General features: G+C 73.0%; 50 protein-coding genes (2 of these 50 only partly in view). 31 read left to right on the top strand and 19 right to left on the bottom strand.

All coding sequences use genetic code 11. The features are described 5' to 3' along the window. A protein-coding gene (locus BMW85_RS43575) for a 6-phospho-beta-glucosidase (RefSeq protein ID WP_091093366.1) crosses the window boundary here: on the bottom strand, positions 1 to 564 show its start. 783 nt of this gene lie to the left of the window's left edge; the window shows 564 of its 1,347 coding nt (coding positions 1-564); it begins with the start codon at positions 562 to 564; its stop codon lies off the left edge, out of view. Positions 565 to 580: 16 nt separating this feature from the next. Further along, positions 581 to 1,339: a DeoR/GlpR family DNA-binding transcription regulator gene (locus BMW85_RS43570; protein WP_091093364.1), complete on the bottom strand. Its 759-nt coding sequence runs from the start codon at positions 1,337 to 1,339 to the stop codon at positions 581 to 583. A gap of 153 nt (positions 1,340 to 1,492) precedes the next feature. On the opposite strand from BMW85_RS43570, the gene BMW85_RS43565 reads away from it, so the two are divergent. Genes BMW85_RS43565 through BMW85_RS43545 form a run of 5 tightly spaced genes read left to right on the top strand, consistent with a single transcriptional unit; the run spans position 1,493 to position 8,459 of the window. Then, positions 1,493 to 2,749: a carbohydrate kinase family protein gene (locus BMW85_RS43565; protein WP_091093362.1), complete on the top strand. Its 1,257-nt coding sequence runs from the start codon at positions 1,493 to 1,495 to the stop codon at positions 2,747 to 2,749. Positions 2,750 to 2,751: 2 nt separating this feature from the next. Continuing rightward, the gene (locus BMW85_RS43560) at positions 2,752 to 4,125 is read left to right on the top strand and encodes an extracellular solute-binding protein (protein ID WP_091093361.1); all 1,374 of its coding nucleotides are present in this window, start codon (positions 2,752 to 2,754) and stop codon (positions 4,123 to 4,125) included. Beyond that, complete coding sequence (locus tag BMW85_RS43555) at positions 4,125 to 5,021, top strand: carbohydrate ABC transporter permease (protein ID WP_091093359.1); 897 nt, start codon at positions 4,125 to 4,127, stop codon at positions 5,019 to 5,021. The genes BMW85_RS43560 and BMW85_RS43555 overlap by 1 nt, the downstream gene beginning before the upstream one ends. Continuing rightward, positions 5,018 to 5,818, top strand: coding sequence for a carbohydrate ABC transporter permease (locus BMW85_RS43550; protein WP_091093357.1), 801 nt, complete (start codon positions 5,018 to 5,020; stop codon positions 5,816 to 5,818). Before BMW85_RS43555 ends, BMW85_RS43550 begins: the two co-directional genes overlap by 4 nt. Before the next feature lie 16 nt (positions 5,819 to 5,834). Beyond that, positions 5,835 to 8,459: a sugar-binding protein gene (locus BMW85_RS43545; RefSeq protein ID WP_245775424.1), complete on the top strand. Its 2,625-nt coding sequence runs from the start codon at positions 5,835 to 5,837 to the stop codon at positions 8,457 to 8,459. Between the two features lie 86 nt (positions 8,460 to 8,545). On the opposite strand, the gene BMW85_RS43540 is transcribed toward BMW85_RS43545, so the two are convergent. Together BMW85_RS43540 and BMW85_RS43535 are read right to left on the bottom strand one after the other, a co-directional pair. After that, entirely contained in the window at positions 8,546 to 10,171 is a 1,626-nt protein-coding gene (locus tag BMW85_RS43540) for a serine/threonine-protein kinase (protein ID WP_177241178.1), read from the bottom strand. A 195-nt stretch (positions 10,172 to 10,366) separates the two neighbouring features. After that, positions 10,367 to 11,371, bottom strand: a complete 1,005-nt coding sequence (locus tag BMW85_RS43535; RefSeq protein ID WP_091093351.1) for a helix-turn-helix transcriptional regulator — start codon at positions 11,369 to 11,371, stop codon at positions 10,367 to 10,369. A 106-nt stretch (positions 11,372 to 11,477) separates the two neighbouring features. On the opposite strand from BMW85_RS43535, the gene BMW85_RS43530 reads away from it, so the two are divergent. Continuing rightward, on the top strand, positions 11,478 to 12,623 hold the full coding sequence (locus BMW85_RS43530; RefSeq protein ID WP_342743504.1) for an epoxide hydrolase family protein: 1,146 nt from the start codon (positions 11,478 to 11,480) through the stop codon (positions 12,621 to 12,623). Positions 12,624 to 12,802: 179 nt separating this feature from the next. On the opposite strand, the gene BMW85_RS43525 is transcribed toward BMW85_RS43530, so the two are convergent. Next, a complete protein-coding gene (locus BMW85_RS43525; protein WP_091093348.1) occupies positions 12,803 to 13,639 on the bottom strand; it encodes a siderophore-interacting protein in 837 nt (278 codons plus the stop codon). 90 nt (positions 13,640 to 13,729) lie between these two features. Continuing rightward, positions 13,730 to 14,671: an alpha/beta hydrolase gene (locus tag BMW85_RS43520; protein ID WP_091093407.1), complete on the bottom strand. Its 942-nt coding sequence runs from the start codon at positions 14,669 to 14,671 to the stop codon at positions 13,730 to 13,732. 323 nt (positions 14,672 to 14,994) lie between these two features. Between BMW85_RS43520 and BMW85_RS43515 the strand changes: the two genes are divergently transcribed. Genes BMW85_RS43515 through BMW85_RS43505 form a run of 3 tightly spaced genes read left to right on the top strand, consistent with a single transcriptional unit; the run spans position 14,995 to position 17,289 of the window. Then, positions 14,995 to 15,726, top strand: a complete 732-nt coding sequence (locus BMW85_RS43515; protein ID WP_091093347.1) for an ABC transporter permease — start codon at positions 14,995 to 14,997, stop codon at positions 15,724 to 15,726. Beyond that, the gene (locus BMW85_RS43510) at positions 15,719 to 16,507 is read left to right on the top strand and encodes an ABC transporter permease (protein ID WP_091093346.1); all 789 of its coding nucleotides are present in this window, start codon (positions 15,719 to 15,721) and stop codon (positions 16,505 to 16,507) included. Before BMW85_RS43515 ends, BMW85_RS43510 begins: the two co-directional genes overlap by 8 nt. A 2-nt stretch (positions 16,508 to 16,509) precedes the next feature. Continuing rightward, the gene (locus BMW85_RS43505) at positions 16,510 to 17,289 is read left to right on the top strand and encodes an ABC transporter ATP-binding protein (protein ID WP_091093344.1); all 780 of its coding nucleotides are present in this window, start codon (positions 16,510 to 16,512) and stop codon (positions 17,287 to 17,289) included. On the opposite strand, the gene BMW85_RS43500 is transcribed toward BMW85_RS43505, so the two are convergent. Then, the gene (locus BMW85_RS43500; protein ID WP_245775423.1) at positions 17,283 to 17,789 is read right to left on the bottom strand and encodes a hypothetical protein; all 507 of its coding nucleotides are present in this window, start codon (positions 17,787 to 17,789) and stop codon (positions 17,283 to 17,285) included. The two genes, BMW85_RS43505 and BMW85_RS43500, sit on opposite strands and share 7 nt — an antisense overlap. 113 nt (positions 17,790 to 17,902) lie before the next feature. On the opposite strand from BMW85_RS43500, the gene BMW85_RS43495 reads away from it, so the two are divergent. From BMW85_RS43495 to BMW85_RS43480, 4 genes are all read left to right on the top strand, one after another. Beyond that, a complete protein-coding gene (locus BMW85_RS43495; RefSeq protein WP_245775422.1) occupies positions 17,903 to 18,463 on the top strand; it encodes an MFS transporter in 561 nt (186 codons plus the stop codon). Between the two features lie 48 nt (positions 18,464 to 18,511). Further along, positions 18,512 to 19,246: a YcnI family copper-binding membrane protein gene (locus tag BMW85_RS43490; protein ID WP_091093341.1), complete on the top strand. Its 735-nt coding sequence runs from the start codon at positions 18,512 to 18,514 to the stop codon at positions 19,244 to 19,246. 122 nt (positions 19,247 to 19,368) lie between these two features. After that, positions 19,369 to 20,835, top strand: a complete 1,467-nt coding sequence (locus tag BMW85_RS43485) for an MFS transporter (protein WP_091093340.1) — start codon at positions 19,369 to 19,371, stop codon at positions 20,833 to 20,835. Continuing rightward, positions 20,835 to 21,329 (top strand): MarR family winged helix-turn-helix transcriptional regulator, encoded by a 495-nt coding sequence (locus tag BMW85_RS43480; protein ID WP_091093338.1) that lies wholly within the window; start codon positions 20,835 to 20,837, stop codon positions 21,327 to 21,329. The genes BMW85_RS43485 and BMW85_RS43480 overlap by 1 nt, the downstream gene beginning before the upstream one ends. Here BMW85_RS43480 and BMW85_RS43475 read toward each other — a convergent pair. Genes BMW85_RS43475 through BMW85_RS43465 form a run of 3 tightly spaced genes read right to left on the bottom strand, consistent with a single transcriptional unit; the run spans position 21,266 to position 24,433 of the window. Continuing rightward, positions 21,266 to 22,294, bottom strand: coding sequence for a DUF2705 family protein (locus BMW85_RS43475; RefSeq protein ID WP_091093336.1), 1,029 nt, complete (start codon positions 22,292 to 22,294; stop codon positions 21,266 to 21,268). The two genes, BMW85_RS43480 and BMW85_RS43475, sit on opposite strands and share 64 nt — an antisense overlap. Then, positions 22,281 to 23,261 (bottom strand): ABC transporter ATP-binding protein, encoded by a 981-nt coding sequence (locus BMW85_RS43470; protein WP_245775421.1) that lies wholly within the window; start codon positions 23,259 to 23,261, stop codon positions 22,281 to 22,283. The genes BMW85_RS43475 and BMW85_RS43470 overlap by 14 nt, the downstream gene beginning before the upstream one ends. A gap of 11 nt (positions 23,262 to 23,272) precedes the next feature. Next, positions 23,273 to 24,433 carry a LolA family protein gene (locus BMW85_RS43465; RefSeq protein ID WP_091093335.1) on the bottom strand — a complete coding sequence of 387 codons (1,161 nt, stop codon included), beginning with the start codon at positions 24,431 to 24,433 and terminating at the stop codon, positions 23,273 to 23,275. A gap of 127 nt (positions 24,434 to 24,560) precedes the next feature. On the opposite strand from BMW85_RS43465, the gene BMW85_RS43460 reads away from it, so the two are divergent. Continuing rightward, entirely contained in the window at positions 24,561 to 25,235 is a 675-nt protein-coding gene (locus BMW85_RS43460; RefSeq protein WP_091093333.1) for a response regulator transcription factor, read from the top strand. Further along, on the top strand, positions 25,228 to 26,586 hold the full coding sequence (locus BMW85_RS43455; RefSeq protein ID WP_091093332.1) for a sensor histidine kinase: 1,359 nt from the start codon (positions 25,228 to 25,230) through the stop codon (positions 26,584 to 26,586). The genes BMW85_RS43460 and BMW85_RS43455 overlap by 8 nt, the downstream gene beginning before the upstream one ends. Before the next feature lie 314 nt (positions 26,587 to 26,900). On the opposite strand, the gene BMW85_RS43450 is transcribed toward BMW85_RS43455, so the two are convergent. Continuing rightward, positions 26,901 to 27,773: a LysR family transcriptional regulator gene (locus tag BMW85_RS43450; protein WP_091093330.1), complete on the bottom strand. Its 873-nt coding sequence runs from the start codon at positions 27,771 to 27,773 to the stop codon at positions 26,901 to 26,903. Between the two features lie 201 nt (positions 27,774 to 27,974). Here BMW85_RS43450 and BMW85_RS43445 point away from each other — a divergent pair, with 201 nt between their 5' ends. Then, positions 27,975 to 29,438, top strand: a complete 1,464-nt coding sequence (locus BMW85_RS43445) for a neutral zinc metallopeptidase (protein WP_245775420.1) — start codon at positions 27,975 to 27,977, stop codon at positions 29,436 to 29,438. A 138-nt stretch (positions 29,439 to 29,576) separates the two neighbouring features. Further along, positions 29,577 to 31,124 carry an LCP family protein gene (locus BMW85_RS43440; RefSeq protein WP_245775419.1) on the top strand — a complete coding sequence of 516 codons (1,548 nt, stop codon included), beginning with the start codon at positions 29,577 to 29,579 and terminating at the stop codon, positions 31,122 to 31,124. A gap of 13 nt (positions 31,125 to 31,137) precedes the next feature. Here BMW85_RS43440 and BMW85_RS43435 read toward each other — a convergent pair whose 3' ends face one another. Then, on the bottom strand, positions 31,138 to 33,177 hold the full coding sequence (locus BMW85_RS43435) for a spermine/spermidine synthase domain-containing protein (RefSeq protein ID WP_091093325.1): 2,040 nt from the start codon (positions 33,175 to 33,177) through the stop codon (positions 31,138 to 31,140). Between the two features lie 180 nt (positions 33,178 to 33,357). On the opposite strand from BMW85_RS43435, the gene BMW85_RS43430 reads away from it, so the two are divergent. Continuing rightward, positions 33,358 to 34,779 carry a S8 family serine peptidase gene (locus tag BMW85_RS43430; RefSeq protein WP_091093323.1) on the top strand — a complete coding sequence of 474 codons (1,422 nt, stop codon included), beginning with the start codon at positions 33,358 to 33,360 and terminating at the stop codon, positions 34,777 to 34,779. A gap of 4 nt (positions 34,780 to 34,783) precedes the next feature. On the opposite strand, the gene BMW85_RS43425 is transcribed toward BMW85_RS43430, so the two are convergent. Next, a complete protein-coding gene (locus BMW85_RS43425; RefSeq protein WP_091093322.1) occupies positions 34,784 to 35,509 on the bottom strand; it encodes an ABC transporter permease in 726 nt (241 codons plus the stop codon). After that, complete coding sequence (locus tag BMW85_RS43420; protein ID WP_091093321.1) at positions 35,509 to 36,246, bottom strand: ABC transporter ATP-binding protein; 738 nt, start codon at positions 36,244 to 36,246, stop codon at positions 35,509 to 35,511. Before BMW85_RS43420 ends, BMW85_RS43425 begins: the two co-directional genes overlap by 1 nt. A gap of 66 nt (positions 36,247 to 36,312) precedes the next feature. Between BMW85_RS43420 and BMW85_RS43415 the strand changes: the two genes are divergently transcribed. Then, positions 36,313 to 37,032, top strand: coding sequence for a TetR/AcrR family transcriptional regulator (locus tag BMW85_RS43415; protein ID WP_091093319.1), 720 nt, complete (start codon positions 36,313 to 36,315; stop codon positions 37,030 to 37,032). On the opposite strand, the gene BMW85_RS43410 is transcribed toward BMW85_RS43415, so the two are convergent. Beyond that, the gene (locus BMW85_RS43410) at positions 36,970 to 37,266 is read right to left on the bottom strand and encodes a DUF4190 domain-containing protein (protein ID WP_091093318.1); all 297 of its coding nucleotides are present in this window, start codon (positions 37,264 to 37,266) and stop codon (positions 36,970 to 36,972) included. The genes BMW85_RS43415 and BMW85_RS43410 overlap by 63 nt on opposite strands. Positions 37,267 to 37,349: 83 nt before the next feature. On the opposite strand from BMW85_RS43410, the gene BMW85_RS43405 reads away from it, so the two are divergent. Then, complete coding sequence (locus BMW85_RS43405; protein WP_091093316.1) at positions 37,350 to 38,138, top strand: ion transporter; 789 nt, start codon at positions 37,350 to 37,352, stop codon at positions 38,136 to 38,138. Between the two features lie 50 nt (positions 38,139 to 38,188). Here the strand turns inward: BMW85_RS43405 and rpsD are convergent, their stop codons facing one another. Next, the gene (rpsD, locus tag BMW85_RS43400) at positions 38,189 to 38,803 is read right to left on the bottom strand and encodes a 30S ribosomal protein S4 (RefSeq protein WP_091093402.1); all 615 of its coding nucleotides are present in this window, start codon (positions 38,801 to 38,803) and stop codon (positions 38,189 to 38,191) included. Positions 38,804 to 38,881: 78 nt separating this feature from the next. On the opposite strand from rpsD, the gene BMW85_RS43395 reads away from it, so the two are divergent. Next, on the top strand, positions 38,882 to 39,583 hold the full coding sequence (locus tag BMW85_RS43395) for a DUF2470 domain-containing protein (protein WP_091093315.1): 702 nt from the start codon (positions 38,882 to 38,884) through the stop codon (positions 39,581 to 39,583). 4 nt (positions 39,584 to 39,587) lie between these two features. Here the strand turns inward: BMW85_RS43395 and BMW85_RS43390 are convergent, their stop codons facing one another. Continuing rightward, entirely contained in the window at positions 39,588 to 40,223 is a 636-nt protein-coding gene (locus tag BMW85_RS43390) for a TetR/AcrR family transcriptional regulator (RefSeq protein WP_091093313.1), read from the bottom strand. Positions 40,224 to 40,297: 74 nt separating this feature from the next. Here BMW85_RS43390 and BMW85_RS43385 point away from each other — a divergent pair, with 74 nt between their 5' ends. Beyond that, positions 40,298 to 41,872 (top strand): ABC-F family ATP-binding cassette domain-containing protein, encoded by a 1,575-nt coding sequence (locus tag BMW85_RS43385; protein ID WP_091093311.1) that lies wholly within the window; start codon positions 40,298 to 40,300, stop codon positions 41,870 to 41,872. Between the two features lies 1 nt (position 41,873). On the opposite strand, the gene BMW85_RS43380 is transcribed toward BMW85_RS43385, so the two are convergent. Next, positions 41,874 to 43,070 carry an ROK family transcriptional regulator gene (locus BMW85_RS43380; protein ID WP_091093309.1) on the bottom strand — a complete coding sequence of 399 codons (1,197 nt, stop codon included), beginning with the start codon at positions 43,068 to 43,070 and terminating at the stop codon, positions 41,874 to 41,876. 143 nt (positions 43,071 to 43,213) lie between these two features. Here BMW85_RS43380 and zwf point away from each other — a divergent pair, with 143 nt between their 5' ends. The 5 genes from zwf to BMW85_RS52220 all read left to right on the top strand — a co-directional run bounded on the left by zwf (position 43,214) and on the right by BMW85_RS52220 (position 51,741). Further along, positions 43,214 to 44,689 carry a glucose-6-phosphate dehydrogenase gene (gene zwf, locus BMW85_RS43375; RefSeq protein ID WP_091093307.1) on the top strand — a complete coding sequence of 492 codons (1,476 nt, stop codon included), beginning with the start codon at positions 43,214 to 43,216 and terminating at the stop codon, positions 44,687 to 44,689. After that, positions 44,686 to 46,647 (top strand): phosphogluconate dehydratase, encoded by a 1,962-nt coding sequence (gene edd, locus BMW85_RS43370; RefSeq protein WP_091093306.1) that lies wholly within the window; start codon positions 44,686 to 44,688, stop codon positions 46,645 to 46,647. The genes zwf and edd overlap by 4 nt, the downstream gene beginning before the upstream one ends. 163 nt (positions 46,648 to 46,810) lie before the next feature. Beyond that, positions 46,811 to 47,776, top strand: coding sequence for a glucokinase (gene glk / locus BMW85_RS43365; RefSeq protein WP_091093303.1), 966 nt, complete (start codon positions 46,811 to 46,813; stop codon positions 47,774 to 47,776). 68 nt (positions 47,777 to 47,844) lie between these two features. Next, a complete protein-coding gene (gene eda, locus BMW85_RS43360) occupies positions 47,845 to 48,456 on the top strand; it encodes a bifunctional 4-hydroxy-2-oxoglutarate aldolase/2-dehydro-3-deoxy-phosphogluconate aldolase (RefSeq protein WP_091093302.1) in 612 nt (203 codons plus the stop codon). 39 nt (positions 48,457 to 48,495) lie between these two features. After that, entirely contained in the window at positions 48,496 to 51,741 is a 3,246-nt protein-coding gene (locus BMW85_RS52220) for an NACHT N-terminal Helical domain 1-containing protein (protein ID WP_091093300.1), read from the top strand. Here the strand turns inward: BMW85_RS52220 and BMW85_RS43350 are convergent. Beyond that, positions 51,738 to 52,646: a LysR family transcriptional regulator gene (locus tag BMW85_RS43350; RefSeq protein ID WP_091093299.1), complete on the bottom strand. Its 909-nt coding sequence runs from the start codon at positions 52,644 to 52,646 to the stop codon at positions 51,738 to 51,740. The genes BMW85_RS52220 and BMW85_RS43350 overlap by 4 nt on opposite strands. An 85-nt stretch (positions 52,647 to 52,731) precedes the next feature. Here BMW85_RS43350 and BMW85_RS43345 point away from each other — a divergent pair, with 85 nt between their 5' ends. The 4 genes in view from BMW85_RS43345 to BMW85_RS43330 are tightly spaced (at most 1 nt apart) and all read left to right on the top strand, a layout consistent with a single transcriptional unit that may run on beyond the window. Beyond that, positions 52,732 to 53,607, top strand: a complete 876-nt coding sequence (locus BMW85_RS43345; RefSeq protein WP_091093297.1) for an FAD binding domain-containing protein — start codon at positions 52,732 to 52,734, stop codon at positions 53,605 to 53,607. A gap of 1 nt (position 53,608) precedes the next feature. After that, positions 53,609 to 54,082 (top strand): (2Fe-2S)-binding protein, encoded by a 474-nt coding sequence (locus BMW85_RS43340; protein ID WP_091093296.1) that lies wholly within the window; start codon positions 53,609 to 53,611, stop codon positions 54,080 to 54,082. Next, positions 54,079 to 56,427: an aerobic carbon-monoxide dehydrogenase large subunit gene (locus tag BMW85_RS43335; protein WP_091093294.1), complete on the top strand. Its 2,349-nt coding sequence runs from the start codon at positions 54,079 to 54,081 to the stop codon at positions 56,425 to 56,427. The genes BMW85_RS43340 and BMW85_RS43335 overlap by 4 nt, the downstream gene beginning before the upstream one ends. Next, positions 56,424 to 56,623, top strand: the 5' end (the start) of a protein-coding gene (locus BMW85_RS43330) for an XdhC family protein (RefSeq protein ID WP_218156194.1). Its footprint extends 550 nt past the window's final position; the window shows 200 of its 750 coding nt (coding positions 1-200); it begins with the start codon at positions 56,424 to 56,426; its stop codon lies beyond the right edge, outside the window. The genes BMW85_RS43335 and BMW85_RS43330 overlap by 4 nt, the downstream gene beginning before the upstream one ends.

The following is a 56,623-nucleotide window of genomic DNA, read 5'->3' as shown; positions in this document are numbered from 1 at the left end:
GGGCTCGACGCGGGCCGGGTCGAGCCCGAGCGCGGCGGCGGCGCGGCGGATCAGGCCGATCGGCGAATCGCAGATGCCGATCACCCGGTCGCCGAGTACCCGCCGCATCGCCTCGGTGATCATGCCGGCCGGGTTGGTGAAATTGATGACCCAGGCGCGCGGCGCCAGCTCGGCGACCCGTTCGGCCATCCGCACGGCGGCCGGCACGGTGCGCAGGCCGTAGGCGATGCCGCCGGGACCGGTGGTCTCCTGGCCGAGCAGCCCCAGCTCCAGCGCGACCCGCTCGTCCGCGGTGCGCCCGGCCAGGCCGCCGACCCGCATGGCGGAGAAGACGAAGTCTGCCCCGCGCAGCGCCTCGTCGAGCGAGGTGGTGACGCGCACCGCGGGCGGGTCGTCGTGACCCGCGGCGAGCTGACGCAGCACATGGGCGACGACCGCCAGCCGGTCGGCGGAGACGTCGTGGAGCACGACCTCCTCCACCCGCGGTTTGGCCCGGTCGCGCAGCAGCGCGCCGTACACGAGCGGCACGCGGAAGCCGCCGCCCCCGATCACGGCCAGTCTCATCCGTACTCCCTCACCCTCACGCGAGCAGCACCTCGGCGCCCGCGGCCGTCAGGCTGCGCAGCGTGGCCGGGTCGGCCCCGGCGTTCGTGACGACCACGTCGACGTCCTCGGGACCGCACACGCGCAGGGCGCCGGTCCCGGGGAACTTGTGCCGGTCGACCAGCAGCAGCACCTGCCCCGCCGCGGCGATCATGGCCCGCTTGAGCGGCACCTCGGCGAGCGTGGTGTCGACGAGCTGCCCGTCCGGGCGTACGCCGCTCGCGCCCAGGAACACCCGGTCGGCCACCACCTGCTTCAGAGCGGCCTCGGTGAGCACCCCGACCAGCGAGTGGTAGGAACGCCGGACCATGCCGCCGAGCAGCAGCAGCTCGACCTCGGGGTCGCAGCGGAGCACGTCGAGCACGGCGAGGCTGGAGGTGACGACCGTGACGCGCCGGCCGCGCAGCCGGCGGGCGAGGCACGCGGTGGTGGTGCCGATGTCGAGCAGCACCACGTCGCCGTCGCGGACCAGCTCGGCGGCGCGCGCCGCCACGGCCTCCTTGTCCTGCCCGTCGACCTCGGCCACCTCGGCGAAGGGACGGTCGGCGTCGGCGTCCACGCTGGGCAGGGCTCCGCCGCGGACGCGGCGCAGCGTGCCGTCGCGGTCGAGCACCTCGAGGTCCCTGCGGATGGTGGACGGGCTCACGCCGAGCTGACTGGCGAGATCGCGGACGCTGGTGGCGCCTGAGAGCCGGACTCGGCGCATGATCTCGGCATGCCTGAGGCGCTGAAGCACGGCGTCACTGTATCAGTCATTTCCGCCCAAGAGTAAGCATGGAGTAAGCATTCAGTACGCATTTCGCCGCATCATTCGCACGAAGGGCTTGAAGTGTGCGCGCAAACATGCAAGATTGCGCACATCGCGGCGTGTCGAGGAGGCCTCATTCCCGTGACTGTTCAGGCGTACGACCCTCTCGCCGGCGAACGCACCCCCGGCAGCCCGCAGTTCGACGTGTTCCTGGCGGGCACGGTCTTCCTGGACATCATCTTCACCGGGCTGCCCGCCATGCCCGCCGCCGGCACCGAGATCTGGGCCGACGGCATGGGCTCGTGCCCCGGCGGCATCGCCAACCTCGCCATCGCCACCAGCCGCCTCGGCCTGCGCACCTCGCTGGCCGCGGCCTTCGGCGACGACGACTACGGCGACTTCTGCTGGCGCACGCTGGAGGAGCAGGAGTCGGTCGACCTGTCGAGGTCGCGCCGCTTCGAGCACTGGCACTCGCCGGTCACCGTCTCCATGGCCGTCGACCGCGACCGCAGCATGGTGACCCATGGCCACCCCTCCCCCATGTCCGCCTCCGAGATGATCGGCAAGCCGCCCCGCTCCAAGGCCGTGATCGTCACCCTCTCCGACGACGAGCCGCTCGGGACCCCCGGCAGCGCGTGCAACTGGGCCGAACTGGCGCACCGCGACGGCGCGCTGATCTTCGCCGACGTCGGCTGGGACCCGTCCGGCTCCTGGTCCTCCGGGGTGCTGGAGCAGTTGTCGATCTGCCACGCCTTCATGCCGAACGCCGTCGAGGCCATGGCCTACACCCGCATGGACACCCCCCGCGACGCGCTCTACGCCATCGCCGACCACGTGCCGGTCGCCGTGGTGACCGACGGCGCCAACGGCGCGATGGCCATCGACTCCACCACCGGCGAGGAGGCGTTCGTGCCCGCGCCGCGGGTCAACGCGCTCGACCCCACCGGCGCCGGGGACGTGTTCGGCGCGGGCTTCGTGCTCGGCACCCTCTGCGGCTGGCCGCTCAACGACCGCGTCGCCTTCGCCCAGGTGTGCGCGGCCCTCGCCGTGCAGCAGTTCGGCGGCTCGCTCGCCGCGCCCGGCTGGGGCGACATCGCCGACTGGTGGCACGAGGTACGCGCCACGGCCCGCCACAGCGGCGCCTACGGCAGCTCGCTCGCCCGCCGCTACGCCTTCCTCGACCGGCTGGTGCCCACCGACCCGGTCGGCGCGGTACGCCGCGCCGCCGCCACCATCGCCCGATACGCCGACGTCGGCGTCGCCCCCCAGCCCCAGCCGGGCGGCGAGGTCACCCCGGTGACGGACGCCGGATCCAGGAAAGAGGGTCCGCGGGACGAGGCCCCCGCGCACGACGACGGGGACCCCGGCACCTCCCGCGTGCCCGCGCAGAAGGAGTAACCATGACGCCCTCGACGCGACGGACGGGCCGCACCCCGGCGATCGCCCTGCTCGCCGCCGCCGCCCTCGCCCTGACCGCGTGCGCACCCGGATCCTCCGCGCCGCCCGCCCCAGGGAGCCAGGCCCCGTCCGCCGTGCGCACCGACGCCGCCGCCCTCGGCGACGTCACGCTCACCGTGTGGGACCAGGAGGTCCGCGGCGGGCAGGCGGCGCAGATGAAGCAGCTCAACGACGCCTTCCAGGCCAAATACCCCAACATCAAGCTCAACCGGGTGTCCCGCTCCTTCGACGACCTCAACACCACCCTCCGCCTCGCCCTCAGCGGCAACGAGCCCCCCGACGTCGTCGAGGCCAACAACGGCCGCTCCTCCATGGGCGCGTTCGTCAAGGCCGGGCAGCTCCTCCCGCTCGACGCCTACGCCGACGCCTACGGCTGGAAGCAGCGCTACCCCGAGTCCGTGCTGCGCTACTCCCGCTACAGCGCCGACGGCAAGAGCTTCGGCGAGGGCAACCTGTACGGCCTCCCCCAGGTCGGCGAGGTCGTCGGCGTCTTCTACAACAAGGCCAAGCTCACCAAGCTCGGGCTGCAGCCGCCGAAGACGTGGGCCGACTTCGAGACCGCGCTCGGCACCGCCAAGACCGCCGGCGAGGTGCCCCTGCAGCTCGGCAACCTCGACAAGTGGCCGGCCATCCACGTCTTCGGCACCGTGCAGGGCCGGCACGTGCCGGCGGAGCAGATCTCCGCCCTCGCCTTCGGCCGCAAGGGCGCCTCCTGGACCACGCCCGAGAACACCGCCGCCGCCGAGCAGCTCGTCGGCTGGGTCGGCAAGGGCTACTTCGCCAAGGGCTTCAACGGCCAGGGTTACGACCCCTCCTGGCAGGCGTTCGGCAAGGGCGAGGGCGTCTTCCTCATCGCGGGCACCTGGCTGCTCGCCGACCTGGAGAAGGCGCTCGGCGACGACCTCGGCTTCATGCTGCCGCCTGGCGTGTCCGCCGACGCCGCGCCGGTCGCGACGGGAGGCACCGGGCTGCCGTTCGCCATCACCGCCAAGAGCCCCCATCCGGACGCGGCGGCCGCGTACGTCAACTTCATCACCAGCGCGGACGCGATGAAGGTGCTCACCTCGACCGGCAACCTGCCGGTCGCCGAGACCGGGGAGCAGAGCGTGCAGGCGGGGCCGCAGCAGGACGTCTTCACCGCCTTCGGCACCGTCACAGGGAAGGACGGGCTGGTCCCCTACCTGGACTACGCGACCCCGACCTTCGCCGACACGCTCGGCGCGGCGCTGCAGGACCTGCTCGCAGAGAAGGCCACCCCGCAGGAGTTCCTGGCCACGCTGGAGAAGGACTACAAGACCTTCACCGAGAGCAACTGATGGCAGGGCGGAGGGCGGCGGGGCGGCCTCCGGGCGAGCCTCGCCGCGTCGCCTACCTCTACCTGCTGCCGGCGTTCGTGATCTACGCGGCGTTCCTGCTGTTCCCGATCGGGCGGGCGGTGCAGTTCTCCCTCTACGACTGGGACGGGCTGTCCGTGGGCAGGTGGGCCGGTCTGGACAACTACGCCGCCATCCTGGCCGACGAGGGGCTGCGCGCCGCCTTCGGGCACGCGCTGGTGCTCGTCGTGTTCTACGCGCTGATCCCGCTGGCCGTCGGCCTGGCGCTGGCGGCGGTGCTCAACCACGCCAAGGTGCGCGGGCTCGGCTTCTTCCGCACGGTGGTGTTCCTGCCGCAGGTGGTGGCGATGGTCGTGGTCGCGGTGGCGTGGCGGCGGGTGTACGCGCCCGACGGCACGCTCAACGCGCTGCTCGGCGCGCTCGGGCTGGACTCGCTGACGCGGGGCTGGCTCGGCGACTACGCCTTCGCGCTGCCCGCCGTCGGGGTGGTCGGCACGTGGGTGGAGACGGGGCTGGTGACCGTGCTGCTGCTGGCCGGGATGAGCCGGGTGCCGCCCGACCTGTACGAGGCCGCCCGGCTCGACGGGGCCGGCGCGGTCAGGGAGTTCTTCGCGGTGACGCTGCCGTCGGTGCGCGGGGAGATCGCGGTCGCCCTGACGCTCACGGTCATCGCCGCGCTGCGCACGTTCGACCTGGTGTACGTGACGACGCGGGGCGGTCCTGGCACGTCCACGACGGTGCCGTCGTACGAGGTCTACCACCGGGCCTTCGGGCTCGGCCAGGTGGGCTCGGCGGCGGCCGTCGGGGTCACGCTGGCGCTGCTCATCTTCGTGATCTCGTTCGGGATCAACCGGTTCGCCGACAGGGGGCTCACGTGATCTCGCGCGGTGAGCGGGTGGCCAACTACGTCATCCTGTCGGTGTTCGCGGCGTTCGCGCTGCTCCCGATCGTGACGATCCTGGGGGCGGCGCTGGGCCCGTCCGACAGCGGCGGGACGGCCGGGCCGGCCAACTTCGCGGCGGCCTGGGAGGTGGGCCGGTTCGGGACCTACCTGCGTACGAGCCTCGCGGTGTCGGCGTTCGTCGTGGTGGTCAGCGTGGCGCTGTCGGTCATGAGCGGGTACGCGTTCGGCACGATGCGCTTTCGCGGGCAGTCGGCGCTGTTCTACCTGTTCATGCTCGGGATCATGATGCCGAGCGAGGCCGTCGCGGTGCCGCTCTACTTCGACCTGCGCTCGCTGGGGCTGATCGACACGTTCTGGTCGGTGGCGTTGCCTCAGGTGGCGTTGTCGGTGGCGTTCGGTACGTTCTGGATGCGGGCCTACTTCCGCGCCTCGAACCGGGCGATCGTGGAGGCGGCGCGCATCGACGGGGCCTCGACGTGGCGGATCCTGTGGCAGGTGCTGGTGCCGCCGGCGCGGCCGGCGGTGGTGACGCTGACGGTGCTGGTCTTCATGTGGACGTGGAACGAGTTCCTCATCCCGCTGATCATGGTGACCAGCGAGTCGCTGCGTACGGCGCCGCTCGGCCTGGCGTTCTTCCAGGGCCAGCACACCTCGGGCTTCACGCTGCTCGCGGCCGGGTCGGTGATCGTGGCGACGCCGGTCGTGATCTTCTACCTGTTCCTCCAGCGACACTTCGTCCGCGGGCTGCTCCAGGGGGCGGTCCGCGAATAGATCCTCCGGAGGCGCCATGCGATTGATCCTGTCCGCCCTTCTCCTGCTCGTCCCGGGAGCCGCCGCCCTGCCCGCCCAGGCGGCGGCCGCCCCGGCCGCGCCCGTGGACCTCGACGCGCTGTTCGTCGGCGCGCATCCGGACGACGAGGCGTTCAGCCTGTCCACGCTCGGCCAGTGGAACGAGGACCACCGCGTCCGCACGGGCGTGGTCACCGTCACGCGGGGCGAAGGCGGCGGCAACGCCGTCGGCCCCGAGGAAGGGCCCGCGCTGGGGCTGCTGCGCGAGGCCGAGGAGCGCGCGGCGGTCGCCGGGGCCGGCGTGCGCGAGGTGTTCAACCTGGACGACGTCGACTTCTACTACACGGTGAGCGCCCCGCTGACCGACCAGGTCTGGGGCGGCGACACGCTGGAGAAGGTCGTCAGGGTCGTCCGGCAGACCCGGCCGGAGATCCTGCTGACCATGGACCCGGCCCCGACGCCCGGCAACCACGGCAACCATCAGCAGGCGGCCAGGCTGGCCATCGAGGCGTTCTACGCGGCGGCCGACCCCAAGGCGTTCCCCGAGCAGATCACGCGGGAAGGGCTGAAGCCGTTCGCGCCAGCGCGGCTGCTGACCGGCGGGGGGCGCGGAACGTCGCAGGTGGGGCCGTCCTGCGGGGCGACCTTCCGTCCGGCGAACCCGGCGCAGAACGTCTACGGCGTGTGGAGCGGGCGGACCTCGTCCGGCGGCCGGACGTGGGCGGCGATCGAGCGGGACTCCCAGCGCGTCTACGCCTCCCAAGGCTGGGCCGTCTTCCCCGACGTGCCCGCCGACCCCGCGCAGCTCGGCTGCGACTTCTTCACCCAGGTGGACGCGCGGGTGCCGTTCCCCGAGCCGGGCACCCCGGCCGCGGCGGCTCCCACGGCGATCCTGGACGGCGTGCTGACCAGGCCGGCGGGGTCCGTGCCGCTCGGCACCGGGCTCTCGCTGCGCACCGGCGCGTTCGACGTCCGGCCGGGGACGCCGTTCACCGTCGAGGTCTCGGTGACCGCCCGCGAACCGCTGGGCCGCTCGTCGGCCGCGCTGCGCGTCCCCGAGGGCTGGACCGTCACCGGCTCCGGCGACCTCGGCAGGATCACCGCCGGGCGGCCGGCGTCGGCGCGGTTCACGGTCACGCCGGCGACGGGCGCGGCCGGGCGGGCCCGGATCGGCGCGCTGCTGACCACCGAGCGGGGCCGCGGCTGGACCGACCGGCAGGTCGAGGCGACCCCCGCCGTACGCGGCCAGCAGCAGCTCCTCCCGCAGGTCGCCCAGTACGAGAAGTGGACCTCGGGCGTCGGCGTGCCGCAGTTGCGCGGCCTGGTGACGCCGGTGCTGACGCTGCCGTCGGGCGGCTCGCGCCAGGTCGGCGTCGTGGTGACGAACGTCGGCGACGCGCCGCGCTCCGGCACCGTGCGCGTGGACCTGCCCGCGGGCTTCGCCGCCGACCGGGCAGAGGCGGCCTATCCCAAGCTGGCGCCTGGCGCGTCGGCGACGGTGCCGTTCACGGTCACGAACACCGACGCCTCCATGAAGACGTCCAACGAGGGCGGCGACCACGCCTACACCGTCACCGTGGACGGCGTCGTCACCGGCCGGCCCGCGCTGGAGCTGGTGCCGGCCGCCACGATCCCACAGGCGGACACGGCGCCGGACGTGGACGGTGACGACGCCGGCTATCCGGGGCCCGCGATCGACGTCTCCCGGCTGTGGGAGGGCACGGCGTGCTCGTCGGCCGCCGACTGCTCGGCCACGGCCCGGCTGGCCTGGCACGAGGACACGCTGTACGTGGCGGTCCGGGTCAAGGACGACGTGCTCGGCACGCGGCTGGCCGCCGCCGACTGCAAGCGGCACTGGCGTACGGACGCGGTGGAGATCGCGCTCGACCCGCGCGGCGCGTCGGAGAACACGTCCACGACGTTCAAGGCGGCGGTGCTGCCGGTGACCGCCGAGGGGCCGCCGTGCGCGCTGCGCGACGCGGACAACCGGCAGGGCCCGGCCACCGGGATGCGGATCGCGGCCAAGGTCTCCCCCGGTGAGTACACGGTGGAGGCGGCGATCCCGCTGGAGCTGCTGCCCGGCTCGGTGGATCCGGAGCACCTCGGGCTCAACATCCTGGTGTACGACTCCGACACCCAGGACAAGACCGGGCAGACCCGGATCGGCTGGTCGACGTGGGGCGGCGTGCAGGGCGACCCGTACCGGTGGGGCGTGGCGTCGCTGGCGGGCTACCGCGGCGCGGAGCGGCCGGCGCCCGAGCCGGTCATCCCGGACACGGCGCTGTCCAGCCTGGACTCGCCGCAGTCGCTGGAGCAGGCGGTCCGGGTGGACCTGCCGCCGGCCGGCGGACCGGCGGCGGCGGACGCCGGGCAGGTGGTCGCGGCGGCCAGGGCCGGGAACACGGTCACGGTGACGTTCCGGGCGGCGGGGCCGGGCAAGGCCCACCTGTTCGTACGGGACGCGCGCGGCACGGCGGGCTCGGCGGTCGCCACCGTCCAGCGCCGGGGCACGACGACGGTGAAGGTCCCGCTGACCCTGGCACTCGCCGCCGATCCGGCCGTGGTCGCCGGCTGGGAGTCCTCCCGAGGCGGCGTCTCGGCCTCCCAGGTCCGCGTACGCTGACCCGCGCCTGACCCCGTGGGGGGCACGCGGGTGCCGGCCGCCCGCCAGTTGGTCCGGCCGGCACCCGTGCCCTCCGTCCGGCCCGGTCAGGAGCTTCCCGTGGCCGTCTGCGTCGGCTGGGCCGACGTGGACGGGTCCGGGGACTCGCCGGGGCCGTCCTGGGGGATCGTGGTGATCGAGGCGGTCGGGCGCGGGCAGTCGCGGCGGGCCGCGTCGCCGCGCCGCCGGCTCCCCGGGTCCGCGCACTCGCCCGGATCGGGGCCGCCAGGATCGGGGCCGCCGGGCTCGCCGGGTTCGCCGGCGGCGGGCGGCCGGAAGGTGGGCTGCCGGCCGGGGGCCGGGGTGAGGACGGCGACGGTGCCCGCCGTGCGGGTGCGGGTGACGTACACGGTGGGGGTCGCGACGGAAGGGGCCTCGACGGCGGGGGTCGCCACGGCGGGGACCGTCTTCGGGGTGTCCGCGGTGCCGGGCGGCGGCGGGCCGCCGGTGCGGGTGGCGTGGGGACGCAGGGTGGAGTCGGCGCTGGACTGCGGCACCACGGCGGGCGGCGGCGCGACGGACCCGCCTTCCACGTCCTGCCCGGCACCGGACGCGGCGGCGATGACGGTGACGGCCGCGATCGACACGGTGGCGAGGGCGGCGAAGGTCGCGTGCGACAGATGAGCCCCGGCCCGCCCCCTGCGGCGTCTGTCCGCCGACGGCGCGGACGGCTCCTCCGGCGATTGGCCGGGCGGCGAAGGCTCGGGCCGCGCCCCCGGTGGCGGGACGTCGCCCGGCGGGTACGGCACCGGCGTCCAGATCCGGCCGAGCACGCCCTCCACCGCCTGCCGCGGATCCCACGGGACGCCGATGCCCTCCACGGCCAGCAGCGCCCGCAACAGCTCCGCGGCGCCGGGCCGCCGGTCGGGGTCCTTGGCCAGCGCCGCCGCCACCGCGGGCCGCAGCGGGGCGGGCACGTCCTCCAGCCGGGGCGGCTCGAAGAGGATGCGCCGGGTGATCGCCTCCGTCTCGTCGCCTCCGTGGGCGCCGCCGTACGGGTGGTGGCCGGACGCGGCGAACGCCACCACGCACCCCCACGCGAAGACGTCGGCCGCCGGGAGGGCGGGCCCGCTGGTCAGCCGTTCGGGCGCGACCCAGCCGGGGCTGCCCATGACCTGCCCGGCCTGGGTGTGGGCGTCCGCGCCGCGCTCGCCGGTGACGTCGAGGCCGATGCCGAAGTCGATGACGCGCGGCCCGCGCGGCGACAGCAGCACGTTGGCGGGCTTGAGGTCGCGGTGCACGAACCCGGCTTCGTGCACGGCCACCAGGCCGGCCGCCGCGCCGAGCGCGACGCCGTAGGCGAGGCCGGGCGTGAGGGGGCCGGCGGCGAGGACGACCTGCGAGAGCGACGGTCCCGGGATGTACTCGGTGACGAGGTACGGCCGGCCGTGGTCGGCGCCGTCCTCCAGCACGGCGGCGGTGCAGAACGGCACCAGTCTGCGCGAGAAGGCGACTTCCTCGGCGAAGCGGGCCAGCAGCGTGGCATCGTGGAGGTGCGCCGCGTGGGGCGTCTTCAGCGCGACGAAACCGCCCTGGGGGTGCTCGGCCAGGTAGACGACGCCCATCCCGCCCGCCCCGAGGCGGCCGAGAAGCGGATATCGGCCGATGACGACCGGATCGCCCGCCGCCAGGGGCCGCACGCCGGGAGGCATGCCGCTCTCACCACGCGCCATCCGGATTTCGCCTCTCCTGTCTGGAACACGGCCAAGGCACACTGTGGCCGGATCCGCGGAGGCTGTCCGCATGTCTTACTTAAGGGGTATTGGAGGTAAGGCGGTCGTTCCCTGAAGGTGAGGAATGGGAGGGCCTGAAGCTGCGGGTGAGGCTGGTGTTCCCGGACCCCGGAGGCACGGGTGCACCGGCGGCGTCTACGCCGAGTGCCGGCTGCTGTGCGCGGAGCGGGCAGACGTAGGCCGGCCGGCGTCGATCGCGCGCTGGTAGCGCTCCGTCAGGGCGTGCAGCGCGTCAACCAGTTCCGGGGCGTCAACGACCGTGAAATCCGCGTCCAGCAGGCCCAGATGGAGGGCGAGCATCTGCGGATCGTCCGAGCCTGGCTCGAAGGCGCACCGGTCTTCGCCAAGGGACTCCACCTCCACGGGGATCGGCAGCCGACCTCGCACGTACGACGCGGGCGCGTGCACGATCACCCGCGCCCGGTACCGCCAGGTCGCCTCGCCGGATCCGCGGGCCACCCGCGCCGCGATCTCCGGGTCGGGCGGCAGCTCACGGGGCGTGAAGCGCGGCCCGGCCGGCGTCCGCGGCTCGATCCGGTCGACCCGGAAGGTACGCCAGGCGTCCCGGTCCAGGTCCCAGGCCACCAGGTACCAGCGCCGCCGGTCGTTCACCAGGCGGTACGGCTCGACCGAGCGCCGGCTCGCCGCGCCGGCATGCGCCCGGTAGTCGAACCTGAGCCGCTCATGGTCCCGGCACGCGCTCGCGATCACGGTCAGCACGTCCGGATCCACCCGCGGGCCGGGCGACGGCATCGGCAGCGCGTACGACTGGAAGGCGCTGACCTGGTGGCGCAGCCGCGCGGGAAGCACCTGCTGCAGCTTGGCCAGCGCACGCACCGAGGTCTCCTCGATGCCCGTGATCGAGCCGTTCGCGGCGGTACGCAATCCGACGGCGACCGCCACCGCCTCCTCGTCGTCCAGCAGCAGCGGCGGCAGGGCGCCACCCGTGCCGAGCCGGTATCCGCCGGCCACACCCGGCCGCGCGTCGACCGGATAGCCCAGCCCGCGCAAGCGGCCGATGTCATTACGGATGGTGCGGGTGGTGACGCCGAGGCGGGCGGCGAGCTCGGTACCGGTCCAGTCGCGTTGAGCCTGCAGCAGGGACAGCAGGCGCAGCAGCCGCGCCGAGGTTTCCGACATTCTTCGATTCTGACGACCATCTAGGAACGGTTCTTTCCCCTATTCTCCCTACTCTTCTCCGCGTGAGCGCAAGAGCGCCCGGACAACTCCCAGGCCGTACCGGCCTCTGTCGACTAGGAGAAGCGCCATCAGCGACGGCATTCTGCCCTTCCGCATCGAGATCCCCCAGGCCGACGTCGACCACCTGCACGACCGGCTGGCCGACGCCCGCTGGCCCGGCGAGTCGCCGGACGTGGAGTGGGCCCGCGGCGTGCCGGCGGCCTACCTGAGGGAACTCACCGACTACTGGCGCACGCAGTACGACTGGCGCGCCCAGGAGGCGCGGCTCAACCAGTACCCGCAGTTCACCACCGAGATCGACGGCCAGCGCATCCACTTCCTGCACGTCAGGTCCGACCAGCCCGGCGCGAAACCGCTGCTGATCACCCACGGCTACCCCAGCTCCGTCGCCGAGTTCCTGCACCTGATCGAGCCGCTGGTCAACCCGGTGGAGGGGCAAGCCTTCCATGTCGTCGCCCCGTCCCTGCCCGGGTACGCCTTCTCCACCCCGCTGGGCGGGACGGACTGGGCGATGGGCCGCACCGCACGCGCCTGGGCCGAGCTGATGCGCCGGCTCGGCTACGAGCGGTACGGCCTGCACGGCGGCGACATCGGCGCGGGCGTGTCCGGCATGGTCGCCGGCCTCGACGGCGAGCACGTCATCGGCGTCCACGTGGTGACCGATCCGCTGACTGCCGCGAGCACCGCCACCTTCCTGCCCGGAATGGCGGACCGGCTGAACGAGAACGACCCGCTCGACAAGCTGATCCTGGACCGGATGCACGCCTTCACCAGGGAGGGTTCCGGCTACCTGGCGATCCAGAACAGCCGGCCGCAGACCATCGGCTACGGGCTGGTCGACTCGCCGCTGCTGCAGCTCGCCTGGATCGCCGAGAAGTTCCACGAGTGGACCGACCTGCCGATCGGCCGCGACCAGCTGCTCACCACGGTCAGCCTGTACTGGTTCACCGGCTGCGGCGTCACTGCCGCGCACACCCTGTACGAGCAGGCGCACTCCTCGGAGTGGGGTGCGCCGCCGGCGGTACCGCAGGGGTTCGCGGTCTTCGGAGCGGACGACACCGTACGGAAGCTGGTCCCGGCGCCGGCCGACGCGCACTGGACCGAGTTCCGGCGCGGCAGGCACTTCCCGGCGATGGAGGCCCCGGCCGAGCTGGCCGCGGACCTGCAAGCCTTCTTCGCACCACTGAAGTGACCGACGCGCCGACCCGGCGCGGCGCTTACGAGCCCTGTGTCGCACGGATTTCGCGGCACGAAGACCAGGACCGCGCCACGATCGTCCGTGTGGCGCGCTCTGGTCAGGTGTGCGTCAGCGGGACCCTGCTCGCCGTCCTCAGCGGAGCAACATCACCACTGGTGCGGATCACTCGATTCTCAGCTCGCGAGGGCCGCGGCCTCCTCGGCCTCCACCTTCCGGTTCCAGTCGCGCTTGACCGCGCGCCAGGCCTCGTCGTCCACGCCGCGCCGCCAGTAGCCGGAGATCGACAGCCGCTCCAGCGGGATCTCGCGCTCGACGCGCAGGTGACGGCGCAGCTCCTTGACGAAGCCGGCCTCGCCGTGGACGAACGCGTGCACGTCCCCGTCCGGGAACTCCAGCTCGCGGACCGCCTTGACCAGCCGCTCCCCCACCGGCCGCTCGCCCCGGTAGAGCCAGGTGATGTGCGCCTCGGCCGCCGTGCCGAGCTTCAGCTCGTCCTGCGGCCCCTCCACCTCGACGAGGACGTACGCGAGCGTCCCGTCCGGCAGGGCCTCCAGCGAGGCGGCGATGGCGGGCAGCGCGCTCTCGTCGCCGACCATGAGGTGCCAGCCCGCCTCGGGGGAGGGCGCGTAGCCGCCGCCCGGCCCCACCAGGAACACCTCGTCGCCGGGCGTGGCCCGCTCGGCCCAGGGGCCGGCGAGTCCCTCGTCGCCGTGGACCACGAAGTCGAGCGTCAGCTCCAGCGCGTCGGGGTCCCAGGCGCGCACGGTGTAGGTGCGCAGGCGCGGCCAGAACTCGCGCGGCATGGTCTCCCTGCACGCCTTCACGCTGAACGGACGGGGGTACTCGACGCCCTCGTACGGAAAGACGATCTTGACGTAGTGGTCGGTGAGGCCGGAGGTCGCGAAGTCCGCCAGCCCGTCGCCCCCGACCACGACGCGGACCATGTGCGGCGAGAGCCGCTCGGTCCGCTGGACGATCCCCCGGTGGTGGTCCACGGGCCTGTCAGCCATATGTCACTGCCCCCTGACGCGAGTAAGGTATACCTAACCTTACACGCTGCCCGGCGAACGGGGCCAGAAAGGCCCTTAATCAGGGAACGCTCAGGCGGCCGCCTCGTCATCCCGCACCGCCGGCCTGGCCCCCGCGGCGGCGAGGAACCTCGCGATGTGCCGGAAGGCCATCCGGGCCTCGGGCAGCACGTCGGCGAGGATCGGGAAGACGTGCGGCATGCGCCGCCACTCCTCGTACCTGACGGGGACCCCGGCGCGGCGCGCCGCCTCGGCCACCCGCCGTCCCTCGTCGCGCAGCACCTCGGTGGAGCCCGTCATGATCATGAGCGGGGGCAGCCCGGTGAAGTCGCCGAGCACCGGCGAGACCAGCGGGTCGCGGGGGTCGAGCCCGTCGGTCCAGCGGCGGGCGAGCCACCGTACCCGGCTGGCCGGCAGCAGCGGGTCCTGCCAGCGGTTGGCGCGGCGCGGGATGTCGGTGAGGTCGGTCCACGGCGACATGCAGACGGCGGCGGCGGGCAGCGGCATGCCCCGGTCGCGCAGCGCCAGCAGCGTGGCGAGGGTCAGGTGGCCGCCGGCGGAGTCGCCGGCGACGATGATGTTCTCGGGGGCGTGGCCGCGCCGCAGCAGGCACTCGTAGGCGTCGAGGGCGTCGGCCAGCGAGTCGGCCAGCTTGTGCACCGGGCCCTGCCGGTAGTCGAGCGCCAGCACCGGACGCCTGGCCACCACCGACAGCCGCCAGGTGATGGAGCGGTGGGTACGCGGCGAGCACGAGAAGTAGCCGCCGCCGTGGAAGTACAGCAGCGCCTTGTTCTCCTCCAGTTCCTCACCGCCGCGCACCCACTCGCCGCCGCAGTCGGAGAAGGCTGCGGGCACGATCGACACGTGGGCCGGCTGCGGCGCCTGCACGAGCCGGGCGAGTTCGCCGACGCGGGCGGCGCCGGCCAGCGCGAGTGGATGCCGCATGAGGAGCGTGGACGCCGGCTTCAGCGTGCCCCACATGACACCGGTCAGCGCGCGGGCCTGCCAGCTCAAGGGGTATTCGGGTACCACATCCCCGTTGATCCGCATAACGACCCTCCGACAGGTGTCATTCCCCCGGATGCGGCCCTCGCTACCGGCCAGTAGGTATCTCATTTCTTACCCGGATATTTCCTAGATATTTCCGAGGGCGAGGGCGTGTTAAATCCGTTGCGGGCCTGCGGGCCGCCGACGGATAATTCCCTGCTTTCCCATCGGCAGGCCCGTGCGCGGGCCCGGACACGGCTCGTCACCGTGCCCTCACCCTCCGGAGGTGCAAAACCGTCCCGCTCTACGCCCGGCTCGTCCGGTACGGCTTCCGCAAGCACGCCACCTACGTGTGGGCCGCGCTCGCAGGGGCGTTCACCAACAGCGTGTTCGGCATCCTGCGCGCCTACATCCTCATCGCCCTCTGGCAGGCCCGCCCCGGCCTGGCCGGATACGACCTCACCGACGCCGTCACCTACTGCTTCGTCACCCAGGCGCTCATCGCCCCGATGCAGCTCTTCGGCGGCGGCCTCGGCCTGCCCGAACGCATCCGCAGCGGCGACATCGCGCTCGACCTGGTCCGCCCCGCCCCGCTGCAGCTCTGGACGCTGGCCGAGGACACCGGCCGGGCCGCCTACCTGTTCCTGGTGCGCGGCCTGCCGCCGATGGTGGTCGGCGCGGCGGTGTTCGGGATCACCCTGCCCGCCGGGGCCGGGCAGGGGGCCGCGTTCCTGGCCGGCCTCGTGCTCGCGGTCGTGGTCAGCTTCGGCTGGCGCTACCTGGTCGCGCTGTCGGTCTGCTGGCTCGTCGACGACCGCGGCGTGGCCGTGCTGTCGCTGGTGCTCAGCACGTTCTTCTCCGGCTTGATGCTGCCGCTGCGGATCTTCCCCGGCGCGCTCGGCGACCTCGCCGCCGCGCTGCCGTGGGCGGCCATGGTCCAGGTGCCCACCGACCTCTATCTCGGGGCCGCCCCCGTCCTGCCGTCCCTGGCCTTCCAGGCGTTCTGGGCGGTCGTGCTGCTCGGGCTCGGCGCGCTGGCCACCCGGGCGATCCGCCACAAGGTGATGATCCAGGGTGGTTAGGACCTACTTCCTGCTGGCCTGGACGTGGACGCGCGCCGCGGCCGCCTATCCCGTCTCGTTCTGGCTGATGACCGTGCTCAGCCTGGCCGTGGCCGCCACGGACCTGGCCGTCATCCTCGTCGTCTTCGCCAACACCACCAGCCTCGCCGGCTTCTCCCGCGAGGAGGTCCTGTTCCTCTACGGGGCGGCGAGCCTGCCCTTCACGCTGTGCGACCTGTTCGTCAGCAACCTCGACCGGGTGAGCCGGCACATCAAGGACGGCACGCTCGACACCTTCCTCATCCGGCCGGCGGGCGCCTGGCTGCAGCTCGCCACCGACCGCTTCACCCCCACCCGCGCCGGCCGGGTCGTCCAGGCCGCCGTGGTGCTCGTCTGGGCGGTCGCCGCGCTCGACCTCGATCCCGGCCGGCTGTGGATGCTGCCGGTGATGACGGCCACGGGGCTCGTCATCTTCACCTCGTTGTGGACGCTGGCGGGGGCGGCCCAGTTCGCGCTGACCGACGCCCCCGAGGTGGTCAACGCCTTCACCTACGGCGGCCACCAGCTCACCCAGTACCCTCTCGCCATCTACGGGCGCGACCTGGTGCGCGGCGTCACGTACGTGCTGCCGCTCGCCTTCGTCAACTGGCAGCCCGGCCTGTACGTGCTGGGCCGCGCCGACCCGTTCGGCACACCGGAGTTCATGCGTTTCCTCGGGCCGGTCGCCGCGCCGGCCCTCGCCCTGCTGGCCGCGCTGGCCTGGCGGCAGGGCGTCAGGCACTACCGATCCACCGGGAGTTGACGATGATCGAGCTCGACCGGGCGGGCCGTACGTTCAAGGTCAGGAGGAACGTCGTCCACGCCGTACGCGACCTGTCGTTCACCGTGTCCGCCGGAGAGTTCGTCGGCTGCCTCGGGCCGAACGGCGCGGGCAAGTCCACCACGATCAAGATGCTCTGCGGCATCCTCACGCCCACATCGGGTCGGGTGCGCGTGGCCGGGCTGGACCCCTCGCGCCGGCGCACCGCGCTCGCCCGGCGCATCGGGGTGGTCTTCGGGCAGCGCACCACGTTGTGGTGGGACCTGCCGCTCGCCGACAGCTTCGAGCTGATCCGGCTGCTCCACAAGATCGAACGGGCCGCCTTCCGCGCCCGGCTGGCCGAGCTGACCGACACGCTCGACCTGGGCGCCTTCCTGCGCACGCCGGTGCGTCAGCTCAGCCTCGGCCAGCGCATGCGCGGCGATCTCGCGGCGGCGCTGCTGCACGCGCCCGAGGTGCTGGTGCTGGACGAGCCCACCATCGGCCTCGACGTGGTCAGCAAGGCCGGCATCCGCGAGTTCCTGCTGCGGGTCAACGCCGAACAGGGCACCACCGTGCTGCTGACCACGCACGATCTCGGCGACGTCGAACGGCTGTGCCGCCGGGTCGTGCTCATCGACCACGGCCGGCTGGCCTTCGACGGCACGCTGGCGGACCTGATGGCGACCGCGCCCGCGCACGAGGACATCGAGGACGTCGTCACCCGTCTCTACAAGGGCGAGGCGGTGCTCGCCGACGGCGGGCCGGCGGGGGCAGATCAGTAGTAGCCGCCCTCCTGGGAGCTCTCGTAGTCGTCGTCGAGGTCGTCCTGCGGGCGCGACCAGCGCGACGGCATCAGCACGGGGATGAACAGCGCCACACCGAGCAGGGCCAGCACGCCCGTCGTCAGGAGGGTCTGCGCGCCGGCGCCGGCCTCCCTGACGATCTGGTTCACCGACGGCTCGGCGGGGACGAGGGAGATCGCCCGCGCCGGGTCGAGCGCGTAGACGACCGTCCAGGCCAGCAGCACCATGGACGGCACGAACGTGGCGAGCGGCGAGATCCGGCCCGCCACCACGAGCCCGTACACCAGGCCGACCGCGGCCATCGCGCCGAGCGCGATCCAGAGCTGCTGGTTGTCGGCCGGGGTCACCGGGGCCTGCCCCGTGACGTGCACGGCGGCCTGAGCGGCGGCCTGCGTCACGGCCCAGCCACCGCCCGCCAGCACGGCCGCCGTGACCACCAATCCGATGAGGAAACCGCCTAAGTGCCGCAACGTTCTCACCTCTATGTCAACGTAGATCGGCACGACCCTAGCGACAAACAGTGTGCAACGCCCAGGCATCGCCCGGTTGAGGCCACATGCAAGCCTGCCCCGTGAGACGATGTGGCACACTCATGCGCGCGCGACTCCCCCTGAGGCTGGCGCGGACGGCGGCCTTCTCCGCGGTCTGCGTGACCCTCGCCGCCCTCGCCCACCTGCTGGGCGGCGGCTCCGGGCCCGCTCCGTGGGCCGCCGGGCTGGGGCTCGCGGCATCGGCCGGGCTGGGGTTCGCGCTGACCGGCCGGGAGCGCTCGGCCCCCGCCGTCAACGTCGTCCTCGTCGGCGCGCAGCTCGGGCTGCACGAGCTGTTCGCGCGCGCCGGCGGCGCCCAGGACGTCGCCTCCGAAGGCATCGCGTACGTCCCCGTGCACGGGCACGGGCAGGGCCTCGCGGTAAACGCCGGCATGCTGGCCGCCCACCTCACCGCCACGCTCCTCACGGGGGTGTGGCTGGCGCGCGGCGAGGCCGCGCTCTGGGCCCTGCTCCGGCGGGCCGGGCGGCGGCTCACGCTGCTGCGGCCGGTCACCGTGCCCGCCGTGCGGCCCCGCCCACCGGTGGCCGCCGCGCGGGCCGTCCCTCTCGCGCCGGTGCTCCGGCACTGCCTGGCCAGGCGTGGTCCTCCACTTCCCGCCTGACCTTCTGACACCCCTGTTCTTCCCTTTCCTACCAAGTGGAGCTTCCGCATGTCCTTCGTACGCCGGGCCGCGACCGTGCTCGCCGCCACCACCGCGCTCACCGCCGGGCTCGCCCTGCCCGCGCTCGCCCACGTCACCATCCAGCCCGGCTCCGCCGAGCAGGGCGGCTTCACCAAGGTCGCCTTCCGGGTGCCCAACGAGCGTGACGACGCCTCGACCACCACGATCGAGGTCACCTTCCCCGCCGACCACCCGCTGGCGTTCGTGTCGGTCAAGCCCGTGCCCGGGTGGAAGGTGAAGGTCACCGAGGGCAAGCTGCCCACGCCGGTCAAGACCCAGTACGGCGAGCTCAAGGAGGCCGTGACCAAGGTCGTCTGGTCCGGCGGCAAGATCGAGCCGGGGCAGTTCCAGGAGTTCGAGGTGTCCATGGGGCAGTTGCCCACCGACACCGAGCAGCTCGTCTTCCCGACGAAGCAGACCTACTCCAGCGGTGAGGTGGTCGACTGGTCCGAGGCGCCCAAGACCGACGGCTCGGAGGCCGAGCACCCGGCGCCGCTGCTCAAGCTCACCCCGGCCACCGGCGACGACGCCCACGGCGCCGCCCCGAGCACCGCCCCCGCCTCCGCCGCGCCGAGCGTGGCTCCGGCTGAGCCGGCCGCGCCGGCCGCCGCGGCCGGCACCACGGACGGCACCGCCCGGCTGCTGGGCGGGGCGGGCCTCGCGGTGGGAGTGATCGGCGTCGTCGTCGGCGCCCTCGGCCTCCGCCGCCGCCCCAACGCCTGACCCGAACCCGCCTGGTTCGAGCGCCCGGTGACGTGGTCGCCGGGCGCCTGATCCGCCGCCCGGCGGCGCGGTTGCCGGGTGTCCGGGCGGGAGAAAGTTAGTTATGGCAATATAATCGTTCCATGGCGCTGACGAACCTCGGCCTCCGTGCCCGGCAGGGCCGGCCCGTGAGGCCGATGCTCGTCCTGGCCATCTGCTGCACCAGCCTGTTCATCGTCGGGCTGGACAACACGATCGTGAACATCGCGCTGCCGTCCATCCGGCGCGACCTCGGCGCCTCCCTCTCCGGCCTGCAGTGGGTCATCGACGCCTACACCGTCGTGCTGGCCTCGCTGCTCATGCTGGCCGGCTCGACCGGCGACCGCATCGGCCGGCGGCGCACCTTCCAGACCGGGCTCGTGCTGTTCACGCTGGGCTCCCTGGCCTGCTCGCTCGCGCCGACCCTGGGGTGGCTGATCGCGGCCCGCGCCCTGCAGGCCGTCGGCGGCTCGATGCTCAACCCGGTCGCCATGTCGATCATCACCAACACCTTCACCGAGCCGCGCAGCCGGGCCCGCGCGATCGGCGTGTGGGGCGCCGTCGTCGGCGTCAGCATGGCGCTCGGGCCGCCGCTCGGCGGCGCGCTCGTGGCCTCGGTCGGCTGGCGGTCCATCTTCTGGATCAACATCCCGGTCGGGCTGGCGGCGCTCGTGCTGTGCGCGCTGTTCGTGCCCGAGTCGCGCGCGCCGCGTCCGCGGCCGGTGGACGTCGTGGGGCAGATCCTGGTCGTCGTGCTGCTGGCGAGCCTCACGTACGGGCTGATCGAGGCGCCCGCCGCCGGCTGGGTCTCGGCGCAGACGCTGGGCTGCTTCGCGCTCGCCGCGCTGGCGCTGGCGGTGCTGGTGCCGTACGAGCTGCGCCGCCGCGAGCCGCTGATCAACCCGCGCTTCTTCCGCAGCGCGCCGTTCGCGGGGGCCACGCTGATCGCGGTGTGCGGCTTCGCCGCGCTCGGCGGCTTCCTCTTCCTCAACACCCTCTACCTGCAGGAGAGCCTCGGCTACTCGGCTCTGCACGCCGGTCTGCTGACGCTGCCCATGGCCGCGCTCACGGCGGTGTGCTCGCCGGTCTCCGGCCGCCTCGTCGGCACGGCCGGGCCGCGTGTCCCGCTGGTCGTCGCCGGGGTGGCGCTCACGGCCAGCATGCTGATGCTGACCGGCCTGACCGCGCACACTCCGCTCTGGCAGCTCCTGACCTCGTACGTGCTGTTCGGGCTGGGCTTCGGGATGCTCAACGCGCCCATCACCAACACCGCCGTCTCGGGCATGCCGGTCTCCCAGGCCGGGGTGGCCGCCGCCGTGGCCTCCACGAGCCGGCAGATCGGCCAATCGCTCGGCGTCGCGGTGATCGGCGCGCTGGTCACCTCCTCCGTACGCGGCCCGCTGTCCACCGGCTTCCCCCAGGCCAGCCACATCGGCTGGTGGGTGGGCGCCGGCTGCGGCGCGGCGATCCTGGTGCTCGGCGTCCTCACCACGGGCCGCCGGGCCGAGCGGAGCGCCGCCCGCACCGCCGAGCGGCTCATCCACGGCTCGGCCAAGGAGGAAGGCTCCTGATGAGCGACCCGGACGCCCGCAGCGCGGCTTTGTCCCGCGTCTGGGCGGAGATGCGTGCGCTGGTGCTGGAGGACGACCGCCGCAAGGAGGTCGCCGACGCCCTCGGCATGAGCTTCTCGCGCGCCAAGGCGCTGCGCCGGCTGCTGTCCGGCCCGCTCACCATGCGCGAGCTGACGGACCTGCTGGGCACCGAGAAGCCGTACACGACGCTGGTGGTCGACGATCTGGAGGGCCGCGGTTACGTACGGCGCACCGTCCACCCCGGCGACCGCCGCCGCAGGATCGTCACGCTCACCGAGGCGGGACGGGCCGCTGCGGAGCGGGCCGATCGTATCCTGGCCCGCCCGCCGCGCGCCCTCGCCGCCCTCTCCCCCGACGACCTGGCCGCCCTCGACCACGTCATGGCCGCGATCCGCTCCGCCGGAGCCGGTCAGGACGTGATGTCCTTGCCGGAGAAGCGGGCCCAGGCGATCGATCCGAACAGCGCGATGTAGGCGGCGAAGGACAGCAGCCCGTCGCGCAGCGCCGCGTAGTCGACGGGGTCGCGCAGCACCCCGTCGAAGTCCGTGAACCTGGTGGGCAGCAGGTACGGCGTGACCGGCGCGAGCGCCGGCACCGCGCGCACCACCTGGCAGACGACCAGCAGCACCAGGGTCCCCGCGATGGCGCCGATGGCGACCTCGGTGAAGGTCGACAGCGCCAGCGCGACCGCGGCCAGCGCGGCCATGGCGGCGCCCACGTAGCCGACGGCGAGGAGGATGCGCAGCAGCCCCTCCCCCACCGTGATCGTGGTGCCGGACAGCAGCGTCACCGAGCCGCCGGGGAACAGCGCGAGCCCCGTCAGCAGCGCCGTCACGGCCACGACGGCGGTGACCGCGTAGCCGAAGACGACCGCGTTGAGGTACTTGACCGCCAGCAGGCGCCCCCGGCCCGCGGGAGCGGCCAGCAGGTAGCGCAGGGTGCCGCCGCCCGCCTCGCCGGCGATCGCGTCGCCCGCCACCACGCTCACCGCCACCGGCATGAGCAGCAGCACGAGGAACGAGAACGACAGGAACGTCAGCATGAGGCTGTTGCCGGCGAGGTTCTGGACGACGCCGCCCATCTCGCCGTCGCCGGCCGTGCTCGACGCCAGCCGCAGGCCGATGCCGAGGATCACCGGGACGACGCCCAGCACCGCGAGCAGCGCCATGTTGCGGGGGCGGCGGAAGGTCAGGGCCAGCTCCGAGCCGAGCAGCCGCCAGAACGCGCCGATCCGGAGCCCCCCGGCCGCGTCCCCTCCGGTGAACCCGCCCGTGCCCTCCCCGGCGTCCTCGTCGGCGTCGCGGGTCAGGGGCTCGGGCGCCCGGCGTTCGACGGTGCGCAGGGTCTCCGTCACCGGCACCAGGCCGGGCATGCGGCGCAGTTGCCCCGCCGCGGCGGCGCCCGCCCCCGCCTGGGTACGGGTCTCAGCCGTCGACATCGAATCCCTCTCCTGTCAGTCCGACGAACACGTCCTCAAGGCTCGGCCGGACGACCGCGAGCCCTCGTACCGCGACCTCCTGCCCCACCAGGGCGGCATTGATCATCTCGGGCCGCTGACCACCGAGTTCGGCGGTGAGCTCGCCCGCGCCCGCCTGTACGCCGCTCAGCCCGAGCTCGCCGAGCACCCGCGCCGCCTCGGCCACGTCCGGCGTCTCGACGCGGATGAGCGGGACCCGGCCGGCGCTCAGCGAGCCGATCGTGCCCTGCACGACCAGCCGGCCGGACCGCATGATCGCCGCGTGCGTGCACATCTGCTCGATCTCGGCCAGCAGGTGCGAGGAGACGAAGACGGTGGTGCCGTCGGCGGCGATCTCCTTGACGAGGGCACGCACCTCGCGGGTGCCCTGCGGGTCGAGCCCGTTGGTGGGCTCGTCCAGGATGAGCAGCTCGCGCGGGCCGAGCAGGGCGGCGGCGATGGCCAGCCGCTGGCGCATGCCGAGCGAGTAGTTCCGGTAGCGCTTGCCCGCCGCGGCCGACAGCCCGACCCGGTCGAGCGCGTCGGCGATCCGCCGCCTGGCGGTGGCGCGGCGGGCGGACGGGTCGGCGGCGTCGAAGCGCATGAGGTTGGCCTCGCCCGACAGGTAGGGGTAGAACGCCGGCCCCTCGACCAGCGCCCCCACCCGCGGCAGCGCCCTGGCGGGCGGCAGGCCGAGCACGTCGTACGTGCCGGCCGTGGGCGTGATCAGGCCGAGCAGCATGCGGATCGTGGTGGTCTTGCCCGAGCCGTTGGGCCCGAGGAAGCCGTACACGGAGCCACGCGGCACGGTCAGGTCCAGCGCGTCCACCGCCACCTGGCCGCCGCGGAAGCGTTTGGTGAGACCGCGGGTGACGATGGCGGCGGAGGAGTCCCCGGCGGGCGGGGCCGCCCCGAAGGGCGCCCCCGCTTCCTGTGTCGTGCCGGTCACGGTGACGGGTGTCACTGTGTTCCCGCCACGCGGACGAGCTCCTCCGGGGTGACCGCGCCGGCCAGCAGGCGGCCGTCGTCGGTCAGCAGGGCGGTCAGGAGCTTCGTCCTGATCAGCTTGCCGGAGCCCCACGTGCCGTTCACCGGGGTGGCGGACTTGAGCACGCTGTCCAGAAGCGCGTTCGCCTGCGTGCCCCGGCCGTCCTGCCCGGCCTGCCCGTCCTTCCCGGCCGCCTGGGCCTGGAGGTCGGAGAGGGAGAACGGCACGACCGCGACGGTCGTCCAGCCGTCGCCGACCATCTTGGCCTTGCCGGCCATGTCGGCGGCGTGCTCGGCGCGCTCCTCGGCCTTCTGGCCGATGTTCTCCTCGCCGATCGTGGCCTCCTTCACCTTGGCGCCCGCGGGCGGGGTGAAGGTGAAGTTCTCCGGGGCCGGCGGGGTGAAGGTCACCTGGGTGAAGCCCACCTGGTAGGCGGGCTCGGCCGACCCTTTGGCGTAGAGCTGCACCTGGAGCGGCATGTACGTCTCGCCGTCGAGCGCGATCCGCACCTCCTGCACCAGCGAGGCGCCCGCCTTGGGGGCCAGGACGAGCTGGTAGACCGGCCGGCCCGCCACCTCGGCGTTGTTGATCACCCGGACCGCGGTGTGCTCGTCCACCTGGGCGAGCAGCCGCTGCGCCGCCTGCTGCGGCGTCATGTCCGTGGGCTGCGGCGTCGGCAGCCCGGGGCGCTCTCCGGTGTCGGCCTTGATCCGCAGCCGGGTGGCGGTGTTGGCGGCGCTGTCCCAGTACCAGGACTGGTCGCCGTTGTAGATCAGGTTGGTCTCGTTGAGGTGGGTCGGCATGGCGACGCGAATCTTGTTCTCGCCGCCGTACCAGACCTTCACCTCGTGCGTGCCGGACAGCAGGCTGAGCGGGCCGGTGTCCCCGCCGGTGGCGGGCAACGCGGGCAGGCCGAGCGAAGCGGTCTGCTGAACGGTGCCCGACATCGGCCTCATGCCCTGGTCCTTGACGGTCGCCGCCGCGGCGTCGGCGAGCAGTTGCTCGGCCGAGCGCTCCGGCAGCGTGGGCTCGCCGCTCACCGCGGCGATGACGGGGCCGGCGCCGATCGCGGCTCCGATCACGGCCGCTGCCGCGATCGGGACTCCCCACCTCACGAACGTGCCTCTACGCATCTCACTCCTTAACGGTATGTCGATGGTCATAGCCTGCGTGAGGCATCCTTAGGCGAACCTGAGACAGCCTGAGGCCCCTCTCAGTCTTCTCAGCGCGCTCTCAGCGACAGAACGGGAGAATCACCGCATGAGGGTACTGGTCGTCGAGGACGAGCGGCGGATGGCGGCGGCGCTCCAGCGCGGGCTCCAGGCCGAGGGCTTCGCCGTGGATCTCGCCCACGACGGCGAGGAGGGGCTGCACGCGGCCCGCCACGGCGACTACGACGTCGTGGTGCTCGACATCATGCTGCCCCGGCTGTCCGGCTACAACGTCTGCAAACGGCTGCGCGCCGAGGAGAACTGGGTGCCGATCCTCATGCTGTCGGCCAAGGACGGCGAGTACGACATGGCCGACGGGCTCGACCTGGGTGCCGACGACTACCTGACCAAGCCGTTCTCGTACGTGGTGCTGGTGGCCCGGCTGCGGGCGCTGCTGCGCCGCGACGCGGGGCGGCGGCCGGCGGTGCTGCTGGCCGGCGACCTGTCGCTGGACCCGGCGCGGCGGCGGGTGGAGCGCGACGGCGCCGCGATCGAGCTGACGCCGCGGGAGTTCGCGCTGCTGGAGTACCTGCTGCGGCGGCGCGACGAGGTGGTGTCGAAGTCGGAGATCCTGGAGCACGTGTGGGACACCTTCGACACCGACCCCAACGTCGTCGAGGTGTACGTCGGCTACCTGCGCCGCAAGATCGACGCGCCGTTCGGCAGGAACGCGCTGCAGACCGTGCGCGGCGCCGGCTACCGGCTGGCGGGCGACGGTGGCTGAGAGGTCGCCCGGCTCGCCGCTGGCGTGGTGGCGGCGGCAGGGGCTGCGCTTCCGGCTGTCCGCGGCCGCCGTCGCGGTGCTCGCGCTGGCGCTGGCGCTGTCGGCGTCGGTCCTGCTCAGCGTCCTGGACCGGGCGCTGATGGCGACCGTGGACGACGGCACCAGGCGGCAGGCGGACGTCGTGCGCGTGGCGGCCGACTCCGGCACGCTCACCACGCCGATCACCACCCACGACGGCACGATCGTGCAGGTGCTCGACGCGCGGAACCGGATCACGCACGTCACGTACGGCGCCGACCGGCTGGTGCCGCTGCTGGACGCCGCCGGCCAGGCACGGGCGCTGGAGTCCGGCAAGGCCGTGGAGGTGGATGGGCGGCCGTACGCCGTCCCGGGGTTCCTGCACGTGGTCGTGCTGCGCGCGGACCGCGGCCAGACCGTGCTCGCGGCGCGGTCCATCAGCGAGATCCGCACCAGCCTCGGCACGGCCGGCCGGGTCCTCATGGTGGGCACGCCCGCGCTGGTGGTGCTGCTCGCCGTGGCGAGCTGGCTGATGATCGGCCGCACGCTGCGCCCGATCGCGGCGCTGCGCCGGGGCGCCGCCGAGATCACGCACACGGCGCGCTCCCGGCGGCTGCCGGTGCCGGCCTCCCGCGACGAGGTGCACCACCTGGCCACCACGCTCAACGACATGCTGGCCAGGCTGGAGGAGGCCGAGCAGCGTCAGCGGGCGCTCGTCTCCGACGCCGCGCACGAGCTGCGCAGCCCGCTCGCCAGCATCCGGCTGCAACTGGAGGTCGCGCTCGGCCACCCCGAGGGCCAGGACTGGCAGGAGACCGCCGAGGGCGTGCTGGAGGACACCCTGCGCCTGTCCCGGCTGGCCGAGGACCTGCTCGCGCTGGCCCGGCTGGACGAGCGCGGCGGCGTCCCGGCCAGGCGCGAGCCGGTGGAGCTGGACGAGGTCGTACGCCGGGTCGTGGACCGCTACGCCGAGGCCCGGCTGACGGCCTGCGACCCGGTCGTGGTCCGCGGCGACGCGCTCGACCTGAGCCGGGTGCTGACCAACCTCATGGACAACGCCGTACGGCACACCTCCTCGAAGGTCGAGGTGGCGCTGACCGCCGGCGGCGTGCTGACCGTCACCGACGACGGCCCCGGCATCCCGGAGCAGGACCGCGAGCGGGTGTTCAACCGCTTCACCAGGCTCGACTCCGGGCGGAGCAGGGACGAGGGCGGCACCGGGCTCGGGCTGGCCATCGTGCGTGAGACCGTGCGGGCGCACGGCGGCACGGTGGTCCTGGAGGACGCCGCGCCCGGACTGCGTGCGGTGGTGCGGCTTCCCGTGTCCCGATGAGGTGTTCCCGTGTCCCGGGGAGGATCGGCCCCCGGCCGCCGTCGCCGTAGAAGGGCGAGGCCGTGCTCTGGGGGCTGGATGAGGGGCCGCTGGAAGGGGCTCCCTCGGAGGCCGGGCCGCGTCGCCGGGCCCCGGGCTCGGACTGATGCCGGGCCTTGTCGGTGCGCTTCGGGTGCGGTTGGGGGGTTTCGGTAGGGGGGTTTGGGTGGGGGTGAGGGTTCTCGGGGGTCTGATGACTCGGGGGGTTACAGGTCTCGGGGGTTTCAGGTCTCGGGGGTTTCAGGGGTGAGTGGAGCGTTCCCCGATGCGGTCGGTCAGGCGGCGGTCGTTCCCTTCTCCGCGGTGGCCAGGAAGTCCTGGGCGATCAGCGGCAGCCGGCGACGGGCGTGCACGACGGCGATGACGCGTCGCACGGCCGGTTCGAGCGAGCGCACCACGAGGCCCGCGCGGGCGGCCTGCTCGGCCATGCCGCGGTACCACAGGAGCGAGGCCCGGCCGGCGCGGACGGCGTTGAGCCAGCCGTTGCGCTCGTCGGTCTCCAGTACGACCGTCGGGGTGACGGCGTACCTGCCGAACATCGCGTCGAGCTCCCTGCGCCGGGTGCTGCCGCGGGCCGGGAGGGCCAGGCGCATGCCGTGCAGCCTGCCCATCGGCACCGGGTTGGGCAGTTCGAGCCCGGGCGGGGAGATCAGCACGATCTCCTGGCGTTCGAGGGGGTGGGTGACGAGGTCGGCGGGCACCGGCAGATCGGTGAGACCGAGGTCGGCCCGCTGGTCCCTGATGGCGCTGACGACCGCTTCGCGGCCCTCGCAGCGCACGATCTGGACGCGTACACCGGGATGCTCGGCGGCATAGGCAGGCAACAGCCGCCCCGCCAGACCGGGCTCCAGGCTGGGCGTCGAGGCGATGCGCAGTTCGGCGTCGGACGCGCCGGTGTGCTGGGCCAGGCCCTCGATCTCGTGGACGGCGTCGAGCGCCTCCCGTGCCAGCTTGACCACCCGCCGGCCCTGTGCGGTGACGACGACGCCACGGCCGGAACGGGCGAACAGGGTCATGCCGAGCTCTCGCTCGAGATCGCGGATCGCGCGGGAGAGCGCGGGCTGCGCGATGTACAGCGACCTGGCCGCGTCGGTCATGGTGCGGTGCTCCGCAGTCGCGACCACATAGCGGAGCTGCTGGAGATTCATGCCAAGAAAGCTAGGACACCACCCGCTCCGCAGAACGGAAGATAACCGAGATCACCTCGAATGATTTCGGACTGTGACCGTGCACTGCTACATCCGTGACGGGTGATAAATCAGTATGCTTTTGCCCCAAATTTGCCAAGGGTCCGTCAAGTCGCGGGACAAAGCTCGGCAATGAGACAACGGGGCAAACGGGGAGACAGGGTGACAGGTAACGGGCAATATCCACCCCCGCCACAAGGGCCCGGTCAGCCACAGAGGCCACCCGCGCTGCCGTGGCCGCCGCCCGCTCCCGGCCGGCAGCAGCAGCCGCCGCAGAGCGGTCACCCGTACGGGCCGCCTCCCCAGGCGCCCCCGCCCGGCTACCCGCCCCAGGGACCCGGCCATCCGCCTCAGAACCCCGGCCATCCGCCCCAGAACCCCGGCTACCCTCCCCAGGGCCCGGCGTACCCGCCTCAGGGGCAGCCGCCGTACCCGCCGCAGGGAGTGCCGCAGCGGGCGCCGCACGACGGCCTGACGCGGCCCTACACCCAGCAGATGCCGCCGCCGCCTCCACCGCCGCCGCAGTACGCGCAGCACTACGGGCAGCCCGCGCCCCCTCCTCCTCCCCCGCCACCGCCGCCACCACCGCCGATGCCGCCGCGGCAGTGGCAGCCGCCACAGCGCCGCAAGTCGGGCATGGGCGTCATCGGGGTGCTCGGCGCGGTGTTCGGCTCGCTGGCGGCGCTGTTCGTGCTGATCGTCGTCGGCGCGGCCCTGCTGAAGAGCTCGTCGCGGTCGGAGACGACGACGCCGATCGCGGTCCCGACGTACGAGCCCACGCCGGAGCGCAGCCGCGCCACCCGTCCGCCGGCCCGCCGCCCGAGCGAGCAGCCGACCCGGCAGCCGACCCGCACCCCGGAGGAGACGGTGACGCCGCCGGCGCAGGTGCAGGTCAACAGGAGCCTCAAGAACAACAGCCTCTACCGGGCGGGCACGCTGCCCCGGATCACCTGCCGGGCCGGCAACGCGAGCATCTTCAGCCACAGCCAGCTCAAGGCGCTGATACTGAAGACCGGCAAGTGCATGGACAAGGCGTGGGGGCCGGCCCTGGAGAAGCAGGGCTTCGACTTCCGGCCGCCGGGCTACGCCATCGCCTCCGGCCGGGGCCGGGGCGCCTGCGGCGACTACCCGAGCGCCGGGAGCATGGTGCCGTACTACTGCCCGCGCAACTCCACGATCTACGCCTCGACCTCGGCGATGGCGCGCGGCAACGGCAACGCCCGCGGCTACGGCCAGATCATCTCCTGGCACGGCGGCATCATCAGCATGATGGCCCACGAGTACGGCCACCACGTCCAGAACGTCACGGGCCTGATGGACTCCTGGTGGGACAGCACGCTGGCCTCCTCCAGCCAGAGCGGCAAGCTCGGGCTCAGCAGGCGGCTGGAGCTGCAGGCCACCTGCCTCGGCGGCATGTGGATGCGCTCGGTCGCCGCCTCCTATCCGGTGACCACGTCGCTGCGGAGCCGGCTGTACTGGTTCTACGGCCAGGTGGGCGACTATCCGGGCTATCCGCGCGACCACGGGACGCCCGCCAACAACAATCGCTGGTTCCGTCAGGGGTGGGAGAAGAGCAAGGCGTACCAGTGCAACACGTGGATGGCTCCGTCCTCCACGGTGTCCTGAGAGACACCTGTGAAATCCACGCGGAGTTCATCTCGACTTGGGCAAGTGTCTGTGTTGTCCAGATATGGGGACTAGAATCCTGACATTCTTTCCCCGCATGGGGGCCGTTCTGCCTGGTAGGCGTCTGAAGGAGCCGGTGTGAGAAAGCGCGACGGGGTGGGCACCGTGCCTGGAGGCAGAAAGGAACGCCCGGCGCGCCGGCCCCGCCCGGCTCCCGGCGCCCCTCGCTTCGCCCGGCCGCTCACGCCCGCCTCCGTGCTCGGCTGGACCGCATTGTCCGCCGTCGCGCCCGGCGCCGCACACCTGCGCGCCGGGCGCCGTCGTACCGGGCTGATCCTCATCAGCGTGTACGCGGTGCTGCTGCTCGCCGCCCTCGCCTTCGGGCTGACCCGCAACCGGAGCGACGCCGCCGCGTTCGTCGGCGACGGGATGATGCTCGCGGTGATCATCGCCGCGTCGGCGCTCGCGCTGGCCTGGTTCGCCATCGTGGTCAGCTCGTACGTGGTGCTCAGCCCCAAACGGCTCAACCAGCAGGGCCAGATCCTGACCGGCGTCGTCGTGGGCGTGATGTGCGTGGCGGTGATGGCGCCGTTCGCGTTCGTCGCCGAGACCATGGCCACCTTCCGCGGCACCGTGAAGGACATCTTCCCGTCCTCCTCCGACCCGGGCACGCCGACGGTCGCGCACAACCCCGAGGACCCCTGGGCCGGCAAGACCCGCGTCAACTTCCTGCTCATCGGCGGCGACGCGGCCGGCAACCGCACCGGCGTGCGCACCGACAGCATGAACGTGGCCAGCATCGACATCAAGACCGGCAACACGGTGCTGTTCAGCCTGCCGCGCAACCTCCAGCACGTGCACTTCCCGGCCAGTTCGCCGCTGCACAAGCAGTTCCCCAACGGCTACATGGCCGAGCTGCCCAACGGCGGCCTGCTCAACGAGGTCTGGCAGTACGCCAACGACAATCCGCAGATCATGGGCGGCAGGAACATGGGCCCCCGGGCGCTGATGGACGCCATCGGCTACACCCTCGGCCTCAAGATCGACTACTACGCCCTCATCAACATGTACGGCTTCGCCGCCCTCGTCGACGCCATCGGCGGCCTGAAGGTGCACGTGGAGTCGGACGTCAAGTGGGGCGGCCTCTACGGCACCGCCGGCACCATCAAGGCCGGCTACCGGCGCCTCAGCGGCGAGGAGGCCCTCTGGTACGGCCGCTCCCGCGTCAACAGCGACGACTTCTCCCGCATGTCCCGCCAGCGCTGCGTCATCGGCGCCTTCGCCCAGCAGGCCACGCCCCAGGTCATCCTCAGCAACTTCAGGAAGATCGCCGGCGCGACCAAGCGCATGGCGCAGACGAACATCCCGCAGCCCCTGCTCCCGCCGATCATGGAGCTGGCCGTCAAGGTGAAGGACGCCAAGATCACCAGCCTGCAGTTCGTGCCGCCGGAGTTCTACTCGGGCCGCCCGGACTGGGTCAAGATCCGCCAGGCCACCAAGAAGGCGATCTCCGACTCCCTCCGCCCGGCCCGCCGGGCCCAGACGGCGAACGTCACCGCCTCCCCCAGCGGCACCGCCCCCTCCGCGTCCCCGACGCAGACCCAGGCCGCCGCGCCGACGCAGACGCCCACCCGCAACACCCAGAAGGCCGGCGCCAAGTCCCTGGACGAGCTCTGCGGCCTCTGACGGGCCGCCTCCGTCAGGCGGGCGCGGCGCTCCTGCGGGGCAGCAGGGCGAAGGCGCCGACGTACAGCAGGGCGGCGACGACGAGCAGGCCCTTGTAGCCGATCACCAGGGCGGCGTACTCCAGGCAGCCGCCGACCATCGCCCCGAGCAGGTTGGCGCCGAAGGACGTCGTGGCGTCGGCGGTCTCGGCGAAGCGCTTGGCGAAGACCACGTTGGCGGCGAAGATCGGCAGGAACGCGACCGTGACGGCGGCCAGGACGCGCAGCGGCACCGGCAGGGACAGCAGCCAGGCGTTCGGGACGAGCCAGGCGAGCGCCAGGCCGGCCAGCAGCACGGCGTACATCACGGGCAGCGGCGGGGTGCGGAAGCGGCGGGTGATCTCGACGGCGGCGAGCACCGCGACCAGCACGCCGGCGAAGACGACGGCGTTGACCACCCACGTGGTGCCGAACAGCAGCGCGAAGCCGGTCACGCTCTTGGTCTCCAGCAGCATGAACGCCACGCCCAGCAGGAACAGGTCGCTGTAGGGGCGCATGCGCCGGTAGGGCCCGGCGACGACGCGGACGGCGAGCAGGCTGACGGCGAGGATGAGCCCGAGCGTGACGAGGTAGAGCGGCGGGATCGTCGCGTCGTGCAGGTAGAGGAAGGGCCGGTCGTCGTCGGCGGGCGGCGGCGTGCCGGCGGCGGCGCCGGGCCACTCGGCGGCGCAGCGCTGGTCGGCGGCCGTCAGCCCGGCGGTGATGACGGCCTGCTGCCCGGCGGTGCTGACGACGTCCACGCACGGCTTGTGGCCGAAGGCGCGCTGCATGGTGGCGGCCAGCCGGTCCACCAGCCAGCTCTCGCGGTAGTAGTTGTACATCGAGAAGGTGCCGCCCGGCTTGAGGTGGGCGCGGGCGGCCCGCATGGCCTCCTCGGTGAACAGGTAGCTCTCCAGCCGCAGCGAGCTGGCCCCCGAGACGAGGGTGAGCGAGTCGGGCAGCGCGAACAGGATCAGGTCGTAAGCGGCGCCGCCGCGCTCCAGGAAGGCCCGGCCGTCGGTGATGTGCGTGGTGACGCGGGGGTCGTCGTAGGGGCGGTCGGGGTGCACCGAGCCGCCCAGCTCGCGCAGCTTGGGGTCGATCTCGACGGCGTCCACGCGGCGGGCGCCCTTGGACAGCGCGATCGCGACGTCGGTGCCGCTGCCCGCGCCGACGATGAGCACGTCCTGGGGCGGCTTGGAGGCCCGCTCGTACGGCAGCCCGTACTGGGCCTCCCACCGCAGGCGGGCGGCGGCGGGGACGGCCTGCTGGTGCGGGATGCCGTTGACCGCGATGTCGGTGACGGGCACCCCTAGGACCGTCATCGGCTTGGCGGTCACCTTGTAGTACGGCGACCAGACCGCCCCGGCGGTGAGCGTCTCGGTGAGCAGCAGCCCGACGACGGCCAGGGAGGGGACGGTGACCAGCCCGAGGTAGAGCGAGCGGGGCCGGGGCACGAGCAGCACGCCGTAGCAGACGGCCGCGATCAGCGCCCAGAAGACCGGAGGCGCGCTCAGGAACGACAGCGCGGTGAACGCCGCGATGCCGGTGAGGCTGCCGATGAGGTCGTACCGGTAGGCCTCCAGGCGGGGCAGCTCCGGGAAGCAGCGGCCGACCAGCTCGGCGGGCCCCATGAGGACGAGCGCGGCGGCGCAGAAGATGACCGGCAGGATGAGCCAGGCGGGCGGCCCGGTGGTGGACAGGCTGGTCCAGTAGAGCACGCCCTCGGTGTCGCGGTCGACGGTGACGGGGAAGGCCAGCACGACGATGGCGAGCACGGCGAGCACGACCGGCGAGTAGTAGGGCTGCCGTCGCGAGCGCCCCACGCGCAGGAACCCGAGCCCGATGCCGAGGAACGACCCGAGCAGCACGAAGTTCGTGAAGTAGCTCAGGTGGACGATGTTCGACCCGGTCCAGCGGATCAGCGCCAGCTCCAGGAAGAGCATGAAGGCGCTGGCGAGGACGAGCCTCGGCCGCACCGCCAGCCAGTGGGCCTTCTCTCCGTCGTCGACCGGCTTGTGCGCCTGGAGCGTCATGGGGCTTCACGGTAGTGAACGGACCGGGATCATGGAAGCCTGACAGGCCGGAAGAAATGTCGTCCGGTTCGCGTCTTTTGCGGCGTTTCCGCAGGTCAAACCTGTCGAATGCGCTGGACGGGCTCCGCCGGATGGAGCAAGGTTGGGTGACTCGCTCCCCACGACCTCCGGTGGTGACACATGCGCGTGATGATCCAGCTCCGACCCTCCCCCGATCTGGTCGCCGCCGTCGCCGACCCCTCCATGACGGCCACCACGGCGGACGTGGCCGCCGACGTGATGGCCGGTCTGGCGGCCCATCTGCCGGGCGTCGAACTCGACCCCGCGTTCGCACCCGTGGCGGTGCCGCGGCCGCTCCTCCCGGCCGGCGGCGGCCCGCTCCCGCCCGACCGGCCGCTCGACGTCTCGCTGGCCGCCGGCGACGCCTCGGTGCTGGTGCGCGGCACCATCCCGGACGACGGGCCGGCCTCCGGAGCCGCGCCGCCGCCGTCGTTCGTGACGGCGGACGTCGTCGGGGTGTTCTCCGACCCGGTTGTGGAGCACTCGCCCGTCCCCGTGGGCGAGACGCCGGTCGGCGACTGGCACGACGTCGAGCGGCTGCTCGGCGTGGCCGGGCTGCACGCCGAGGGGCTGGACGGCGCCGGCGTGGCGCTGGCGGTGCTGGACACCGGCGTCAACGCCGCGCACGCCGCCCGCCGGCTCGGCCGGACGGTGACGGTCGACGCCGCCCGGTGCTGGAGCCCGCCCGGGGACCGGCCGGCTCCGGCGCCGGGCGAGTCCGGGGTGGGCCACGGGACGATGTGCGCCTTCGACGCGCTGATCGCCGCGCCGCAGGCCGCGCTCATCGACATCCCGCTGCTGCCGTCCGCCCGGCCGGACGGCACGGCCACGGGCGGCCTGCCTCCGGACAGCTCGCTGCCGGGCGGCCTGCTGTCGGACGCGGTGGCCGCCTTCGCGCACCTGCGCGGCGTGCTGGAGGCCCAGCCGGCCGAGACGCGGGCGCTGGTGGTGAGCAACTCGTGGGGGTCGTTCTCGCCGGAGGGCGACTTCCCCGCCGGGCATCCGGGCAACTACTCCGACAACGCGGCGCATCCGTTCAACCTCATGGTGGCCGCGCTCGACCGGATGGGGGCGGACGTGCTGTTCGCGGCGGGTGACCGCGCTCGGGAGCGCCCCGGCGGGCGCCGCGCGTTCCCGAGCCGGCCCATCGCGGGCGCGAACTCCCACCCCCGCGCGCTGTCGGTCGGCGGCGTGGACGTCAACGGCGGGCGTACCGGCTGCTCCTCGCGGGGCCCCGGGCGGCTGACCGCCCGCAAGCCCGACGTGTGCGCCTACACCCGCTTCGCCGGCTCGCGGGCGTTCGGCGAGAGCGAGCCCGACTCAGGCACCTCGGCGGCGGCGCCGGTCGCGGCCGGGCTGGTGGCCGCGGTCCGCACCCGGTGGCCGGCCGCCCGGCTGTCGCCGGCGCAGCTCCGGGCGCTGCTGCGGCGCACCGCCGAGGACCGCAGCGAGGTCGGCTTCGACTACGACTACGGTTACGGCACCCTCGACCCCGGCGCGATCGTGGCCGCGCTCGACCGGCGCTCGCGGAGCGCGGCCTGACGCCTCAGGCGTTCTCACGGTTGAACACGCGCGTGCCGACGGTGAGGCTGACCGCGGCGAAGACCACGGTCACCGCCACGCCGAGCGCCACCGTGCCGTTGGCGTAGTGGCCGTGGAACAGCTCGCGCAGCGCCTCCAGCGGGTAACGGAAGGGGCTGAGGTGGGAGAGGGCGTCGAGCCAGCCCGGCGCCATCGACATCGGCAGGAACGACCCGGACAGCAGCACCAGCGGGATCACCGCGGTGGACATCACGGGCGCGAACAGGTTCTGGTCGATGGTGAGCGCGACCGCGTACGACAGCGCGGCCAGGCTGACGCCGAGCACCAGCACCAGCCCGAACCCGGCCAGCACCCCGGCCGCCGGCGCCCGCAGGCCGAGGGCGTAGGCCGCGGCCAGCAGCAGCGCCGTCTGGATGATCAGTGTGACGGCGTTGTTGAGCACCCGGCCGAGCAGCAGCGCGAGCCGGCTGACCGGGGTGACGCGCAGGCGCTCCAGCACGCCCGAGCTCCGCTCGAAGACCACGCCGAACCCGGCCAGGCCCATGCTCATCAGCCCGAGCTGGATGATCAGGCCGGGCACGAGCGTCTCCCACGTGCCGATCGTGGTGAACAGCGGCCCGAACAGCACCAGGAACAGCAGCGGCTGCACCGCCCCGAAGACGATGCCGACCTTCTGCCGCAGCGTCGTGCGCACGCCGTGGCGGAACAGCACCCAGGTGTCGCGCAGCATCAGACCCCCGCCTCCTCGCGCAGCGAGCGGCCGGTGATGTCGAGGAAGACGTCGTCGAGGGTGCGCCCGCCGCTCTTCAGCGCGGCCGGCGTGCCCTCGGCCACGATGCGGCCGTGGTCGATGATCAGCAGCCGGTCGCAGAGCGCGTCGGCCTCGTCCAGGTAGTGGGTGGTGAGGAAGACCGTGAGGCCGCGTTCGGCGCGCAGGGCGCGGACGTGGTCCCACAGGTTGGCCCGGCTCTGCGGGTCGAGGCCGGTCGTCGGCTCGTCGAGGAAGAGCAGGACCGGCTCGTGCAGCAGGGCGAAGGCGATGTCGAAGCGGCGCCGCTGGCCGCCCGACAGCGCGGCGCCCGGCCGCTCCTCCAGTCCGGTGAGCTCCAGCCGGGCGAGGAGGGCGCGCGTGCGGGCGGCGGACTCCTCGCGGCCGAGGCCGTACAGCATGCCCTGCAGCTCCAGCTCGCCGCGCAGCGGCTCGGCGGGCGGGACGGCGCCGCCCTGGGACACGTAGCCGATGCGCCGACGCACGCCGCGCGGGTCGGCGAGCAGGTCGTGGCCGGCCACGACGGCGCTGCCCGAGGTGGGCCGCAGCAGGGTGGTGAGCATGCGCATGGTGGTGGTCTTGCCGGCGCCGTTGGGGCCGAGGAACCCGACGATCTCGCCGGGCTCCGCCGTGATGTCCACGCCGGCGACGGCGGTCACGTCGCCGAAGGTCTTCGTCAGACCCGTTGTCCTGATCATTGCATCGCCTCCAAGATTGAGGTAACCACATTTTTGGAGTGACTGCAATTTGGGTACCATGCAGGCATGGAAGAGGGGCTGCGGGAGCGGAAGAAGCGCGAGACCAGGCAGCGCATCGCGGACGTCGCGATGGGGCTGTTCCTGGCGAAAGGGTTCGACAACGTGACCGTGGCCGAGGTGGCACGGGCGGCCGACGTGTCGGTCAACACGGTCTTCAACTACTTCGGGACGAAGGAGGACCTGTTCGCCGACCGGCAGGACGTCGTCGTGGACCTGCCGGCGCGGGTGCTGCGCGAGCGGGAGCCGGGCGAGGGCGTGGTGCGGGCCTTCCGCCGCGACTTCCTCGACGCGATCGCCGGGCGCGACTGGCGCTACGGCCTCAACCAGGGCTCGGACGTCTTCGCCGGGATCGTCGCCGCCAGTCCCGCGCTGGTCGCGCGGATGCGCGAGATCCAGGAGCAGCGCGAGACGGCGCTGGCGCGGGCGCTGGCCGACGAGCTGGACGCCGCGCCGGAGGACCTCTCCCCTCGGCTGGTGGCGGCGCAGGTCCTCGCCGCCACGCGGCTGCTCGGGGCGTACGCGGCCGACCGCATGGCGGCGGGCGAGGACTGGACGGGCATCGAGCCCGACCTCAGGACGCAGGCGGAGCGGGCGTTCGACCTGCTGGAGTCGGGGCTCGGCGACTACGGCCGCCGGGCCCCCGCGGCAGGGGCCTCACGAGCCTCAGGAGGTGACGATGGCGACGGTGACCCCGAAGGCGACGAACAGCAGGGTGAGGGCCATTAGGGCGGTGGCGACCATGCCGCAGACCCGCCCGGCCTGGACCTGGCCGCGGTTGGCGAAGACGTAGCCGCTCTCGTCGATCTCGCGCAGCGCCGTGTTGCCCATCGACCAGGCGAACGGACCGATGAAGAGGCACACCACCAGGCTCAGGATGCCGAGCACGAGGATGGTCGTGCCGTTGGGGTGATTGTGCACCTGGGGCCCGTAGTAGGGCTGGTCGTACGGGGGATATGACATGGCTCCTTATATACCGTCCCCGTCTTGATCATGTTGCGCCATCATGGGACGGCACCTGTTCCATTCCCCTAGGAGCATCACCCGTGCGCGAACGCACTCGTGCCGTACTCGCCCATAAGCACTTCCAGCGCTTCATCGTCGGGGTCATCCTGGTCAACGCCGCCACGTTGGGTCTGGAGACGTTCCCACCCGTCGTGGAGCGCTACGGCACCCTGCTGACCGTGGTGGACCACGCGGCGCTCTACATCTTCGCCGTCGAACTGCTGGCCAAGATCTACGTCGAGCGGGCGCGCTTCGTCCGCGACCCGTGGAACATCTTCGACTTCCTCATCGTCGCCATCGCCTTCATGCCCGCGACCGGCGGCCTGTCGGTGCTGCGGGCGATGCGCGTCCTGCGGGCGCTGCGGCTGCTTTCCGTGGTGCCCAGCCTGCGCAGGGTCGTCTCGGCGCTGCTGCGCGCCATGCCCGGCATGAGCTCCATCGTGGTGCTGCTCGGCCTCGTGCTGTACGTGGCCGCGGTGATGGCCACCAAGCTCTACGGCAGCGCCGCCCCCGACCGGTTCGGGAGCCTGCCGACCTCGCTGTTCACCCTCTACCAGACGATGACGGGCGACGACTGGGGCAACATCGCCAGGGAGGTGATGACCCAGCACCCGTCGGCCTGGATCTTCTTCACCATCTTCATCCTGGTGTGCACGTTCGTGATCCTGAACCTGTTCATGGCGGTCGTGGTCAGCGCCATGGACGAGGAGAGCGCCGAGGAGCGCGCCGCGCTCCAGGACGGCGCCATGCACTCCGAGCTGATCCTGCGGGAGCTCGCCGAGCTGCGCAAGGAGGTCGCCGAGCTGCGGCGGCACAGCCCCGTCGAGTGATCGGGGGGCGTCGCACGGGCCGGGGCCCGCGCGACGCCCCCCGGCCGCGGTCAACGGGAGTAGAACTCCACCACGAGCTGCTCGTCGACGGGGATCGCGATCTGCTCGCGCTCCGGCCGGCTGGTCAGCGTGAAGCGCAGCTCGGCGAGGTCCACGGACAGGTACGCCGCCGTGCGCTCGTCGGCGTGGATCCCGGCGGCGGCGGCCACGAACGGCTGCATCCCGCGCGAGCGCTCCCGCACCGACACGATTTGCCCCGGCTTGACCAGATAGCTGGGGATGTCCACCTTGCGGCCGTCCACGGCGATGTGCCCGTGGGCGATGTACTGCCGGGCGGCGTAGATCGACGGCGCCAGCCCGGCGCGCAGCACGAGGGAGGCCAGGCGGGTCTCCAGCAGCGTCACCAGCTCGGCGCCCGGCACGCCCGGCCTGCGCACGGCGAGGTCCCAGTAGCGGCGCAGCTGCCGCTCGGAGACGTCGTAGTACCAGCGCAGCTTCTGCTTCTCCAGCAGCCGCAGCCCGTAGTCGCCGGTGTTGCGGCGGTTGGTCTTGCGGCCGTGCTCGCCCGGCGGGTAGGGGCGCGTCTCGAAGTAGCGGACGGCCTTCCTGGTCAGCGGGACGCCCGCGCGACGCGACAGTCGCACCTTGGGGCCGGTGTAGCGCACGTTCACCTCGATGTGATTAGGTAATCCTTACTTAGGTAAGCCTAACCTATCACTGTGTCTGTTGCCCAAGGAGGCGTCATGCTGCCGATCCCCGAGCGGGTCCGCACCCTCGCCGCGACCGCCGAGGTCGCCAAGCTCGCCGTGGACGGCGTTCCCTCGCCCGCCCGCGGCGGCGTGGACGAGCGCGGCCGTCCGGTGCTCCTGGTGCGCCCCGGCGAGACCCTGCACGGCCTGAGCGGCGACGCCGTGGTGGCGGTGAACCTGACCGCGATGCGCACGCTCGGCGAGACCGCGCACCCGCGCGGCCTCATCGAGGTGCAGGGCTGGGCCGAGGCCGTCCCCGAGGACGAGGCGCGCGGCGCGGCGGTGGCGGTGGCGGCGCACTGCGCGGACGAGAGCCTGTTCGAGGCCCTGGAGCGGTTCGGGCGGCCGGACGCGCCCCGGCTGCTGCGCCTGGACGTGGCCCAGGTCGTCTACCTGACCGGCCAGGAGTCGGGGCTGCTGGACGCCGACGACTACCTGGGCGCGGCGCCCGACCCGCTCACCGACGTCGCCGAGCGGGTGCTGGCCCACGTCAACGCCTCCCACCGGCCGCAGCTCACGGCCGGGGTGTCGCAGCAGCTCGGCGAGACGGCGGGCGAGGTGTGGCTGTGGGAGCTGGACCGCTTCGGCGCGACCGTACGGGTGGACGAGTCGCTGGTGCGCTTCCCCTGGCCGCGCCCCGCGCGGTCCGGCGGCTGCCTGGAGACGGCGCTGCGCGGCCTGCTCTGCACCTGCTGATCGATCAGCCGAGCGCCTGGTCCATCCCCGCCAGGAGATAGCCGAGCCCCTCGGCGAACGTGGCGTCCCACTCGGGGGCGAGGCCGTGCGCGGCGAGGGCCGGCCAGCCGTCCGCGCGCTCGCGCAGGAACACGTCCACGTCCTCCCCCGCGCGTTCCTGCCAGGTGACCTGCGAGATCACCGAGCCCGTGACGAAGCCGGCCAGGCTGTGCGCGGCCGCCCCGGGGGCCGGGAAGCCGGCCGCGATCAGGGCCTGGAACAGGAACTCGGTGCGGGCCAGGGCGTTAGGGCCGAGCAGCGGGCGGTCGAGGACGGTCGCCGACCACGGGTGGCGCAGCAGGGCCGACCGCCAGGCGCCCATCAGCGCGCGCACCGGCTCGTGCCACGGCTCGCCGGGCCGCGCCTCCGGCATCGCCGCCTCCCCGAAGACCGCGTCGAGTGCCAGGTCGAGGACGTCCTCCTTGGTCCTCACATGCCAGTAGAGCGTGGTCGAGCCGGTGCCGAGCCGCTCGGCCAGCCGGCGCATGGTCAGCCCGGTCACGCCCTCCTCGTCGAGCAGCGCGACCGCCTCGGCCACGATCCGCTCCAGCGTCAGCGTCTGCCTGGGCGCCTTGCGCGGGCGCGACCACACGTTCTCCACGCCCCGATAATACGTTGTACGCCGACCGGATCGATGGTCTAGTAGTGGAACGGTGATCGAGAGGGGGCGGGGGCTTGGGGCACATCGAGGTGCGCGATCTGACGTACCTGCTGCCGGACGGGCGGCCGCTGCTGCTGGAGGCGTCGTTCAAGGTGGGCGACGGGGCCAAGGCGGCGCTCGTCGGCCCGAACGGCGGCGGCAAGACGACGCTGCTGCGCCTGATCGCGGGCGAGCTGCAGCCGACCGGCGGGCGGGTGGCGAGCGGCGGCGGCATCGGCGTGATGCGGCAGTTCCTCGGCGCGGGCACCGTCCACGACCTGCTGCTCGGCGTGGCGCCCTGGCGGGTGCGGCAGGCCGCGGCGGACGTGCGTTCGGCCGCCGCGGCGCTGGCCCGGCGCGACGACGAGCCCGCCCAGCTCGCCTACGCCCAGGCGCTCGCCGACTACGCCGACGCGGGCGGCTACGCGCTGGAGGTCGTGTGGGACGTGTGCGCGGACGCGGCGCTCGGGCTGCCGTACGAACGGGTCGCCGGCCGGGCCCTCGGCACGCTGTCCGGCGGCGAGCAGAAGCGGCTCATGCTGGAGGCGCTGCTGCGCGGCCCCGACGAGGTGCTGCTGCTGGACGAGCCGGACAACTACCTCGACGTGCCGGCCAAGCAGTGGCTGGAGCGGGCGATCCGCGACTCGGCCAAGACCGTGCTGCTCGTCTCGCACGACCGGCAGCTCCTCGCCGAGGCGGCCGACCGGATCGTCACCGTGGAGGGGCGTACGGTGTGGGTGCACGGCGGCGGCTTCGCCGGCTACGGCGAGGCGCGGCGGCGGCGCGCGGAGCGGCTGGAGGACCGGCGGCGGCGCTGGGAGGACGAGCGCGCCCGGCTGCGCCGCCTGGCGCACACGCTGCGGCAGCGCTCGGCGCACAACGACGCGCTGGCCGGGGCCTACCGGTCGGCGCTCAGCAGGCTGGAGCGCTTCGAGCGCGAGGGGCCGCCGCGCCGGGCGCCGAAGGAGCAGAACGTGCGCATGCGGCTGCGCGGCGGGCGCACCGGCAAGCGGGCCTTGACGTGCGAGGAGCTGGGGCTGACCGGGCTGCTGCGGCCGTTCTCGGCCGAGATCCACTACGGCGAGCGCGTCGGCGTCCTGGGACCGAACGGCACCGGCAAATCGCACTTCCTGCGGCTGCTGGCCGGCGAGCCGATCGCGCACACCGGCTCGGCCCGGCTCGGCGCGCGGGTCGTCCCCGGATATTTCGCCCAGACCCATGTGCGGCCCGACCTGCGGGGCCGGCCGGTCGCCGAGCTGGTCATGGCGGAGCACGCGCTGACCCGCAACGACGCCATGGCCGCACTCGCCCGCTACGAGCTGGCCCCGGCGGGCGGGCAGACGTTCGAGACGCTCTCGGGCGGCCAGCAGGCGCGGCTGCAGATCCTGCTGCTGGAGCTGTCCGGGGCCACGCTGCTGCTGCTCGACGAGCCGACGGACAACCTCGACCTGGCCAGCGCGGAGGCGCTGCAGCAAGGGCTGGAGGGGTTCGAGGGGACGGTGCTGGCGGTCACGCACGACCGCTGGTTCGCCCGCGACCTCGACCGGCACCTGATCTTCGGCGCGGACGGCGGGGTGCGGGAGGCCGCCGAGCCCGTGTGGGACGCCTGAGTCAGACCGGCTGGCGGCGCAGGGCGGTGACCGTCATGGTCTCGTCCACGGCCTCGGGCGCGAGCACGTGGTCGAGCACCATCACCGCGCACCCGCTGATGCCCGCCTGCGCGCCCATCCTGCTCGGCTCGATGCGCAGCCGCCGGGTGGCGAGCGCCGTGGAGCGGCGGTAGACGACCTCGCGGATGCTCGACACCAGCGGCCCGAACGCCTCGGCCACGTCGCCGCCGAGCACCACGATCGACGGGTTGAGTATGTTGACCGCGCCCGCCAGCACCTCGCCTATGCGGCGGCCGGCCGTGCGCACCATGGCCATGGTCTCGGCGTCGCCGGCGCGGACCAGCGCGGTGACGTCGGCGATGGTCTTGACGTCCTTGCCGGCCTCGCGCAGCTCGCGCAGCAGCGCGGTGCCGCTGGCCACGGAGTCGACGCAGTCGGTGTTGCCGCAGCGGCACAGCACGCCGCCGCCGTCGAGCACGGGGATGTGGCCGATCTCGCCGGCCGCGCCGAGCGCGCCGCGCAGGATGCCGCCGCCGGCGATCACGCCCGCGCCGATCCGCGTGGACACCTTCACGAACATCAGGTCGTCGACGTCGGGGTAGAGGCCGCGGTGCTCGCCGATGGCCAGCACGTTGACGTCGTTGTCGACCAGCACGGGGACGGGGAAGCGGGTCTGGATGACCGGCGGTATCAGCACGCCGGTCCAGGAGGCCATCACGCGGGCGCTCTCGGTGCGGCCCTGCGCGAACTCGACCGTCGCGGGCACGCCCATGCCCACGCCGCGGATCAGCTCGCGCGGGCGCTCGCCGAGCAGGTCGTCCCAGGTGTCCATGAGCAGCGGCAGCACGACGTCGGGGCCCTGCTCGACGTCCACCTGGAACTCGCGGCCGTCCAGCTCGCGCCCGGCCAGGTCGCAGACGGCGACGCGGGTGCGGGTCGCGCCGAGCGCGGCCACCAGCACCAGGCCGCCTCCGGCGTTGAACTCCAGCCGGACGGGCGGCCGGCCGCCGGTCGAGGGGGCGTCGGTGCGCTCCACGACCAGGCCGCGTTCGAGCAGCTCGGCGACGCGCAGCTGCACCGCGGGGCGCGAAAGGCCGGTGACGCGGCCGAGGTCGGCCCGCGTCACGGCCTCACCGCTGCGGATGAGGCGGAGCACCTCGCCGCTCGTGGCGAGGTTCGCGGCGGTACGACGTGACATCGGCCAAGTGAATCACACCCGCTTGTGTAATGGAAACTCCAGACTTTCTTATCTCAGATGCCAAAACTCTGCTTGTGCACAACCCAAACTCTCGTTAGTGTCCGTTGTGTCCTCGCATTGGAAGATCCTCGGAGCTCTACACCGTGTCCACCCCTCCCGCAGCCGGCCCCGTCCACACCGCTGACCTCGTCGTCTTCGGCGGCACCGGCGACCTGTCCATGCGCAAGCTGCTGCCCGCGCTGTACCACTGCGACCGGGACGGCCGGCTCTCGCCCGAGACCCGCGTGATCGCCATGTCCCGTGGCGGCCTCGCCGACGCCGACTTCCGCGGCAAGGTGGACGCCGAGGTACGCGACTCCGTCCCAGTGGACGACCCCGCCGTCTGGCAGCGCTTCCTGGGCCGGCTGCACCACGTGTCGGTGGACGTCGGCGCCGCGAACCACCCCGGCTGGCACCACCTGGCCGAGCTGCTCGCCCCGCACGAGGAGCGCGACCGGGTGTTCTACCTCGCCAGCCCGCCCCGCACGTTCGGCCCCTTCTGCCGCGAGCTGGCCGAGGCCGGCCTGGTGACGCCGCGCTCACGCGTGGTGCTGGAGAAGCCGCTCGGCCACGACCTGCCGAGCGCGCAGCGCATCAACGACGAGGTCGGCGCCATCTTCGACGAGCGCCAGATCTTCCGCATCGACCACTACCTGGGCAAGGAGACCGTCCAGAACCTGCTGGTCCTGCGGTTCGCGAACGCCTTCCTGGAGCCGATCTGGAACTCCCTGTGGATCGACCACGTCCAGATCACCGCCGCCGAGACCGTCGGCACGCCGGGCCGGCGCGGCTACTACGACCACGCGGGCGCGCTGCGCGACATGGTGCAGAACCACCTGCTCCAGCTCCTCACGCTCACCGCCATGGAGCCGCCCGCGCGGAACGACCGCGAGGCCATCCGCGACGAGAAGGTCAAGGTGCTGCAGGCGCTGCGGCCCATCGTGGGCACCGAGGCCGACCGGTTCACCGTGCGCGGCCAGTACGTCGGCGCCGGCGACCTGCCCGGCTACCTCGACGAGCCCGGCTCGACGCCGCCCACCGAGTCGTCGCGGCGGGTGGAGACCTTCACCGCGATCCGGGCCGAGATCAGGAACTGGCGCTGGGCCGGGGTGCCGTTCTACCTGCGCACCGGCAAGCGCATGCCCTACCGGCGCTCGGAGATCGTGGTGCAGTTCAAGGACGTGCCGCACTCCATCTTCCCCGGCGGCAGTCCCAACCGCCTGGTGCTGCGCCTGCAGCCCGAGGAGGGCATCGAGCTGCACCTCATGGCCAAGGAGCCGGGCGCGGGCGAGGTGACGCTGAAGCCCGTGCCGATGGCGCTGAGCTTCGGCAAGACGTTCACCGCCCGGGTGCCCGAGGCGTACGAGCGGCTGCTGACCGACGTGCTGGCCGGCAACCCCACCCTGTTCATGCGGCGTGACGAGGTCGAGGCCGCCTGGCGTTGGATCGATCCGATCCTGGACGCCTGGCGGGCCACCCCCGCGCTGCCCGAGCCCTATCCCGCCGGCACGACCGGCCCCGCCGGAGCCCACGAGCTGCTCGGCCGCAGCGGTCGCGCCTGGCACGAGGAGGAACTGTGAACCCCGACCGCACCATCAACGCCGTCGTGCGTGAGGTCACCGACCGCATCGCCGAGCGCAGCGCCGCCAGCCGGGCGAACTACCTGGCGCGGATCCGCCGCGACGGCGAGGCGGCGCGCGCCAAGGGCCCGGCCCGCGCCCACCTCGGCTGCGCCAACCTGGCCCACGGCTTCGCCGCCGCGCCGGAGGCGGACAAGCCGGCGCTGCGCGGCTCGGCCAAGCCGGGCGTGGCCATCGTGACCAGCTACAACGACATGCTCTCCGCGCACCAGCCGTACGAGACGTACCCGCCGGAGCTGAAGGCGGCGGTGCGCCAGGCGGGCGGCGTGGCGCAGGTCGCGGGCGGCGTGCCCGCCATGTGCGACGGCATCACGCAGGGCCGTCCCGGCATGGAGCTGTCGCTCTACAGCCGCGACGTGATCGCCATGGCGACGGCGATCGCGCTCTCGCACGACATGTTCGACTCCTCGCTGCTGCTGGGCGTCTGCGACAAGATCGTGCCGGGCCTGTTCATCGGGGCGCTGCACTTCGGGCACCTGCCGGCGATCTTCGTGCCGGCCGGGCCGATGGCCTCCGGCCTGCCGAACAAGGTCAAGGCGCGCACCCGCCAGCTCTTCGCCGAGGGCAAGGTCGGCCGGGACGAGCTGCTGGACGCCGAGGCGAAGTCGTACCACTCCCCCGGCACCTGCACCTTCTACGGCACCGCCAACTCCAACCAGGCGCTGATGGAGGTCATGGGCCTGCACCTGCCCGGCTCGACGTTCGTCAACCCGCACACCGAGCTGCGCCACGCGCTGACCCGGGCGGCCGGGCGGCGGGCGGTGGAGATCACCGCCCACGGCGCGGAGTACACCCCGATCGGCGAGCTGGTGGACGAGCGGAGCATCGTCAACGCCTGTGTGGCGCTGCTGGCCACCGGCGGCTCCACGAACCACACGCTGCACCTGGTCGCCATGGCGGCCGCCGCGGGGATCGTCCTGACCTGGGATGACTTCGCCCGCCTGTCCGGGGTCGTGCCGTCGCTCACCAAGATCTACCCCAACGGCCAGGCCGACGTGAACCACTTCCGCGAGGCCGGCGGCATGCAGGTGCTCATCGGCGACCTGCTGGACGCGGGCCTGCTGCACGGCGACGTCATGACCGTGGCCGGTCCCGGCCTGGACCGTTACCGCGAGGCCCCCGAGCTGGTGGACGGCGAGCTGGTGTGGTCGCCGGTCACCGGCGGCAGCAAGGACCTCGACGTGCTGCGGCCGGTCGCGGAGCCGTTCTCGGCGGACGGCGGCATCCACATGCTGGAGGGCAACCTGGGCCGGGCGGTCAGCAAGGTGTCGGCGGTCAAGGCCGAGCACCTGGTGATCGAGGCGCCGGCCAAGGTCTTCGACGACCAGCTCGACCTGCTGAAGGCGTTCGAGGCGGGCGAGCTGGACGGGCAGGACTTCGTGGCGGTCATCCGCTACCAGGGGCCGAGCGCGAACGGCATGCCGGAGCTGCACAAGCTGACCCCGCCGCTGGCGGTGCTGCTGGACCGCGGCCAGCGGGTGGCGATCGTCACCGACGGCCGCATGTCGGGCGCGTCGGGCAAGGTCCCGGCGGCCATCCACCTGTCGCCCGAGGCGGCCGACGGCGGCCCGATCGCGCTGGTGCGCGAGAGCGACGTGATCCGCCTGGACTCGGCGGCCGGGACGCTGGAGCTGCTGGTGCCGGCCGAGGAGCTGACCCGGCGCGTGCCCGAGGGCCGGCCGCTGAGCGACGCGCAGTGGGTGGGCACCGGGCGGGAGCTGTTCGCCACGTTCCGCCGGATGGCGGGGCACGCCGAGCAGGGCGCGGGGATCTTCGGCGTGAGCGGCGCCGAGTCGCCGCACCACGGCCCGGGGCTGGGCTTCCCCGCCGAGGCGGGCGCCTCCCACCTGGAGACGGGCGTCTCGGTCGGCGCCCGGCCGGCCGGAGTGCCACGGTGACGTGCTATATGACGGTACGGTGCTATATGTCCGCTTGGCGGACAATGACCGCTCATCACCCAGAACCTGCTCACGATCCCCTCTGGGACTCCGTGAGCGTCCGTGGCATCCTTCGGAGGATGGCGAGCGATCTTGACGCCGCCCTGACCACCGGAGGTGCGCGGTGAGTGCCTTTGACCTTCCCTGGCTCGTCGCCGACATCGGGGGGACCAACGCCCGCTTCGGGCTGGTCACCTCGCTGGACGAGCCGCCGTCGCACGTCGCGGTCCTGGCCGGGGCCGACCACCCCACCCTGCCCGACGCCGTGGCCGCCTACCTCGGGCAGCACGCGGGCGGCGCGCGGCCGGGCGCGGCCTGCCTGGCCCTCGCGGGACCGATCGACGGCGACCACTACCGGCTGACGAACTCGGCCTGGGCCGGATCCGTACGCGACCTCGGCGTGCCGTACGTCAGGCTGCTCAACGACTTCGAGGCGCTGGCCCTGTCGCTGCCGCACCTGGGCGGCGACGATCTGGTGCCGCTCGGCGGGCCGGAGCCCGCGCACGGCGTCAAGGCCGTGCTCGGCCCCGGCACCGGGCTCGGCGTGAGCGCCCTGGTGCCGACGGAGCACGGCTGGACGCCGGTCCCCGGCGAGGGCGGGCACGTCACCGTGCCGGTCGTGGACGAGCGGGAGCTGGAGATCGTACGGGTCCTGCGGGCGCGAGGCATGCCGCACGTGGTGGCCGAGCACGTGCTGTCCGGGCCCGGCCTGGTCCGGCTGCACCGGGCGCTGGCCGAGGTCAACGGCGTGAGCGCGCCCGAGCTGTCCGCCGCCGACATCGTGGCCAGGCTGGACGACTCGCTGTGCGCGGAGACGGTGGAGGTGTTCTGCGGCCTGCTGGGCAGCTTCGCCGGGAACGTCGCGCTGACGCTGGGCGCGCGGGGCGGGGTCTACCTGGGCGGCGGGGTGCTGCCCAGGATCGTGGAGCGGGTACGGGCCGGCGGCTTCCGCGAACGCTTCACCTCCAACCCCGACATGGCGGCCTATCTGGAGGGCATTGGGACGTCGCTCATCGTCGCCCCGCAGCCCGCGCTGACCGGCGCGGCGGCCTGGCTGAGCCAGCACGCCCGCCGCGAGCTGGTGAGCTGAGGACGCCGCCGCCTTCCGTGAACTGAGAACGGCCCGCCGCCGGCGGGCCGATGAGGAGAGAAGACCACATGAGCTTGCTCGATCTGGCCCCCGTGATCCCCGTCGTGGTGATCGAGGACGCCGCGACCGCGGTGCCGCTGGCGCGGGCGCTGGTCGCCGGCGGCCTGCCGGCCATCGAGGTGACCCTGCGCACCCCGGCCGCCCGCGAGGCCATCGCGCGCATCGCCGCCGAGGTGCCGGAGGCCACGGTGGGCGCGGGCACGGTCCGCACCGCCGACGACATCGCCGCGTCGGCCGCGGCCGGGGCGCGTTTCCTCGTCTCGCCGGGGACCACGCCGTCGCTGGTCGAGGCGCTGGAGGCGAGCGGGCTGCCGTACCTGCCGGGGGCGGCCACGGTGTCGGAGGTCATGGCGCTGGCCGAGCGGGGGATCAGGGAGCTGAAGTTCTTCCCCGCGGAGGCGGCGGGCGGGGTGCCGTACCTGAAGGCCCTGTCGGGGCCGATCCCCGACGTGCGCTTCTGCCCGACCGGCGGCATCCGCGCCACGACCGCCGCCGACTACCTGGCGCTGCCGAACGTCGGCTGCGTCGGCGGCACCTGGCTCACCCCGGCCGACGCCCTGGCCTCGGGCGACTGGGCCCGCGTCGAGAAGCTGGCCTCGGAGGCCGCCGCGCTCAAGTGACGCGGTGACCCGAGGGGCTGCGCCGGTGATAATGGCCCGGTGGCCCTGGAGACAGCCGCTCTGAAGGTGGGCACGGCGGTCGGCGAACGCGCCGTGCGCACCTGGCTGAGCGCCCGATCGACCGGCGAGAGCAGCAGCAGGCCGCTCATCGAGCTCATGCGCGCCCGCTTCCCCGATCATCTGGTGCGGCGCAAGGCCGAACGCCAGCTGGACGACATCGCCGACGCCGTCACGGCCCGGGTGCTGAAGCTGTGCGCGCACGAGTTCCCCGGCCTCGGCGAGGACGACCGCCTCGTCGTGCTCGCCGAGGTGCGCGACACGCTGACGCGGGCGGACCTGTCCGACCGCGCCCTGCTCGCGGCCGACGCCGATCCCGTACGCCTCGCCCGCGAGGTGCGCAGGGCGCTGCCCGTCCCCAAGGACCTCGGCGAGGCGCAGTCCAGGCTGTACGAGGTCGTGCTCGACGAGTGCTGCGACTGCCTGGTCAGGGTCGTCAGGCACCTGCCCGAGTTCCAGCCGCGCGCCGCCACCGAGATGCTCGGGCGCCTTTCGGGGCTGGGCGAGCAGATGTCCGCCATGCTGGAGCGCCTGCCCGCCCGTACGCTGGAAGCTCCTGACGGCACCGACCGCGACACCGAGTTCCGCCGCCGCTACCTGGAACACGTCTCGCAGACGCTCGACAGCCTCGAACTCATGGGCGTACGGGTCGAGCGCTTCCGTCCGCGGACCCCGCTGAGCGTGGCGTACATCAGCCTGTCCGTCACCGCCGCCCGGACCAGAGCGGCTCATGACGCGTGGCATGACGTGCCGGACGAACCCGCGACCATGCGGGTCGAGAGCGCGCTCAGCCAGGGACACCGGATGCTGCTGCGCGGCGAGGCCGGCGGCGGCAAGAGCACGCTGCTGCGCCGGCTGGCCGTCACGGCCGCCCGCGGCGGGTTCTCCGGCGAGTTGGCCGAGTGGAACGGCTGCGTGCCGTTCCTCGTGAAGCTGCGCAGCTACGCCGACCGGGACCTCCCCAGACCTGAGCAGTTCCTCGACCTGACCGCTGGGGCGCTGGCCGGGCTGATGCCCACGGGATGGGCGCATCGGCAGCTCGCCTCCGGGCGCGCGCTGCTGCTGATCGACGGCGTGGACGAGCTGACCGGCGGCCAGCGCAAGGCGATCAAGCCCTGGCTGCGCGGGCTGCTGGCCGAGTTCCCCGCGATCCGGGTCGTCGTCACCAGCCGGCCGTCGGCCGCGAGGTCGTCGTGGCTGGACGAGGAGGGCTTCGCGCCCGCGTTCCTGGAGCGGATGACCCCGTCGGACACCCGGGCCCTCGTCGAGCACTGGCACGAGGCCATCCGCGGCGGCACGGACCTGCCCTGCCCGCCCGAGCAACTGCCCGTGGTGCAGGCCCGCCTCCTGGCGCATGTCGACAACGCGCCGCATCTGCGCGCGCTCGCCGCCACGCCGCTGCTCGCCTCCATGCTGTGCGCCCTCAACCTCGACCGCGCCTCCCAGCTCCCTCCCGACCGGATGGGCCTATACGCCGCGGCGCTGGAGATGCTGCTCGAACGACGGGACGCGGAGCGGGTCATCCCCAGCTACGGCGACGTTCACTTGAACCGCCTGCAGAAGATGCAGGTGCTGCAGGAGCTGGCGTGGCGGCTCTCCATGACGAACCGCCTGGAGCTGGCGAAGGCGCCGGCGGTGGCGTGGGTGGAGAAGGTCATCGCGGCCATGCCCGGCGTCCGCGCGACCGGGGAGCAGGTTCTCGACTACTTGCTCGAACGCAGTGGCGTGATCCGCGAGCCGGTCGCCGGGCGGATCGACTTCGTGCACAGGACCGTGCAGGAATACCTGACGGCGCGGGCAGCGGCCGAGGTCGGGGACGTCGAGCCGCTGGTCATGAACGCGCATCGGGACCAGTGGCGCGAGGTCGTCGTCATGGCAGCCGGACACGCCAACGGGCCGCTGCGCGAGGCGCTGCTCGACGGGCTGCTGTCCCGGATGGCCGCCGAACCCCGGCACGCGCGGCGGCTCAAGATCGTGGTCTGCGGGTGTTTGGAGACGCTGCCGTCGGTGCCCGAGCGGCTGCGGGCGGCGGTGGACGGCTGCTTGGACGATCTCATCCCGCCACGGGACGTGGGCTCGGCGCGGTCGCTGGCGCTGGCCGGTCAGGTGGTGCTCGACCGGTTACCGGCGAGCCTCGACGGGCTTTCCACGGCGGTCGCCCGCGCTTGCGTGCGAACGGCCTGGCTGATCAACGGCCCCGGGGCGATCGACGTCCTGGCCGCCTACGCGGCTGATGATCGATGGCAGGTGCGGTACGAGCTGATGGAGGGATGGGGGTACTTCGAACCGGAGGTGTACGCCAGGCGGGTGCTCTCCCGGGTGAAGTTCGACTCTGACTTCCTCTCGGCATCCACGTCCGGACAGGTCGACGCCTTGCGCGTGCTCCCTCCCCTGAACAGCATTGCCGTCCACCTTGCTGTAGCGCGAAACCTCAGCCCGCTGCTGGCCCATCGTGAATCACTCACCACGCTGACCGTGTCCGGCTATCTGACCGAACCGTCCACGAGCGTTGTGCGCCGACTCAGCGCACTGACGCGGATCACCCTGGAACGGGTCGACGAGATCGGTTTCCTTTCCGATCTCCGGCACTTGACCGACATCGCCCTCCACGACGCCTCGCGTATAGCCGACTTCTCCCCTCTCAAGGACTTTCCCGGGCTGAACAGTCTCTCCATCACCAACGCCGACGAGCTGAAGAGCTGGGAACAGTTGCCGCCGCTCGACGACCTCGACCAACTGGCCCTGCGGGATGTCGCGGCAGTGACGAGCGTGCGAGAGATCGTCGAGCGCGCCCCTCACCTGACGAACCTCTACCTCAGGGCCCGGCACCGCCTGACGGACCTGGACGCGCTCTCACGACTCGGCCTGCAGAGTCTGGGCCTGTGGGGCCCCCAGACGATCGATGACATCTCCCCTCTGTCGGAGTGCCGCTCGCTCGTTTGGCTGGATCTCGACGAGACACAGGTCCACGACCTCCGTCCTCTCGCCGGTCTCGAACAATTGATGGGCCTTGTTCTAGCGAACTGCCGCTTCTTGGAGGATCTCTCGCCTCTCGCCCAGTTGCCCGAGCTGCGCACGCTCTGGCTCACGGACTCCACTCCGGGCCTCGATCTCGCGCCGCTGGCGGGGAACCCGCGTCTGACGGTACGGATCACGGCGGGGCAGGAGGTGCGCAACGGTCACCTGCTCGGCAAGCGGCTCAAACGCTTCAGGACATCGACGACCTAGCTCCAGATCGAGACGTGGACCGGAGGGCGGAAGCGGTTGCGGGGGATGCCGTCGTCCGGGGAGCGCATGGTCTGGGTGGCGGCCGGGGTGGTGAGGAAGTCGAGGAAGGTGCCGGCGGCCGACGGGCGGGCGTCCGGGCCGAGGGTGGTGGCGTACCAGGAGGAGGTCAGCGGGGTCGCCGGGGTGTCGACGGGGACCAGCGTGCCGCGGCGGAGCTGCGAGGAGACCAGGTGGGCGGTGGCCGGGGCGAGGCCGGCGCCCTCGGCGGCGGCCGTCCAGGCGGCGCTCTGGTTGGCGTAGACGCGCACCTGGGACTCGGGCACGCGTAACAGGCGCAGCAGGCGGCCGGTGTCGCTGGCCGGGTCGGTGCCTGAGGGGCCGACGAGCCAGTGGTCGCGGCGGCCGTCCGGCGCGCCCACCACGATCAGCCTGCAGCGCAGCACCGGGCGGCTGACCAGGCCCTCGCCGCCCGCCTGGGCGCCGAGCGCGACGTCGGCGAGGCGGCTGGACAGCAGCAGCGGGACCTCCGCCGTCGCGGCGACGCCGGAGGTGGCGTCCACGGGCTTGCGCTGGGTGAACAGGCAGAGCAGGGGGCCGGCGACGTACTCGGCGAGGCCGGCGTCCATGACGACGTGCAGGCGGGCGGGGCGGCCGGGCCGTACGGCGTCGAACGCCTCCGCACCGAGCGCGACCATCCGTGAGGCGATGCCGAGCAGGCGGCGCCCGCCCTCGGTGAGCACCATGCGGTCGCCGGACCGGGTGAGCAGCGGGTCGCCGAGGTGCCTGCGGAGCTGGCCGAGCGACTGGGAGACGGCGGGTTCGCTGACGCCGAGTGCGCGCGCGGCGGCCTTGACCGAGCCGAGGCGGGCGACGAAGACGAACGCGCCGAGCTGGCTGAGAGTCACGCCCTCTTCATAGACGGCCGGTACGGATTAAGGAATCCCTTATTCGTGGATTGTCGCGACGAATCGGTGACAGCACTGTGCAGGCATGCAGGTTCCCGCGACGTTCGCCTACGAACGTGCCGACAGCGTCCCGCACGCGATCGCGCTCCTGGAGCGGTACGGCCCCGACGCCAGGATCGTGGCCGGCGGCCACAGCCTCATCCCCATGATGAAACTCCGCCTGGCCCAGCCCGAGGCCCTCATCGACATCAACGGCCTGGCCGGTGAGCTGGGGCGGGTCGCAATTGAGCGCGAGGGCGAGGGTGAAGAGCTGGCGATCGGGGCGCTGGTGCGGCACGCCGAGTTGCTGGACAGCACGGCCGCCACCGACCTTTTCCCGATATTTCGCGATGCGGAGCGGGTCATCGCCGACCCCATCGTCAGGAACCGGGGCACCGTCGGCGGCTCGTTGTGCCAGGCGGATCCCTCCGAGGACCTGGCGGCGGTGTTCGCCGCGCTGGGCGCCACCGCGGTCATCCAGGGGCCGGGCGGCGTCCGCACCGTCCCGATCAGGGAGTTCCACCGCGGCCCGTACGAGACCGCCGTCGAGCCGAACGAGCTGCTGATCCAGCTCCGCGTCCCGGTCCGGCCGGGCACCGGCAGCGCGTACGAGAAGGTCGAGCGGCGCGTCGGCGACTGGCCGGTGGCCGCCGCCGGAGCCGTGCTCACCGTCGAGGACGGCGTGATCACCAGCGCGGGCATCGGACTGACCGCCGTCGGGGCCGAGGGCTTCCACGCCCCCGAGGCCGAGGAGCTGCTGACCGGCCGGCCGCCGGGCGCGGAGGCGTTCGCCGAGGCGGGCCGGGTCGCGGCCGAGCACTGCGAGCCGCACGCCGACCAGCGCGGCCCGGCCGACTACAAGCGTCATCTGGCCGCCGAGCTCACCCGGCGTGCCCTCACCACGGCGGCGGGAAGGATCTGACATGCGCGTCACGGTCACGGTGAACGGGCAGCCGCACACCCGGGAGGTCGAGCCCCGGCTGCTGCTCGTGCACTTCCTGCGCGACGAGCTGGGCCTGACCGGCACCCACTGGGGCTGCGACACCTCCAACTGCGGCGTGTGCACGGTCCGGCTCGACGGCGTGCCGGTCAAGTCGTGCACGGTGCTCGCGGTCATGGCCGACGGCCACGAGGTGACCACGGTCGAGGGGCTGGAGCGCGACGGCGAGCTGGACGCGGTGCAGAAGGGGTTCGTGGAGTGCCACGGGCTGCAGTGCGGGTTCTGCACGCCGGGCATGCTGCTGACCGCGCGCTGGCTGCTGGACCGCGATCCCGACCCCGACGAGGCGACCATCAGGGAGGCCATCTCGGGCCAGCTCTGCCGGTGCACCGGCTACGAGAACATCGTCCGCTCCATCAAGTGGGCGGCGGCGGCCGAACAGGAGGCGCGGTCATGAGCTTCGGGCGGATGCACCGCAAGGAGGACGCCCGGTTCATCCGCGGGCGTGGCACGTACACCGACGACGTACGGCTGCCCGGCATGCTGTACGGGGCGATCCTGCGCAGCCCCCACGCGCACGCGCGCATCGTCTCCGTGGACACCGGCGCCGCCGAGGCGCACCCGAAGGTCCGGGCCGTGATCACCGGCCGCACCCTGGAGGGCCTGGGCCTGGCCTGGATGCCGACCCTGTCCAGGGACACCCAGGCGGTGCTCGCCACCGACAAGGCGCGCTTCCAGGGCCAGGAGGTGGCGTTCGTGGTGGCCGAGGACCCGTACTCGGCCCGGGACGCGCTGGAGCTGATCGACGTCGAGTACGACCCCCTGGACGCGGTCGTGGACGCCCGCCGCGCCCTCGACCCGGACGCCCCCGTGATCAGGGACGACCTGGAGGGCCGCACCGGCAACCACATCTTCGACTGGGAGGCCGGCGACCGCGCCCGCACCGACGCCCTGTTCGAGCGGGCCGAGGTGACGGTCGCGCAGGACATGATCTATCCGCGGGTGCACCCGGCCCCGCTGGAGACCTGCGGCGCGCTCGCCGACTTCGACAAGGTCACCGGCAAGCTCACCGTCTGGTGCCCGACGCAGGCCCCGCACGCCCACCGCACGCTGTACGCGATGGTGGCGGGGCTGCCCGAGCACAAGATCCGGGTGATCTCGCCGGACATCGGCGGCGGCTTCGGCGGCAAGGTCGGCATCTACCCGGGCTACGTGTGCGCGATCGTCGGCTCCATCGTCACCGGCCGCCCGGTCAAGTGGATGGAGGACCGCTCCGAGAACCTCATGAGCACGGCCTTCGCCCGCGACTACCACATGCGCGGCGAGATCGCCGCCACCCGCGACGGCAGGATCCAGGCGATCCGCGTCAAGGTGCTGGCCGACCACGGGGCCTTCAACGGCACGGCGCAGCCCACGAAGTTCCCCGCCGGGTTCTTCCACGTCTTCTCCGGCTCGTACGACGTCGAGGCCGCCCACTGCGAGGTCACCGGCGTCTACACCAACAAGGCGCCGGGCGGCGTCGCCTACGCCTGCTCCTTCCGCGTGACCGAGGCCGTCTACCTGGTCGAGCGCATGGTGGACGTGCTCGCCGCCGAGCTCGGCCTGGACCCGGCCGAGCTGCGCATGCGCAACCTGCTCCGGCCCGAGCAGTTCCCGTACGTCTCCCCCACGGGCTGGGAGTACGACTCCGGCGACTACCCGAAGGCGCTGCGACTGGCGCTGGACCTGGTCGGCTACGACAAGCTCCGCGCCGAGCAGGCCGACCGGCGGGCCAGGGGCGAGCTGATGGGCATCGGGATCAGCTTCTTCACCGAGGCCGTCGGCGCGGGCCCGCGCAAGCACATGGACATCCTGGGCCTCGGCATGGCCGACGGCGCCGAGCTGCGCGTGCACCCGACGGGCAAGGCGGTGCTGCGGGTGTCGTGCCAGAGCCAGGGGCAGGGGCACGAGACGACGTTCGCCCAGATCGTCGGGCAGGAGCTGGGCATCCCGGCCGACGACGTCGAGGTGGTGCACGGCGACACCGACCAGACGCCGTTCGGCCTCGGCACGTACGGCTCCCGCTCCACCCCCGTCTCCGGCGCGGCGACGGCGCTGGTGGCGCGGAAGGTGCGCGACCGGGCGAGGATCGTGGCGGCCGCCATGCTGGAGGCGTCCCCGGACGACCTGGAGTGGGCCGGCGGGCGCTGGTCGGTGGTCGGCGACCCGTCCGCGGGAAAGTCTCTGGCCGAGATCGCGCTGGCCGCGCACAGCGACCTGGAGCTGCCCGAGGGCATCGAGGGCCACCTGGACGCGGCGACCGTCTACAACCCGCCCAACCTGACCTACCCGTTCGGCGCCTACGCCTGCGTGGTGGACGTCGATCCGGGGACCGGGCAGGTCAAGGTGCGCCGGTTCGTGGCGGTGGACGACTGCGGGGTGCGCATCAACCCGATGATCGTCGAGGGACAGATCCACGGCGGGCTCGCCGACGGGGTGGGCATGGCGCTGATGCAGGTGATGGCGTTCGACGAGGACGGCAACCACCTCGGGGCGTCGTTCATGGACTACCTACTGCCCACGGCGATGGAGTGCCCGTCGTGGGAGCTGGGCGAGACCGTGACGCCGTCGCCGACGCATCCCATCGGGGCCAAGGGCGTCGGCGAGTCGGCCACCGTCGGGTCGCCGGCCGCCGTGGTCAACGCCGTGGTGGACGCGCTCGGCCCGTACGGGGTGCGGCACGCGGACATGCCGCTCACCCCGGCGAACGTGTGGCGGGCGGTCCAGGGACGGCCGTTCCGTACGGATCTGGCGATCCCGTGAGCAGCGAGTTCCTCGGCATGCCGGCGCCCAGAAGGCGGGCCCCTGCCCCGGCCGGCGCGGACGTGCAGGCGCGGGCGGCGGAGCTGCGGTCGGGGCGGGAGCCGTACGTGCTCGCGACCGTGGTGCGGGCGCAGCGGCCGACCAGCGCCAAGGCGGGCGACCGGGCGCTGGTGCTGCCCGACGGCACGATCGAGGG

Source organism: Nonomuraea wenchangensis (assembly GCF_900111685.1).
GTDB lineage: Bacteria > Actinomycetota > Actinomycetes > Streptosporangiales > Streptosporangiaceae > Nonomuraea > Nonomuraea wenchangensis.
This window is presented reverse-complemented; position numbering and strand designations above follow the sequence as displayed.

Excerpts from the sequence above, each read along its gene's own strand:
- BMW85_RS43560 (WP_091093361.1), top strand. The coding sequence starts at position 2,752 with ATGACGCCCTCGACGCGACGGACGGGCCGCACCCCGGCGATCGCCCTG.
- BMW85_RS43555 (WP_091093359.1), top strand. The coding sequence starts at position 4,125 with ATGGCAGGGCGGAGGGCGGCGGGGCGGCCTCCGGGCGAGCCTCGCCGC.
- BMW85_RS43545 (WP_245775424.1), top strand. The coding sequence starts at position 5,835 with ATGCGATTGATCCTGTCCGCCCTTCTCCTGCTCGTCCCGGGAGCCGCC.
- BMW85_RS43540 (WP_177241178.1), bottom strand. The coding sequence starts at position 10,171 with ATGGCGCGTGGTGAGAGCGGCATGCCTCCCGGCGTGCGGCCCCTGGCG.
- BMW85_RS43535 (WP_091093351.1), bottom strand. The coding sequence starts at position 11,371 with ATGTCGGAAACCTCGGCGCGGCTGCTGCGCCTGCTGTCCCTGCTGCAG.
- BMW85_RS43525 (WP_091093348.1), bottom strand. The coding sequence starts at position 13,639 with ATGGCTGACAGGCCCGTGGACCACCACCGGGGGATCGTCCAGCGGACC.
- BMW85_RS43505 (WP_091093344.1), top strand. The coding sequence starts at position 16,510 with ATGATCGAGCTCGACCGGGCGGGCCGTACGTTCAAGGTCAGGAGGAAC.
- BMW85_RS43495 (WP_245775422.1), top strand. The coding sequence starts at position 17,903 with ATGCGCGCGCGACTCCCCCTGAGGCTGGCGCGGACGGCGGCCTTCTCC.
- BMW85_RS43490 (WP_091093341.1), top strand. The coding sequence starts at position 18,512 with ATGTCCTTCGTACGCCGGGCCGCGACCGTGCTCGCCGCCACCACCGCG.
- BMW85_RS43485 (WP_091093340.1), top strand. The coding sequence starts at position 19,369 with ATGGCGCTGACGAACCTCGGCCTCCGTGCCCGGCAGGGCCGGCCCGTG.
- BMW85_RS43480 (WP_091093338.1), top strand. The coding sequence starts at position 20,835 with ATGAGCGACCCGGACGCCCGCAGCGCGGCTTTGTCCCGCGTCTGGGCG.
- BMW85_RS43475 (WP_091093336.1), bottom strand. The coding sequence starts at position 22,294 with ATGTCGACGGCTGAGACCCGTACCCAGGCGGGGGCGGGCGCCGCCGCG.
- BMW85_RS43465 (WP_091093335.1), bottom strand. The coding sequence starts at position 24,433 with ATGCGTAGAGGCACGTTCGTGAGGTGGGGAGTCCCGATCGCGGCAGCG.
- BMW85_RS43460 (WP_091093333.1), top strand. The coding sequence starts at position 24,561 with ATGAGGGTACTGGTCGTCGAGGACGAGCGGCGGATGGCGGCGGCGCTC.
- BMW85_RS43450 (WP_091093330.1), bottom strand. The coding sequence starts at position 27,773 with ATGAATCTCCAGCAGCTCCGCTATGTGGTCGCGACTGCGGAGCACCGC.
- BMW85_RS43435 (WP_091093325.1), bottom strand. The coding sequence starts at position 33,177 with ATGACGCTCCAGGCGCACAAGCCGGTCGACGACGGAGAGAAGGCCCAC.
- BMW85_RS43430 (WP_091093323.1), top strand. The coding sequence starts at position 33,358 with ATGCGCGTGATGATCCAGCTCCGACCCTCCCCCGATCTGGTCGCCGCC.
- BMW85_RS43425 (WP_091093322.1), bottom strand. The coding sequence starts at position 35,509 with ATGCTGCGCGACACCTGGGTGCTGTTCCGCCACGGCGTGCGCACGACG.
- BMW85_RS43420 (WP_091093321.1), bottom strand. The coding sequence starts at position 36,246 with ATGATCAGGACAACGGGTCTGACGAAGACCTTCGGCGACGTGACCGCC.
- BMW85_RS43415 (WP_091093319.1), top strand. The coding sequence starts at position 36,313 with ATGGAAGAGGGGCTGCGGGAGCGGAAGAAGCGCGAGACCAGGCAGCGC.
- BMW85_RS43410 (WP_091093318.1), bottom strand. The coding sequence starts at position 37,266 with ATGTCATATCCCCCGTACGACCAGCCCTACTACGGGCCCCAGGTGCAC.
- BMW85_RS43395 (WP_091093315.1), top strand. The coding sequence starts at position 38,882 with ATGCTGCCGATCCCCGAGCGGGTCCGCACCCTCGCCGCGACCGCCGAG.
- BMW85_RS43380 (WP_091093309.1), bottom strand. The coding sequence starts at position 43,070 with ATGTCACGTCGTACCGCCGCGAACCTCGCCACGAGCGGCGAGGTGCTC.
- eda (WP_091093302.1), top strand. The coding sequence starts at position 47,845 with ATGAGCTTGCTCGATCTGGCCCCCGTGATCCCCGTCGTGGTGATCGAG.
- BMW85_RS43345 (WP_091093297.1), top strand. The coding sequence starts at position 52,732 with ATGCAGGTTCCCGCGACGTTCGCCTACGAACGTGCCGACAGCGTCCCG.
- BMW85_RS43340 (WP_091093296.1), top strand. The coding sequence starts at position 53,609 with ATGCGCGTCACGGTCACGGTGAACGGGCAGCCGCACACCCGGGAGGTC.
- BMW85_RS43335 (WP_091093294.1), top strand. The coding sequence starts at position 54,079 with ATGAGCTTCGGGCGGATGCACCGCAAGGAGGACGCCCGGTTCATCCGC.